Annotated in this window: 46 protein-coding genes and 1 riboswitch; of the genes, 28 read left to right on the forward strand and 18 right to left on the reverse strand. The window is 44.3% G+C overall.

Annotated features, from left to right (window positions below; all coding sequences use genetic code 11):
• A partial coding sequence (locus CFE23_RS09930) for a T9SS type A sorting domain-containing protein (protein ID WP_291087294.1) occupies window positions 1–438 on the forward strand: 438 nt, incomplete at its 5' end.
• A 472-nt stretch (window positions 439–910) separates the two neighbouring features.
• Here the strand turns inward: CFE23_RS09930 and CFE23_RS09935 are convergent.
• A complete protein-coding gene (locus CFE23_RS09935) occupies window positions 911–2452 on the reverse strand; it encodes a ribonuclease E/G (RefSeq protein WP_291087296.1) in 1542 nt (513 codons plus the stop codon).
• Between the two features lie 326 nt (window positions 2453–2778).
• The gene (locus CFE23_RS09940; protein ID WP_108369649.1) at window positions 2779–3069 is read right to left on the reverse strand and encodes an HU family DNA-binding protein; all 291 of its coding nucleotides are present in this window, start codon (window positions 3067–3069) and stop codon (window positions 2779–2781) included.
• Window positions 3070–3199: 130 nt separating this feature from the next.
• On the opposite strand from CFE23_RS09940, the gene mutY reads away from it, so the two are divergent.
• The 4 genes from mutY to gldD all read left to right on the forward strand — a co-directional run bounded on the left by mutY (window position 3200) and on the right by gldD (window position 6702).
• A complete protein-coding gene (gene mutY, locus CFE23_RS09945; protein WP_291087298.1) occupies window positions 3200–4243 on the forward strand; it encodes an A/G-specific adenine glycosylase in 1044 nt (347 codons plus the stop codon).
• Between the two features lie 39 nt (window positions 4244–4282).
• Window positions 4283–4708: a single-stranded DNA-binding protein gene (ssb, locus tag CFE23_RS09950; protein WP_291087300.1), complete on the forward strand. Its 426-nt coding sequence runs from the start codon at window positions 4283–4285 to the stop codon at window positions 4706–4708.
• A 23-nt stretch (window positions 4709–4731) separates the two neighbouring features.
• Window positions 4732–6018: a gliding motility-associated protein GldE gene (locus tag CFE23_RS09955; protein WP_291087302.1), complete on the forward strand. Its 1287-nt coding sequence runs from the start codon at window positions 4732–4734 to the stop codon at window positions 6016–6018.
• Between the two features lie 117 nt (window positions 6019–6135).
• On the forward strand, window positions 6136–6702 hold the full coding sequence (gene gldD, locus CFE23_RS09960; protein ID WP_291087304.1) for a gliding motility lipoprotein GldD: 567 nt from the start codon (window positions 6136–6138) through the stop codon (window positions 6700–6702).
• 94 nt (window positions 6703–6796) lie between these two features.
• On the opposite strand, the gene CFE23_RS09965 is transcribed toward gldD, so the two are convergent.
• Window positions 6797–7342: a heavy metal-associated domain-containing protein gene (locus CFE23_RS09965; protein WP_291087306.1), complete on the reverse strand. Its 546-nt coding sequence runs from the start codon at window positions 7340–7342 to the stop codon at window positions 6797–6799.
• Between the two features lie 106 nt (window positions 7343–7448).
• Here CFE23_RS09965 and CFE23_RS09970 point away from each other — a divergent pair, with 106 nt between their 5' ends.
• Window positions 7449–8321: a DMT family transporter gene (locus tag CFE23_RS09970; protein WP_291087308.1), complete on the forward strand. Its 873-nt coding sequence runs from the start codon at window positions 7449–7451 to the stop codon at window positions 8319–8321.
• A gap of 47 nt (window positions 8322–8368) precedes the next feature.
• Here CFE23_RS09970 and CFE23_RS09975 read toward each other — a convergent pair whose 3' ends face one another.
• On the reverse strand, window positions 8369–10417 hold the full coding sequence (locus CFE23_RS09975) for a pitrilysin family protein (protein WP_291087310.1): 2049 nt from the start codon (window positions 10415–10417) through the stop codon (window positions 8369–8371).
• Window positions 10418–10424: 7 nt separating this feature from the next.
• Window positions 10425–11753, reverse strand: coding sequence for a pitrilysin family protein (locus tag CFE23_RS09980; protein ID WP_291087312.1), 1329 nt, complete (start codon window positions 11751–11753; stop codon window positions 10425–10427).
• A gap of 451 nt (window positions 11754–12204) precedes the next feature.
• Here CFE23_RS09980 and rplU point away from each other — a divergent pair, with 451 nt between their 5' ends.
• The 3 genes from rplU (at window position 12205) to CFE23_RS09995 (ending at window position 14261) form a co-directional block, all read left to right on the forward strand.
• Window positions 12205–12621 carry a 50S ribosomal protein L21 gene (gene rplU / locus CFE23_RS09985; RefSeq protein WP_291087314.1) on the forward strand — a complete coding sequence of 139 codons (417 nt, stop codon included), beginning with the start codon at window positions 12205–12207 and terminating at the stop codon, window positions 12619–12621.
• Between the two features lie 23 nt (window positions 12622–12644).
• Window positions 12645–12905, forward strand: coding sequence for a 50S ribosomal protein L27 (rpmA, locus tag CFE23_RS09990; protein ID WP_071636208.1), 261 nt, complete (start codon window positions 12645–12647; stop codon window positions 12903–12905).
• A 156-nt stretch (window positions 12906–13061) separates the two neighbouring features.
• The gene (locus tag CFE23_RS09995) at window positions 13062–14261 is read left to right on the forward strand and encodes a T9SS type A sorting domain-containing protein (protein WP_291087316.1); all 1200 of its coding nucleotides are present in this window, start codon (window positions 13062–13064) and stop codon (window positions 14259–14261) included.
• A 160-nt stretch (window positions 14262–14421) separates the two neighbouring features.
• Here the strand turns inward: CFE23_RS09995 and CFE23_RS10000 are convergent, their stop codons facing one another.
• Window positions 14422–15117: a DUF3575 domain-containing protein gene (locus CFE23_RS10000; RefSeq protein WP_291087318.1), complete on the reverse strand. Its 696-nt coding sequence runs from the start codon at window positions 15115–15117 to the stop codon at window positions 14422–14424.
• Window positions 15118–15203: 86 nt separating this feature from the next.
• On the opposite strand from CFE23_RS10000, the gene CFE23_RS10005 reads away from it, so the two are divergent.
• On the forward strand, window positions 15204–16697 hold the full coding sequence (locus tag CFE23_RS10005) for a hypothetical protein (protein WP_291087320.1): 1494 nt from the start codon (window positions 15204–15206) through the stop codon (window positions 16695–16697).
• A gap of 132 nt (window positions 16698–16829) precedes the next feature.
• On the opposite strand, the gene ahcY is transcribed toward CFE23_RS10005, so the two are convergent.
• Window positions 16830–18146 carry an adenosylhomocysteinase gene (gene ahcY / locus CFE23_RS10010; RefSeq protein WP_291087322.1) on the reverse strand — a complete coding sequence of 439 codons (1317 nt, stop codon included), beginning with the start codon at window positions 18144–18146 and terminating at the stop codon, window positions 16830–16832.
• 291 nt (window positions 18147–18437) lie between these two features.
• On the opposite strand from ahcY, the gene CFE23_RS10015 reads away from it, so the two are divergent.
• The 6 genes from CFE23_RS10015 (at window position 18438) to CFE23_RS10040 (ending at window position 25360) form a co-directional block, all read left to right on the forward strand.
• Complete coding sequence (locus tag CFE23_RS10015; protein ID WP_291087324.1) at window positions 18438–19067, forward strand: 4'-phosphopantetheinyl transferase family protein; 630 nt, start codon at window positions 18438–18440, stop codon at window positions 19065–19067.
• A gap of 1 nt (window position 19068) precedes the next feature.
• The gene (locus CFE23_RS10020) at window positions 19069–19788 is read left to right on the forward strand and encodes a geranylgeranylglyceryl/heptaprenylglyceryl phosphate synthase (protein WP_291087326.1); all 720 of its coding nucleotides are present in this window, start codon (window positions 19069–19071) and stop codon (window positions 19786–19788) included.
• A gap of 1 nt (window position 19789) precedes the next feature.
• The gene (gene pnuC / locus CFE23_RS10025) at window positions 19790–20413 is read left to right on the forward strand and encodes a nicotinamide riboside transporter PnuC (RefSeq protein WP_291087328.1); all 624 of its coding nucleotides are present in this window, start codon (window positions 19790–19792) and stop codon (window positions 20411–20413) included.
• The gene (locus tag CFE23_RS10030; RefSeq protein WP_291087330.1) at window positions 20374–22488 is read left to right on the forward strand and encodes a DUF4301 family protein; all 2115 of its coding nucleotides are present in this window, start codon (window positions 20374–20376) and stop codon (window positions 22486–22488) included. The genes pnuC and CFE23_RS10030 overlap by 40 nt, the downstream gene beginning before the upstream one ends.
• A complete protein-coding gene (arfB, locus tag CFE23_RS10035; protein WP_291087332.1) occupies window positions 22488–22889 on the forward strand; it encodes an alternative ribosome rescue aminoacyl-tRNA hydrolase ArfB in 402 nt (133 codons plus the stop codon). Before CFE23_RS10030 ends, arfB begins: the two co-directional genes overlap by 1 nt.
• Window positions 22890–23019: 130 nt before the next feature.
• Window positions 23020–23111: riboswitch (TPP riboswitch) on the forward strand.
• Between the two features lie 125 nt (window positions 23112–23236).
• Window positions 23237–25360, forward strand: a complete 2124-nt coding sequence (locus tag CFE23_RS10040; protein WP_291087334.1) for a TonB-dependent receptor — start codon at window positions 23237–23239, stop codon at window positions 25358–25360.
• A gap of 28 nt (window positions 25361–25388) precedes the next feature.
• Here CFE23_RS10040 and CFE23_RS10045 read toward each other — a convergent pair whose 3' ends face one another.
• Window positions 25389–25814 carry a hypothetical protein gene (locus CFE23_RS10045; protein WP_291087336.1) on the reverse strand — a complete coding sequence of 142 codons (426 nt, stop codon included), beginning with the start codon at window positions 25812–25814 and terminating at the stop codon, window positions 25389–25391.
• Window positions 25815–25976: 162 nt separating this feature from the next.
• Between CFE23_RS10045 and greA the strand changes: the two genes are divergently transcribed.
• The 3 genes from greA to CFE23_RS10060 all read left to right on the forward strand — a co-directional run bounded on the left by greA (window position 25977) and on the right by CFE23_RS10060 (window position 27461).
• Window positions 25977–26453, forward strand: coding sequence for a transcription elongation factor GreA (gene greA, locus CFE23_RS10050; protein ID WP_291087338.1), 477 nt, complete (start codon window positions 25977–25979; stop codon window positions 26451–26453).
• A gap of 17 nt (window positions 26454–26470) precedes the next feature.
• Window positions 26471–26863 (forward strand): HIT family protein, encoded by a 393-nt coding sequence (locus tag CFE23_RS10055; protein ID WP_291087340.1) that lies wholly within the window; start codon window positions 26471–26473, stop codon window positions 26861–26863.
• Between the two features lie 175 nt (window positions 26864–27038).
• Window positions 27039–27461: a lipocalin family protein gene (locus CFE23_RS10060; protein WP_291087341.1), complete on the forward strand. Its 423-nt coding sequence runs from the start codon at window positions 27039–27041 to the stop codon at window positions 27459–27461.
• 32 nt (window positions 27462–27493) lie between these two features.
• Here the strand turns inward: CFE23_RS10060 and CFE23_RS10065 are convergent, their stop codons facing one another.
• On the reverse strand, window positions 27494–28654 hold the full coding sequence (locus tag CFE23_RS10065; protein ID WP_291087342.1) for a HAMP domain-containing sensor histidine kinase: 1161 nt from the start codon (window positions 28652–28654) through the stop codon (window positions 27494–27496).
• 182 nt (window positions 28655–28836) lie between these two features.
• Here CFE23_RS10065 and CFE23_RS10070 point away from each other — a divergent pair, with 182 nt between their 5' ends.
• From CFE23_RS10070 to aat, 3 genes are read left to right on the forward strand one after another with little or no spacing between them, the layout of a single operon-like run.
• Window positions 28837–29715, forward strand: coding sequence for a flavin reductase family protein (locus CFE23_RS10070; RefSeq protein ID WP_291087344.1), 879 nt, complete (start codon window positions 28837–28839; stop codon window positions 29713–29715).
• A 22-nt stretch (window positions 29716–29737) separates the two neighbouring features.
• Entirely contained in the window at window positions 29738–30106 is a 369-nt protein-coding gene (locus CFE23_RS10075; RefSeq protein ID WP_291087346.1) for a DUF3127 domain-containing protein, read from the forward strand.
• Between the two features lie 51 nt (window positions 30107–30157).
• Window positions 30158–30781: a leucyl/phenylalanyl-tRNA--protein transferase gene (gene aat / locus CFE23_RS10080; protein ID WP_291087348.1), complete on the forward strand. Its 624-nt coding sequence runs from the start codon at window positions 30158–30160 to the stop codon at window positions 30779–30781.
• Here the strand turns inward: aat and CFE23_RS10085 are convergent.
• Both CFE23_RS10085 and CFE23_RS10090 read right to left on the reverse strand, forming a co-directional pair.
• Entirely contained in the window at window positions 30778–31347 is a 570-nt protein-coding gene (locus tag CFE23_RS10085; protein ID WP_291087351.1) for a DNA-3-methyladenine glycosylase I, read from the reverse strand. The two genes, aat and CFE23_RS10085, sit on opposite strands and share 4 nt — an antisense overlap.
• Window positions 31348–31408: 61 nt before the next feature.
• Window positions 31409–34240: a reprolysin-like metallopeptidase gene (locus CFE23_RS10090; protein ID WP_291087354.1), complete on the reverse strand. Its 2832-nt coding sequence runs from the start codon at window positions 34238–34240 to the stop codon at window positions 31409–31411.
• A 171-nt stretch (window positions 34241–34411) separates the two neighbouring features.
• Here CFE23_RS10090 and CFE23_RS10095 point away from each other — a divergent pair, with 171 nt between their 5' ends.
• The 4 genes from CFE23_RS10095 to CFE23_RS10110 all read left to right on the forward strand — a co-directional run bounded on the left by CFE23_RS10095 (window position 34412) and on the right by CFE23_RS10110 (window position 38176).
• Window positions 34412–35344: a bifunctional riboflavin kinase/FAD synthetase gene (locus CFE23_RS10095; RefSeq protein ID WP_291087356.1), complete on the forward strand. Its 933-nt coding sequence runs from the start codon at window positions 34412–34414 to the stop codon at window positions 35342–35344.
• Between the two features lie 171 nt (window positions 35345–35515).
• Window positions 35516–35968 carry a hypothetical protein gene (locus tag CFE23_RS10100; RefSeq protein WP_291087359.1) on the forward strand — a complete coding sequence of 151 codons (453 nt, stop codon included), beginning with the start codon at window positions 35516–35518 and terminating at the stop codon, window positions 35966–35968.
• A gap of 134 nt (window positions 35969–36102) precedes the next feature.
• On the forward strand, window positions 36103–37191 hold the full coding sequence (bioB, locus tag CFE23_RS10105) for a biotin synthase BioB (protein WP_291087362.1): 1089 nt from the start codon (window positions 36103–36105) through the stop codon (window positions 37189–37191).
• A 115-nt stretch (window positions 37192–37306) separates the two neighbouring features.
• On the forward strand, window positions 37307–38176 hold the full coding sequence (locus tag CFE23_RS10110; protein WP_291087365.1) for a cupin-like domain-containing protein: 870 nt from the start codon (window positions 37307–37309) through the stop codon (window positions 38174–38176).
• 45 nt (window positions 38177–38221) lie between these two features.
• Here the strand turns inward: CFE23_RS10110 and CFE23_RS10115 are convergent, their stop codons facing one another.
• Window positions 38222–47146, reverse strand: coding sequence for a choice-of-anchor D domain-containing protein (locus CFE23_RS10115; RefSeq protein ID WP_291087368.1), 8925 nt, complete (start codon window positions 47144–47146; stop codon window positions 38222–38224).
• 487 nt (window positions 47147–47633) lie between these two features.
• Between CFE23_RS10115 and CFE23_RS10120 the strand changes: the two genes are divergently transcribed.
• Window positions 47634–48110 (forward strand): regulatory protein RecX, encoded by a 477-nt coding sequence (locus CFE23_RS10120; protein ID WP_291087371.1) that lies wholly within the window; start codon window positions 47634–47636, stop codon window positions 48108–48110.
• A 212-nt stretch (window positions 48111–48322) separates the two neighbouring features.
• Window positions 48323–51631 (forward strand): T9SS sorting signal type C domain-containing protein, encoded by a 3309-nt coding sequence (locus tag CFE23_RS10125; protein WP_291087373.1) that lies wholly within the window; start codon window positions 48323–48325, stop codon window positions 51629–51631.
• Window positions 51632–51676: 45 nt separating this feature from the next.
• Here the strand turns inward: CFE23_RS10125 and CFE23_RS10130 are convergent, their stop codons facing one another.
• From CFE23_RS10130 to CFE23_RS10155, 6 genes are all read right to left on the reverse strand, one after another.
• A complete protein-coding gene (locus CFE23_RS10130; protein WP_291087376.1) occupies window positions 51677–52834 on the reverse strand; it encodes a beta-ketoacyl synthase N-terminal-like domain-containing protein in 1158 nt (385 codons plus the stop codon).
• Window positions 52835–52864: 30 nt separating this feature from the next.
• Window positions 52865–54136 (reverse strand): adenosylmethionine--8-amino-7-oxononanoate transaminase, encoded by a 1272-nt coding sequence (gene bioA, locus CFE23_RS10135; RefSeq protein WP_291087378.1) that lies wholly within the window; start codon window positions 54134–54136, stop codon window positions 52865–52867.
• Window positions 54133–54756, reverse strand: coding sequence for a dethiobiotin synthase (gene bioD / locus CFE23_RS10140; RefSeq protein ID WP_291087379.1), 624 nt, complete (start codon window positions 54754–54756; stop codon window positions 54133–54135). The genes bioA and bioD overlap by 4 nt, the downstream gene beginning before the upstream one ends.
• A gap of 65 nt (window positions 54757–54821) precedes the next feature.
• Window positions 54822–55436, reverse strand: a complete 615-nt coding sequence (locus tag CFE23_RS10145; protein WP_291087382.1) for a hypothetical protein — start codon at window positions 55434–55436, stop codon at window positions 54822–54824.
• Window positions 55426–55929, reverse strand: a complete 504-nt coding sequence (locus tag CFE23_RS10150) for an RNA polymerase sigma factor (protein ID WP_291087386.1) — start codon at window positions 55927–55929, stop codon at window positions 55426–55428. Before CFE23_RS10150 ends, CFE23_RS10145 begins: the two co-directional genes overlap by 11 nt.
• A gap of 311 nt (window positions 55930–56240) precedes the next feature.
• Window positions 56241–57380, reverse strand: a complete 1140-nt coding sequence (locus CFE23_RS10155) for an 8-amino-7-oxononanoate synthase (RefSeq protein ID WP_291087389.1) — start codon at window positions 57378–57380, stop codon at window positions 56241–56243.
• Between the last annotated feature and the right edge of the window lie 291 nt (window positions 57381–57671).

Here is a 57671-nt window from a genome sequence, read left to right on the forward strand (position 1 = left end):
ATCAATCTTCCGGCCAGCTCGGTGGATGAAGCGGGAAGCAATGGGTATGTAACTTTTAAAATTAAGCCACAATCAACTATGGCCATTGGAGACATCATCGAGGCAGATGCCAATATCTTCTTTGATTTCAATGCGCCGATTGCGACCAATATGGTGACGACCGAGCTCGTTACTTTATTAAACACAAACACCAACGATTTTGTCAATCTGGAATTGTATCCCAATCCCGCAAACGCCAATGTGACCGTTCGCTTCAATGAAAGTGTAGCGGGTGATGGTACTATAACCGTGTTTGATTTACAAGGAAAATCGGTCCTGTCAATGCCGGTTCAGGGCAATGAAAACAGCCTTGATATTTCGAAACTGCAATCCGGAATGTATTTTGTAAAAATTGCTTCAGGCAACAAATCCACCGTGAGGAAGCTGATGGTGAAATAATAATTTTGCAGCGGGGTGGCAGGACGGAACTCCGTAATTTAGCCTGCCGCCTTAATGCATTGTATTTTAAACTTTTGATTTGGAAACCGCCTTTGTATGGGCGGTTTTTTTTTGCCCGTGTTTGCCCTACTTTCGCCTATCTTTTAATAAAATTATTCAAAAAGTTGACCCTTCAACTCAAAATATTAATCATGTTAATCAAACAATTGACGCTAAATAATAAAAAATATGCCATTCGTTTCTATTAATTTGGCATTTTGATTTAAACATTAATAAAGCTGCCCAAAAAATAGACAAATTTTGTCAATTTACCCCGTTCCCTAACGTGGTCAATGACGTTCCGGAAAGCGAGCCACCGCAAATGCTAACTAGCGTATATGCCGTCGGCTTTACGGGCGTTGCGCGAAGGTCCATGTTCAAAAAAAAGCATAAAAAAACCGCCCAACTTGCGAAGGGCGGCTTTCTTTCTATTCTATTCTTTAATCTCTTTTCCGTTGCTGTCAAAGAAACGGTACTCGAGATACGTATAAGCATCACGTGGGATGATCCTAATCCATTTTTTGTGCTCAAAAAACCATCTTGATCTCAATGATGGAAATCCCTTCGACAGGTATGCCGCTACAAATGGATGTACATTAAGCACCACTTTTTTATGGTTCTTGAGCACTCTTTCCAGGTCCAGCGCGATTCTGTCGAGAATCAGGATAGGGGCCTCAACCTGCCCGTCGGCATTGGGGTCTTCTTCCCTTGTCTTGATGTTGACTTCGGGACGCACCCGTTGTCTTGTAATCTGCACCAGGCCGAATTTGCTTGGTGGTAATATTTTGTGTTTGGCTTTATCATCGCTCATTTCTTCCCGTAGGAAGTCGAAAAGAACTTTGCGATTATCGGGATTTGACATGTCGATAAAATCGATGACGATGATACCGCCCATATCACGAAGGCGCAATTGCCTTGCGATTTCTGCAGCAGCGATCATATTGACCTCCATGGCAGTGTCTTCCTGATTGGAAGCTTTGTTGGAACGGTTTCCACTGTTTACGTCGATGACATGGAGCGCTTCAGTATGCTCAATAATGAGATAAGCACCTTTGGCCATGGACACTGTCTTTCCGAATGAAGTCTTGATTTGTCGCTCTATGTTGTATTTTTCAAAGATAGGCGTATCACGAGACTGATAATGCTTTACTATTGCTTGTTTTGAAGGGGCAATTTCCTGCACATAATCCTTCGTTTGGTAAAACAACTCTTCATCATCGATATGGATGCCACTAAAGGTATCGTTAAAAACGTCCCTTAGGATCGAAGAAGCCTTGTTAAGCTCTCCGAGTACCTTGGACGGATGATGAGCAGTTGGTAATTTTTTACACATTCCCGACCATCTGTCGAGTAATGTTTGTAGGTCTTTTTCTAATTCCGCGACCTTTTGGCCTTCAGCAACGGTACGTACGATGATACCGAAACCTTTTGGTCTAATGGATTGTACGAGTCGTTTAAGACGATCTTTCTCTTCTTTGGATTCGATTTTTTGTGATATCGAAACTCTGTCAGAGAAAGGAACGAGAACAATAAACCGACCGGCAAGGGAAAGCTCGGAGCTTATCCTTGGCCCTTTGGTAGAGATAGGTTCTTTGACGACCTGCACGAGGATGGATTGGTTGGCGGTTAGTACTTCCGTAATGACGCCATCTTTATTAATCTCTTTCTCAAACTGAAACGTTTTAAGAGCGAAATCTTTTATCTTACCTGTGCTGACAAGTTTAATGAATTTCAACTGTGAGGCGAGGTTTGGACCTAAATCGTGATAATGTAAAAAGGCATCTTTCTCGAAGCCGACATTTACAAAAGCAGCGTTTAATCCGGCAACCGGTTTGCGTATCTTCGCAAGGAAGATATCACCCACCTGGAAGTTGCTTTTTTCCTCCTCTTTGTGTAATTCAATTAATTTTCCATCTTTCAATAAGGCAAAATCCACGGCGTCAGAACTGGACCTGATGATCAATTCTTTATTCACCTTGTGTATTTTAATTTTTTGAGATCACAGCATCAAGCGTCACGATAATGACAATTGAAACCGATAAAATATCTCAAAATGATTGAACAAATGTTTCTTTAAGGCTGAAAGACACAAGCTAAGGAGTCTTGACTCCTGGTTCTTGCTTCTATGATCTTCCCTCCTTGATTTCAATGAACGTTTAAAAAGAAAAAAGTAGTTTAAAACTACTTTTTCTTTTTGTGGCGGTTAGCTCTCGCTCTTTTCTTTCTTTTGTGCGTAGCTACCTTATGTCTTTTTCTCTTTTTACCACTTGGCATAGTCTGACTTTTTGGTGATTAATAAAATTATTTTGCTTCGTTGTTTGTTTTTACTCCTTCTACAAACACTTTAGCTGGTTTGAATGCCGGAATATTGTGTGCAGGGATTTTAATTGTAGTGTTTTTGGAAATGTTCCTTCCGGTTTTCTCAGCCCTAGTTTTGATGATAAAACTTCCGAAACCTCTCAGGTAAACGTTATCTCCTGTCTCAAGAGAATTCTTTACTTCTTCCATGAATGTTTCAACAGTAGCCTGAACGTCTCCTTTTTCAAGCCCTAGTTTTTCTGAAATCTTCGCTACGATATCTGCTTTCGTCATTTTCTTTCTAATTTAGAATGTGTAATATTTTTTGAGGTTGCAAATATACGAATTTAAAAAACAATTAATCAACGATAAAAGATTAAAATTTAATTACATAAACTTTATTTTTGCACACCAATTCTTATTTATGCTTTTTTCTAAGTTATTAATCCAATGGTATTTACAGCACAAACGCGATTTGCCTTGGAGAAATACGCAAAATCCTTACCACATTTGGCTCTCTGAAATCATGCTGCAACAAACTCGGGTAGCCCAGGGAATGCCCTATTTTTATGCTTTTACGGAAGCTTTTCCAACCGTTTTTGACCTCGCAAATGCGTCTGAAGAGCAGGTTTTGAAACTTTGGCAGGGACTTGGCTACTATTCTCGCGCCAGGAATTTACATAAAACCGCACAAACCATCGCCAATGACCTGAACGGAATTTTCCCTGAAAACTACACCGATTTACTAAAACTGAAAGGCGTCGGGGAGTATACCGCGGCAGCAATCGCCTCCTTTTCATTCAATGAAGCCGTCCCGGTAGTAGACGGAAATGTATTCCGGGTGCTGGCGCGTTACCTCAATATCGATACCGATATCGCTTCCGCAGAAGCGAAAAAGGAATTCCGCAAACTCGCCCTGGAATTGATGCCAAAAGACAATCCGGCAATTTTCAACCAGGCAATCATGGAGTTTGGCGCGCTGCAATGTGTTCCTAAGAATCCGGATTGCGGAAGCTGCATAATGAACCAAAGCTGCGCCGCGCTACAGTATGGGAAAGTGCAGGTGCTGCCCGTAAAAGCCAAAAAAGCCAAAGCGCGCGACCGTTACTTTAATTATATGGTCGCTGAAGACGCCAATGCCAATACAGTCATTCAAAAACGGGATGGAAAAGGAATCTGGCAAAACCTTTATGAATTCCCTTTAATTGAGACGGACAATCAGGCTTCTATTGAAGAAATCATAACGCTTGTGCGTGACCGCCACATTTTTGAAAAGAATATTGTCTCAGTATCCGAAATGCATGCAAAAACCATTACTCATAAACTGACACACCAGACGCTGCACATTACCTTCAGAAAAGTCACCGTTGATGGCATATTAAACAATGGTATTGATTACCAAACACTGAAAACATTCCCCTTCCCGATTGTGATTTATAATTTTATAGAACACGATTTTTTTGAGTAAGCCAAAAATGATTATATTTGATTGTAAAAGATACCTAAAATGAACTCGACCTTAAATAAAGTAATGCTGATCGGCCACCTGGGCGACGAAGTGAAAATGCACTACTTCAAGGCCGATTCCTGCATCGGCAGGTTTCCGCTGGCCACCAATGAAACCTATATCAACAAAGAAACCGGCGAAAAAGTTACGTCTACAGAGTGGCACAATATTGTGGTTCGAAACAAAGCCGCAGAATTGTGCGAAAAATACCTTTCAAAAGGCGATAAAATTTATATTGAAGGCAGGATCAAATCACGTCAATGGCAGGCTGAGGATGGATCCACAAAATACACAACTGAAATTCAGGCGGTTGATTTTACCTTCCTGAGCACTAAAAAAGAATCTGAAGGAAACAGGCATAACGGCGATTCCAGGACCAATGGCTATGATCAACAGCCGGCGCCCGAGAACGACCTGCCGTTCTGATTGTATAACTAACGTACCATAATTTGGACCCCGAGCCCTCGCGTTTTGTAATTGACACCAATCTTTTATTGGGTTTTGCAGGAATCTTTATCCTGCTATTCTGTACCGCAATAGTTTCCGGTGCTGAAGTGGCATTTTTTTCGTTGTCACAGAATGACCTTGACAATGCTGCTGGCAAGCATCCGGAGAAGGCACGACTTATATCACGCTTGTTGGAGCGGCCAAAAAAACTGCTCGCCACATTGGTCGTTGCGAATAATTTTATCAATATCGGTGTGGTAATTCTCTTTTCCTATATTGGCCAAAGCCTTTTTGAGGCAATTGCTTCAAAGGCGCTGAAGTTTGCACTGGATGTGGTTTTTGTGACATTCCTGATCCTGCTGTTCGGAGAAGTGCTTCCCAAAGTATATGCCAACCGAAACAACATTAAGTTTGCGATATGGATTGCACGCCCTATTTTTGTGCTCGACAAACTGCTTACCCCAATTAGCATGCCGATGCGTTCGGTGACGCTTTGGATGCAGGAAAAACTGGGCAAACAAAAATCAAATTTTTCGGTGGACCAATTGTCGCAGGCCTTGGAACTGACTTCCTCTGAAGAGACATCAACCGAGGAACAAAAGATCCTGGAAGGCATCGTTTCGTTCGGAAATACCGATACGAAACAGGTGATGAGTCCCAGAATCGATATTTTTGCACTTGAAATCGAGGAGTCTTTTGAAGACGTCCTTCAGAAAGTAAAGGAAAAGGGATTTTCGAGGATTCCGGTGTACCGCGACAATATTGACCAGATAGAAGGCGTTTTGTTCGTGAAGGATATCATCCCCTACATTGATGAAAGGGATTTCGACTGGACGACGCTGTTGCGAAAGCCATTCTTTGTCCCGGAAAACAAGAAGCTCGATAACCTGCTAAAAGATTTTCAAAGCATGAAAAGCCATCTTGCCATTGTTGTGGATGAATATGGCGGGACGTCGGGATTGGTTTCCCTTGAAGATATTATCGAAGAAATCGTGGGCGATATCAGTGATGAATTTGACGACGAAAACATCAACTTTTCCCAGATTGACGATAAAAACTTCCTGTTTGAAGGCAAGATTTACCTGAAGGATTTTTACCGGTTGGTCGATGTGGATGAAGCAATTTTTGAAGACCGAAAGGGTGAAGCAGAAACCCTGGCGGGATTGATTCTGGAAATACTCGGGAATTTTCCGAAAAAGGGGCAGAAAATTCACTTTGGCGCGTACGTGTTCACGATTGAATCTGTGGACAAAAAGCGGATCAGGCAGGTTAAAGTGACATTGGATTAACAATTTGAAGGCAGACTAGCCCCGTCCCGAAGCTTCGGGAGCAGCGGCATCCTTTTTATTCGTTTTTTCAACGAATAAAAAGATACAGCGGAAAGCGGGAACAGCTCCAAAAAAAATATGATTTTGAAAAATAAGTTTTTGTATTTGTATGCAGGATTGTTGTTTGCTGCGGCAGGCTGTAAAAAAGAAGTGCTTCCAAAACCGGCCGCGCAGTTGCGATTGGACTATCCGGTGGCTGAATATGCCCATTTTGAAAACGACTGCCCCTTTACGTTTGACATGAACGCAGAGGCTGTCATTAAGGGCAAGCCGGGGTGTAATTTTGAAATCAGCTACCCGAGGATGAAAGCAACGATTTACGTGAGCTACAAGCCTGTGCAGGGCAATATCAATGCGTTGCTGAAAGATGCGCAGGAGCTGACGTATAAGCACGTAATCAAGGCGGATGACATCATGGAGCAACCGTTTTTGAACAGGGAAGGCAAGGTTTTCGGAATGTTCTATAACATCGACGGGAACGCGGCCACGAATGGGCAATTTTATGTCACGGACAGCACGCGGCACTTTATTGACTGCTCCGTCTATTTTTATGCAAAGCCCAATTTTGACTCGGTGATGCCTGCGGCCAGTTATGTGAAAAATGACATGCGCCGGCTTATGGAAAGTTTAAAGTGGAAAAAATAGTTGCATCATTTGGACAGGTATGCACAAATTTTTACTGAAAATAAAAAAAAAGGAACCCAAACAGGTTCCTTTCTTTTTCAAAATTTTGGATCGATTACATTTTTCCGCCTTCAGAGCAGTGTTTTTTTCCTGCGCAACATCCCGGCTTTCCTTCTTTGGATTCAGACTTAGCTTCTTTCTCTTCTTTTTTAGCTTTCTTTGCCGCTTTTTTCTTTGGTTGTTTTTCCTGCTGCCCATAAAGCATGGCGTGATCTGCGGAAGATTTAATATCGGACACCTTGTATGTTTTTCCGTCTGCTACAGATTCTACTTTTGCAGCCAGTTTTTGCGGGGTCTGTACAGCGTTGTCATACTCCACGGTAGCTGTTTTCTTTTCAAAGTCAACTTTTGCTTTTTTCACACCTTCCATTGCTGAAAGTTCTTTTTCAATTTTGGACGCGCACATTACAGCACAGCTCATGCCTTCAATATGAAAGCTGGCCGTTTCAGCTTTCCCGATCAGCGGTGCATCAGCTGCTTTTGCGGTGGCGGTTGTGTTAGCTGCAGGCGCTTCAGCTGCCGGTGCTGACGCATTTTGTTTACAAGCGCCGAAAAGCATCCCTACCAAAGCCAGCGCTAAAATGGATTTTTTAAAATTCATGTTTTTATTTTTTAATTAAATGATTGAACAATTGTGGATGACAAAATTAATAAAAAAGCATGGGAATTCATTTAAAAGTCAGAATTTTAACCGCTAAATTCATCCAATGAAACCATCAAACACCAAATGGATTTTCCTGATTGCGCTTTCCCTGATTTGGGGAAGTTCGTTTATATTGATCCTTAAAGGCTTGAAAGGACTCACACCCATACAATTGGGCGCCCTTAGGCTGGTATTTGCTGGCTGTTTCATCCTGATGATTGGATTCAGGCGATTGCCCGAAATTCCGCGCAGCCAATGGAAACTGATTGCGTTAACGGGCTTGTTGGGGAACTTTTTTCCGGCTTTCCTTTTCGCCATCGCTGAAACGCGGATCAGCAGTACCATTGGCGCGGTATTGAACTCCCTAACACCTTTAAATTCGTTGCTGTTTGGACTGCTTGTTTTTGGACTGACATATAAACGCAGGCAGATCATCGGTGTATTTGTTGGGCTATCGGGAAGCTGCCTATTGATCTTCGGCGGCGCACAGGGCATAGGCGGTGGCGGTGGTTTCTTTTATGCTTCTTTGGCTGTAATTGCCACGATGTGTTATGCCACGAATGTCAATCTTATCAAAAAACACCTTTCCAACTTAAGTCCCTTGACGATTACAACGGGTAATTTTGCCGTGATGATTGTCCCTGCGATTGCCATATTGGGATTCTCAGGTTTTTTTGGGGTATGGCAGCAGCCGGAAGTCACCCATTCCATATTGTTTATTTTAATACTTGGTGTAATGGGAACAGGCGTTGCGAACCTGCTTTTTTACAGGCTGATACAAATTTCTTCGCCGGTATTTGCAACATCTGTAACCTATCTGATTCCGATTGTCGCATTTTTCTGGGGACTGCTCAATGACGAAAGGCTTACGATTTTGCAGGGTTTTGGCGCATTGGTGATTCTGATCGGGGTTTATCTATCCGCTTCCCGTAAATAAAAAAGGCTGCCAATTACGGCAGCCTTCTTCAAAATATCTATTCCGGATTATTGAAAATCCGCATCGGTAACACCTTCATTAATTTTGATATCTGTAAACTTGATATCAAGTTCAATTCCGACATTTTTCACAATGTTGAAAGGAAATTTAAGGCCTTTAACATCTTTGTAGTCGTTGTAGTACGTCATCAAAGTCATTTTTTGCCCTTCGTTATCCTGTGTTTTGGCTTCAGCTGTTTTCAATCCTGATTTTACATCATAATAGTAAACTGTATCTGCGTTAACCTGTACAGCGTAAGCATCGTTACCATTGATTGGTTCGATACCGGTAAGCGTTGGAACGGTACTTGCGAGCAATGTCAATTCCTCAAAAGGAACTGCGCTGGCTTTAGCGTCTTTGAATTCATCCGCTTCCATCGCCATTTTCTGGCCTTGCTGAATTTGATAACCCTCTTTTTCACCAACAACCTGTTTCATGATGGTCATGGCGCCCATCGCCATTTCCACATTAGATTTTCCTTTCACATCTACCTTCAATTTAAATGAAATCGGGGATGGTGCTCCAGGAAGTTCTGTGCCTCCAGTCATCACAACTGTTTTAACGCCTTTCGCCGCTTTCTCACCACCGATTGCTTTAATGTAGTTGTCAAGAACCGCTTTTGCAGTTACTCCGGCTGGCACTGGTTTTTTAGTTGCAGGTTTTTCTGTTTTATTACCATATTTGTCGAAATACATGATTGGCATCTGAAGCTTTTCGAGCCCAGGCAACACGTCAGATCCTTTTCCAACGATGATGACCCTCATATTGTCGGCAAGGAAGTATTTGTTGGCTACCCTTTGCACGTCTTCAGCAGTTACTGCACTGATGTTTTTGATGTAGTTTTCGTAAAAATCAGCAGGCAATCCCTGAGTTTCTGTTCTCAACGCATAACTAGCGATGGTTTGAGGTTTTTCTACCTGCATTACAAAACGCCCTACGTACCCGGCTTTTACATTGGCCAGCATTTCGTCAGAAACTTTTTCAGTTCTGATTCTTTTGATTTCTTTGAAGATTTCAACAACTGTACTGTCGGTAACTGCATTTCTTACCTGCGTTGAAGCTTCGAAGTTACCCACATATTTGTCTCCACCGATACTTGATCTTGCACCATAAGTCCATCCATGTGCCTCACGAAGGTTCATGTTGATGTAGCTGTTGAAGTCACCACCAAGGATTTGATTTGCCACGATAACAGCGAAGTAATCAGGATCCGTCATCTTCAGATTTGAAACGTTAACCGCCGCAACCTCTGATTGTACGGCATTTGGCATGTCTACAAAGTTAATTTGAGAGTACTGCACATCTTTAGGGTCGTTATAGCTCACAGCAGGCGCTATCGCCGGTTTCCAGGAACCGAAAAGTTTTTCAACGGTTTTCTTCACTTCCTTCAATTTCACATCCCCAACGATTACCAGGTAAGCATTACCAGGAACGAAATAGGTATTGTAATTTGCCTTAACGTCCGCAAGTGTAACATTGTTTAGGGTCTCTTCGCTCAGGTATTCTCCTGCAGGGTGGTCTTTGCCGTAAGTCAGGACGCCTTTCACGCGTTCTGCCACAGCAGGTACGCTTTTTTCATCTGACTTCAGGCCTTCGATGATTTTGGCTTTTTGTTTGTCAAATTCTTCCTGTGTGAAGTTTGGATTCAAAGCACCGTCTGCCATCAATTCCATTACGCGTCCTGCGTATTTTGACAACGAACTTGCGAAAGCACCGCTTGCGCCGAAACTGATGTCGGCACCAAGGAAATCGATTTCTTCGTTGAACGCGTCTTTTGAGATTTTGGTAGTCCCTTCACCGATCAGTGCACTGGCCATATCGGCAACTCCTTTTTTATTGCCTTCTGCGTAAGGAGCATTGTCGATGCTAAGGCTGAATGACACCCTTGGCAGTTTATGGTTTTCAACAACCAATACCTTAAGACCATTTTTCAGTTCAAAAGTCTGAGGCTTATTCACCTTAATACTAGGTGATGGGCCTGGTTTTGGCTGTGGAATAATTTGTCCTTGCATAATAAAAGTTAAGAGCAAGCTTGATAATATAAATACTTTTTTCATAATAGTCTTAATTTTGCGCTTTGTCTTTAGATGGAACGTAATTCAAAACCAGCCTTTGGTTAGGATTCAGGTATTTTTTAGCCACTTCCCTGATTTCTTCACGGGTAATGGTTTTGTAGATATCCTTTTCAGTGTTGATCAGGTTTACATCACCATATAATAGGTAAAAGCTCGCCAGATTTTCTGCAATTCCTTCTACGCTGGAGTTGCCGTTGATGTATTGGTTGTCGTATTTGTTTTGCAATTTCTGCAATTCTTTTTCAGAGATAAGTTCTGTCTGAAGCTTTACAATCTCTTCATCCATCTCTTTAAGGATATCCTCAGAAGTGTGTGGTGCCTGTGGCAGCCCGTAAAGGATATATGTTCCGTAATCTTCCTGGCTGTAGCTGAAAGCACCTACCTGAAGTGCGGTTTTGTTATTGTCAACAATTTTCTTGTACAATCTTGAGCTTTTACCGTCACTAAGAATCCCGGAAATGAAATCCAAAACGCGCGCGTCACGTGTTTTCATTGATGGCGTCCTGTAGGCGGTTACAATCATTGGGATCTGGATATTCGGATCCTCAAATGTATCGTTGATAGTTTGTGTGATTGGTGCTTCAGGAAACGACTTTCTTTCAATAGCCGGTGCTTTTGGAATGTTTCCGAAATACTGCTGTATCCATTTTTTGGTTTGTTCTTTGTTGCTGATATCACCGGCAACCACCAAAACAGCATTGTTTGGGATATAGAACTTCTTATTGAAAGCCTGGAATTCCTCTAATTTTGCTGCGTCAAGGTGATCCATAGACCCGATGGTTGTCCAACGGTAAGGGTGGTTCTTGAACATGTTTTTCTTGACGACCGGAATCAATTGTCCGTAAGGGCTATTGTCATAACGAAGTCTTTTTTCTTCTTTTACCACCTCGTTTTGAGTGTCTACCCCAATTTGGTTAATCACCGGGTGAAGCATCCTTTCAGATTCCATCCACAATCCCAGTTCGATGTTATTAGAAGGGAAAACTTCAAAATAATACGTCCGGTCCTCTGTAGTGTTGGCATTATTCACACCACCGTTTGACGTGACGATTTTAAACCATTCTCCACGTTTGATGTTTTCAGTGCCTTCAAATAACAGGTGTTCAAAAAAGTGAGCGAAACCGGTTCTTTCCGGATTTTCGTCTTTAGCACCCACGTGGTACATTACTGACGTAATGATTACGGGAGCCGACGGGTCGTTGTGCAGGATAACATGCAGGCCATTGTCTAAATTGTATTCTTCAAAAGCTACGTTCTGAGCTGAAGCAACACCTCCAAGCATAAGTGCAGCACTTAAAGCCATCAATGAGTTTTTCATAAAGTTAATAATTTGTTGTTGATTTTGCTATTGGTATGAGAACCGGTTTAATTGTTACGCCAAAAATACTTTTTTTTATGAATTAACACACTATGGTAAGTGATAATGGACAATTAACAATCAGGAATAGTATTTAAAGGAAGGACAAAGCCCTGGCCCATCCCGAAACTTCGGGAGAAGCGGCATCCCTTTTTGCTTTCAGTATACGTGATTCGTAGTTTTTTGTGGCAAAAGTAAAAAAGATGCAGCGGACAGCCGGACCCGAGCTCCAAAAAGAGCGAACTGGCGAAGCAAAAGCGATTGAAACAATGGGATAATTAATAATTTTGGAACGAGAACCGCCTAATCCATTCATAATTCATAATTTATAATTCAAAATATTCGCTCAGGGGTTGCACGGATAATTATTAGTTGTATATTTGCAACCTTAAAATTAATAAAACAATTTGTTATGTATGCAATCGTAGAGATAGCAGGGCAACAGTTTAAAGTAAGCAAAGACCTAAAGGTTTTCGTTCACAGGTTGGCTGACAAAGAGGGAGATGCTGTATCATTCGGCAAAGTCCTTTTGTTAGACGACAATGGAACAATCACTTTGGGCGCCCCAGCTATAGAAGGTGCTTCAGTAGAAGCCAAAGTGTTATCACACTTAAAAGGAGACAAAGTAATCGTTTTCAAAAAGAAAAGAAGAAAAGGTTACAAAAAGAAAAATGGTCACCGTCAGTCATTGACCCAAATCCAGATTTCAGGAATCGTTTTGGGTGCTAAAAAAGCGGCTCCTAAGAAAGAAGCAGCTCCTGTAGATGCAGAAGTGGAAGCTCCAAAGAAAAAAGCGCCGAAAGCGACAACAGAAGATACTCAGGAATAATAACAATATAAAACTAATACGTCATGGCTCATAAGAAAGGTGTCGGTAGTTCCAAGAATGGTAGGGAATCAGAATCGAAACGTTTAGGCGTGAAGATTTATGGTGGCCAGGCTGCAATCGCAGGGAACATCATCGTAAGACAAAGAGGTTCTAAACACAATCCAGGCGAGAATGTATACATCAGTAAAGATCATACATTGCACGCGAAAGTGGATGGAGTTGTTAAGTTCCAAAAGAAAAGAGACAACAAGTCCTACGTTTCTATACTTCCGTTCGAAGCATAAGGATTACTCTTATTAAAATTTAAAAACCCTGTTTCCTTGAAGCAGGGTTTTTTGTATTATGGAAATCTCCGCAAGACCAAATAAATTTATTAAATATTTTATAAATCATTATTAATAAAAATTACCTAAATTTATCAAAATCAAATCGTTATAGCTATGAGAATAAAATTATACTATGTGCTGCCGCTATTTGTTTTGCCAGTAATTTCAAGTGCACAGGTGAGACTAATCGGATTTCAAACCCTTCCAGGGCAGTCTACCTCCAACATTATAGAGTGGCAGGCCGACGCTCCGGAAAGCTTATCGACCAGCGCGACTGATGTGAACTCTATCATCATCGCCAATTCTACGTTCAATGCTTCGACAGGTGATTTTATTGCCAAAGTGAACGTCAACGGCGCTAGCGGCATTTTAGAATTTAATACGCTAAACAACAACCTCGAATTCAATGGCGCAACAATTACGACCAATGGTTCCTCAGAGTGCGATATGCAAACTGGTTTTGTCTATTCCTATGACAACAATGCTGTCAATCAAAAAGTCCTGAAGAGGTATGATCCGGCTACCAACAATGATGACATTATAGGAACTTTCAATTTTCCGGAGAATGCGTTGTTTTATCCAGACAGTTCGTGCTTTGATTCCAATCTCGGAATATATTACTTCGTGATGTCTGATTCAGATGGCCTGAAGTTGGTGAGCGTCCCCGTCAACAATGCTGATTTCACTTATTCGCAGGTTTCAATAACGGGATTGCCGATTTTGGGCAACATCGGCTTAGAGTTCAGCAATGATTCGAATACCATCTTCGCTACTTTCGCTACCGATTTCAATAATGGCCAAAACTATGTTTTTAACGTTGGTAAAATCAGTCCCCAGGGCGTTGTAGAATCGCTTATGGCCATGCCTTCAATCACGTCAACCCAATTCTATAACCGGACTTTTGATCAGACTACCAATGCAATGATTTTCGTCGCCAGCGATCAAAGCGACACCATGCTTTTCGTTTACGATACCGACACCAACACTTATGCAACAAAACAATTGCCGGAAGGGAATTTGTACGAAATCGAAAGCAACAACTATACCTATTCTGTCGCAAAATATGGGCAGCTGGGCGTCGATAAAACAGAACCAAGCAGTCAGATCGTCGTAAATCAAAATCTTAAGACCATTTTGTTTCCGGAAACGATGGCTGGTCAACACTTCGATCTGTTCACAATCACGGGCGCAAAAGTCGCCTCGTCCAAAGTTTCTACCGATTTGTCGTTCAACTATTCGCAATTCCAGTCCGGGATTTACATCATCAAAATAGACGGTGCAAAGCAGAAAACCACCAGGAAATTGTCGCTGTAAAGATTTCGAACTTTTTGGAAAACCTGATAAACCCAGTCGGGAAGACAAATCCCAAAAAATCAATTCTGCGCAGGGAACAATTGCCTTATTTTCACATCATCAGATTCCGAAATTCAGTTACCTATAAAAAAACCCGCAGCATTTGCGGGTTTTTTATTGTTTAGTTTCCGAATCCAATCCTGAATCCCAACTGCACGTTAGGTACTGACTTGTCTTCAACGTTTTCAACAATGTCATAAGTTTCCGTATTCGTATTGTATTCTTCAAAATAGCGCGTCCTTTTCGTTTTTGCAAAACCGACTCCGATGAATGACTCAAATGAAATATTCGAATCCTCGAAAATCTGCTTCGAAATAATCAGCGAAACCCCCGTCTTTACTTTTGAATCCTGTTTCCCATCCCAGTCAGGATTCGAGTCGGTACTCGTTTTATATTCCCTGTTTGTGGTTTTGTGAAACAATTGGATTCCAAAAGACCAACCCTCAATCGCATCATAATCTGTAGACGGATAATACTTGATCGTTCCCCTGAAAGCGGTTCCCATAGCCGCCTTAGTATCAAAAATGTCTTCATCATCTTCAGTCAGCGTGAGCGATTCGTTCGGGAAAAAAGCATACGTTACGCCGGCGGAAGCCTCAACGCTGAATTTCGGCGCAATTCGGTATTCTGCAATAACTGGAAACTCACCGACCAAAATACCCAAAAGATCGGTTTTGACCGTCCATTTGTAGGAATTGTCTTTTGAAATCTGCGAAGCCTGCGGCGTAAAGACCTTAATTTTAGTTGGTTGTGTAGTTTGAGCACTTGCAGTCACCAACGAGAGAATGGCAACAGCGGCAAACAAATTGTTTTTCATGGTTGTCTTTTTAAGAAAATTAGTCGCAAAAATATGTTATTAAAATCTTAAATAAATCTATTTTCGCAAAAACATAAACAAGAAATATGAAACATTTAAAACTATTGCTCCTGCTTTTCGCGGCCAGCGGATTTTCACAGGAAGTTGAACTGAAGTGGGCTGAGAAAATCAAGACCAAACACGAGGTGACCATCCTCGGTGGTAAAGATGGCCACTATTACACGCGCCACCGTAACGGCGACAAAGAACTGATCTGCCGGATTTACGACAAGGATTTAAAATTGGTAAATGAAAAACCGTTGCAGATCAATGTCGACGCGAAGAAAAAATTATACAGTGGTGCATACTTCCTGGGCGATAAGATTGTGCATTTTATCACCGAAAACATTCGCAAAGAGGACAAAGATTACCTTTACGGCGCGATTACCGATCTAAACCTAAAAGCAGATCCAAACACTTACGTGCTCGATGAAGCGGACGACAATTCCATTTCTTTCGGCCTTCGCAGCATTTCGCCGGATTCTACCAAAATTTTGGTATTCAATGAGTCGAAAAGCAGAAAAAAAGACCCGAGCCTGCTTAACTTTAAAGTATACAACGCGACTTTGACAGAAGCGATCCTTGACCGATCCGTCAGCCTGCCGATTAAGGCATCAAAATTTTCACGCGAGGCTATCGAAGTCGATAATTTCGGGAATGTATATGTTTTGGCCAAAATCTACAAGGAAAAAGAAGATAAAGCAAAAGGACAGAGTGAGTACTCTTACAAAATATTCGTCTTTTCAAAAAATGACCAAAAGGAATTCGATTTTGACTTCCCAGACCGCGATATCGAGTCTATTGGGATTCTTCCGGGTGAAAATAATACATTGGTATGCACCGGGTTTTTAAAGATCCTGAACAAGGGCTTGTTCGGATCGGGCAAAAAAAGGTTGATTTCAGACGAATTGTTCTCGGCTGTAATTGACTGCAAATCGTTGAGCCTAAAAACTTCCAATAAACTGGAATTGGAAGGGCTTTATCCTGAAAAACCAAGAAAGACTGAGGATTATGTACCGTATAAAGTGAAAGACATTTTTTATGACAAAGACGGTGGTTCGGTAGTGGTGGCAGAGCAATACAAATTGGTGGTAACCACAAGCTATTCGCCAAACGGGGGCACACACACGACCTACACGTATTATTACTGTGATATTGCCTGTATTCACATCAATGCCAAATCAGAAGTGGTCTCTGTATCGAAAATGCCGAAATACCAGCGTAATGCAGGAAATCCGTCGATATTGTCCACCTATTACAAAGGAAATACCTACGTGATTTATGAAGACCTTGAGAAAAATGCCGATGCAGAAACCGACAAGGAAACCAAAAGAAGTTCTAAAGGACTGTTCACGTCGAGCTCAAAAAATGCGTTGTTCCTGCTCACCATTAAGCCGAATGGCGAAATGAAAAAAGACGTGATCTATTCTTATAAAGAAAGCAAAATCAGGCCGCGCGTGCTGACCAGTGTGGTGGCGGCTAAAAATGAAATTATCCTAAACGCAGACGACCAAATCGGGGTGTTGCGTTTTACAAACTAAGAATTGTAGAAATGCTAGTTTCAAATCCGGACGACCAATACCGTCCGGATTTTTTTATGAATGATGTCCATAATTGAAAAACCCCCGCTTTTCAGCGGGGGTTCAATAATCTCATTTTCTAATGATCAAATATTAGTATCTGTAGTATTCAGGCTTAAATGGTCCCTGTACTTCAACACCGATATAAGCTGCCTGATCGTCTCTCAACGTTTCCAACTCAACGCCCAGCTTAGCCAGGTGTAAAGCTGCTACTTTCTCATCTAAATGCTTCGGAAGCATATAAACTTCATTGTTGTAGTTGGCACTGTTTTTCCAAAGTTCGATTTGTGCTAAAGTCTGGTTTGTAAACGAATTACTCATTACAAAACTTGGATGGCCGGTAGCACAGCCAAGGTTTACCAAACGGCCTTCAGCCAGAATGATGATGTCTTTACCGTCAATCGTATATTTATCAACCTGAGGCTTGATCTCGATTTTTGAAGCGCCATGCGTCTTGTTCAACCAAGCCATGTCAATTTCATTATCAAAGTGACCAATGTTACATACAATCGTTTTGTCTTTCATCTGTTCGAAATGGCTTCCCAAAACGATGTCCTTATTTCCAGTTGTGGTAATGATGATATCCGCATTTCCAACAACCGTGTTCAGTTTTTTCACTTCAAAACCGTCCATCGCAGCCTGTAAAGCACAAATCGGGTCGATTTCAGTAACCGTTACGATAGAACCCGCGCCACGGAAAGAAGCCGCAGTCCCTTTTCCAACGTCACCATAACCACACACGACAACACGCTTTCCGGCAAGCATCAAATCCGTAGCGCGACGGATCGCATCCACAGCAGATTCTTTACATCCATACTTATTGTCAAACTTTGATTTGGTAACCGAATCATTCACGTTGATCGCTGGCATGACCAACGTCCCGTTTTTCATTCTTTCATATAACCTGTGAACACCGGTAGTCGTTTCTTCAGACAAACCTCTGATTCCGGAAACCAATTCAGGATAACGGTCAAAAACCATATTCGTCAAATCGCCACCATCATCAAGGATCATGTTCAACGGCTTTCTGTCTTCCCCAAAAAACAGGGTTTGCTCGATACACCAGTCAAAGGACTCCTCATCAAGGCCTTTCCAGGCATACACCTGAATCCCCGCAGCAGCAATCGCAGCAGCAGCCTGATCCTGTGTAGAGAAGATGTTGCATGATGACCACGTAACTTCAGCGCCCAAAGCGATCAACGTCTCAATCAAAACCGCCGTCTGGATCGTCATGTGCAGACAACCCGCTATACGCGCGCCTTTCAATGGCTGTTCGTCCTTGTACTCTGCACGAAGCGCCATCAATCCCGGCATTTCGGCTTCAGCCAATTCAATTTCTTTTCTTCCCCAGGCAGCCAGGGAGATGTCTTTTACCTTGTAAGCCACATAGGGCATGGTTGTCGTACTCATTTATATTATATTTGTAAGTGTAAAATTTTCCGCAAATTTAGGCAATAACTTATGATTTAAAAAGCGTTTTTAATTATTTGTGAACTGTCTAAGTTTTCGTAAGCTTTTAAAAATCAAGATAATGAATTTAAGGAGCTGTTTCCCGCTTTCGCCTTTATCTTTTTAGGGAATCCCTGCGCTGCGCTGCGGGACATCCCTAAAAAGGATATCGGCTCTATCGGGGCTGGGCTTTCCTTAAAAATTCACGAATCATTTTCCAATTCGCTAACCGTCACTTTCGCCCGTTTATCAATGCCGACCCATAAAACCTTCAATTGCTTTCCCGACACCAAACTCCTGCTGTGGAATATCACAGAAACAGCCGAGACGCTGTCACAAAACCTGCACCTGACGCAGAAAAGCCTCGACCGCCTTCGCAATATGAAATCCGAAGCGCACCGCCGCGGTTTTTTAAGCGTGCGCCAATTGCTGCTGGAACAAGGTTATCAGGATTCAGACCTGTTTTATGACGAATTCGGAAAACCGCACCTCGTTGACGGCAAACACATTTCCATTTCCCATTCTCATGAATTTTCAGCCATAATCATCAGCGACCGTATCACAGGTGTCGACCTTGAACTGCGCCGGGACAAAATCGCAGTCATAGCAGACAAGTTTGTCGAGCCTACTTTTATTTTGGATAAGAATAACCCAGATTATATTCGCAAATTAACCGTAAATTGGGGCATTAAAGAGGCAGTTTTCAAAATCCGGAACGAAAAAGGCATCAGTTTTAAAGACCACATCGATGTGAAACTATTCGAAATGGAAGACAAGAAAACTACCGCCACGTTGCATTTCAACAAACTACAACGACATTTTGATGTGTATTTTGAAGAAATCGGGGATTACACAATAGTTTATCTTTTCGAAGGCAACTAACATGAAAAACATATACAATGCGCTCGTGATAGCGAAAAAGCAAAACCAAAAACTACTTGCCATTTTGCTAGATCCGGATAAAATAGATTGGGATATGCTGCAACAAATGATCGAAAAAATCAATTCGTCGGATGCAACGCATATTTTCATAGGCGGAAGCCTCGTGACCACCACGCGCATCGGCGAATTGATCCTGCAGATTAAGCGCTTTTGCAAATTACCGGTACTACTGTTCCCGGGAAACCCTTCACAGATTTCCGATAAAGCGGATGGTATTTTGTTCCTATCCCTGATTTCCGGACGCAATCCCGATTTTCTGATCGGTCATCACACCATTGCAGCGCCGGTCCTGGCAAAAACGGCTCTTGAAATCATCCCGACAGGATACATTTTAATTGAAAGCGGCAGCGAGACTGCCGTTGAAACCATCAGCAAGACCGTACCTCTATCGATTTCAGATATTGATAAAATCGTCCACACAGCGCAGGCTGGCGCAATGCTGGGCAACAAGCTCATTTACCTCGAGGCAGGCAGTGGCGCTAAAAATGCCGTGCCGTCGGAAATCATCAGGAAAGTGTCCGAAAACATTTCGGTTCCTCTGATCGTTGGAGGGGGCATCCGGAACAGGCAGGGGATTTCAGACGCCTTTGACCATGGGGCGGATCTGGTTGTAATTGGTACCGCATTTGAAAACAATCCTGATTTCTTTGAAACCGCATAATATGGCAGATTTTTTCCTGAATTACTACAGAACACTCCCCACCTGGCAGATTGCTTTGGAATTTATAGCGTTCGTGCTTGGGATTTTAAGCGTCTGGTTTGCCAGAAAAGAAAACATCTGGGTTTATCCAACGGGCCTTGTCGCCACAATCATTACAGCATATTTATTGTACATCGCAAGCTACATTGGCGATATGTCGGTAAACATCTACTTTACAGTCATGAGTTTCTACGGATGGTACAATTGGGCAAAAACTGGCGATGTCAAGGAAAATCTCCCCATCACCAGAACCAACCGTAAAGAAAAATTAACAGGCGTATTGCTGTTTTTTATCACAATTTTTGTAGTTTTCGCACTCTATAAAATTTTCGGACAGCAAATTAATAACGACAATTACATTGACATTTTTGCTTCCGGGCTGTTTTTTACCGGCATGTGGTACATGGCCAAAAAGAAAATAGAGAACTGGACACTTTGGATTATTGGCGATATTATCGTCACCCCACTGTATGCCTATAGAGGATTGGGCATGCTGTCCTTACAATATTTAATTTTTACATTGCTGGCCATTTCGGCCTATTTAGAATGGAGGAAAATCTTAAGCAACAAGCAACAACTATCATAAAAATTGCGCTATTCGGACCGGAATCTACCGGAAAGACTACGCTGGCAAAACAGCTGTCGGAACACTTCGAAACGGCTTGGGCACCTGAATATGCACGGGAATACCTGCAGCAAAAATGGGATACGGAACAAAAATCATGTGAACCCGAAGATTTGTTGCCCATCGCCATAGGTCAGGTGAAGACAGAAAATGAGGCTTTGCTCGCAGCCAATAAATACCTTTTTTGCGACACCACCCTCATGGTAACCAAGGTATTCTCTGATATGTACTACAATTTCTGTGACCCGGCAATCGATAAAGCGGCACGCAAACACAAATACGACCTTTTTTTTCTTACTGATGTAGATATCCCATGGGAACAGGATGATCTGCGTGATCGACCGCAAAACCGCACCAGTACTTTTGAAACCTTCCGAAGTGCATTGACCGAAAATGAAAAGCCCTTTGTCATCCTTTCCGGGAACAGGCAACAGCGGTTTGAAAAGGCAGTCAAAATACTCCGGGATTTTGAGAAAGCAAGGGAAATGGGTTTCTCGTCACAGGATTTCATTGCCATTTACAATCATGGCATTTCACCTGACAAGATTCAGGATCACCTCGCCATATTTTCAAAAGGCATCGCAAAAACCATTTTGGAACGGCCCGCTACGAAAGATGATGGTATTTTACGCCCTACTCCGGAAAATTATGCCGACTATGCCGCCTTTTTCGGGCAAAAACGCAGCAATTACAAATTGAAGAAATTCGTCCCCGCCTCTGGTGCAGCAAGCCGCATGTTTAAATTCCTGAATGAATTCCTGAATGATTTCAACATCGAAGAAGAAACCATAAATGCCTATATCAATCGGAAGAATGCCACGGCGCTCGCCGTTTTTCTTGTAGGACTTGAAAAGCTTCCGTTTTATGAAGAAGTCAGCCTGACATTGCAACGCAATTATTCGAATTTCCGATCGCTGAACAAAGACCTTAGGGACTATTATTTTATCAAAGCCATGCTATCGCCTTACCATTTTGATTTCGCGGCAAAACCAAAGGGAATTTTAAATTTTCACAAGTATCCTACGCATATTGCCACCTCGGTCGAAGAACATTTAAATGAAAGCTGTCTTTATGCCTGCGATGGAAAAATTGCCCATCTTCATTTCACAGTGTCTCCGGAACATCAGAAAGCCTTTGAGAGTATCATTCAAAATGTACAGGGAAAAATAGAGAAACAACATGGCAACACGATAAAAGTCAATTTTTCGTATCAGGATAAAGCCACGGATACATTGGCCGTGGACCTGGAAAATAAACCGTTCCGGGACGACAATGGACAGCTCGTCTTTCGCCCCGGCGGGCATGGTGCCTTGATCCAAAACCTGAACTCGCTCGACGCCGACATCATTTTTATCAAAAACATTGACAACGTCATCCAAAACCATATTGAAGAAATAGCGCTGTATAAAAAAGCGCTGGCCGGAATCATGATTGAACTTCAGGAAATGGTCTTTGAATACCTAAAGTTGATCGATTCCGGAAAGATTGGTGAGAAAGAAATCCCTGAACTTGTGGAATTTTCGACAAAGAGATTAAACATGAATGTGATCGAGGACTTTGAAAAGTTTACGCTGGAAAACAAGCTGGAATTCCTGAGACAACTGCTGGACAGGCCACTACGGGTTTGCGGAATGGTGAAAAATGAAGGTGAACCGGGCGGCGGCCCGTTCTGGGTAATGGACCGGAAAGGAAACGTTTCGCTGCAGATTGTAGAATCAACACAAGTCGACCTAAACAATTCCGCCCAGGCCCAAATCCTGAAAAACGCAACGCATTTCAACCCCGTTGACCTGGTATGCGGACTTAAAAATTACAAAGGCCAAAAATTTGACCTTACCCAATTCGTAGATAAAAACAGTGGGTTTATCGTAGACAAAACCAAAAACGGCCGTGCGCTTAAAGCATATGAACTCCCAGGACTGTGGAATGGCGCTATGGCCAAATGGATTACGGTTTTTGTACAGGTTCCGCTTATTACCTTTAATCCGGTTAAAACAGTCAATGATTTGTTAAAACCTGCGCACCAGCCCCAATAATGGATGCCGAAAAAATCATAACGGAACTGCAATATAAGGCTGTGCGCAGCAGTGGCGCCGGCGGACAAAATGTCAATAAAGTATCTTCAAAAGTGATGCTGCAATTTGATATTAATGCCTCTCAAGCGCTCGAAGACGAAGAAAAAACACGCGCGATTAAGAACCTTTTACCAAGGCTGACATCGGAGCAAATCCTGATCCTGAATTGTGATGAAGACCGCAGCCAGCTTAAAAACAAGGAAATCGTTACCAAAAGATTCCTGGAAATCATTACAAAATCACTTCTGGTCCCAAAGAAGCGGAAACCGACCCGCGTGCCACGTGCCGTGATCGAAAAACGCATTAAGGAAAAGCGCAGCCAGTCAGAAATTAAGCAATCGCGCAAACGCCCGGAACTTTGACCTGGATCGGAGCCGAGCGTTTTTAGCACCTCTAAATGCGAAAGGGCCGATATACCAACAAGTTCCCACTGCTCTCTATTAATTATTAATTGTTTATTGTCAATTATTAATTACCAATTCCTATATTTGCCCCGTCTCAAAGGGGTGCTCTACCAAGGGCTGAGATTATACCCAAAGAACCTGGGCGGGTAATGCTGCCAAGGGAACGAATGTGATAAAAATGTCCATCAGGCGTTTTTAACCAAAGAGCCAGCCGTCGCGAAGGCAGGTCTCCGACAAAGCATTCAAAAATCATATTTAATTATTAACACAGAATAATTACCCCTTTTATTCGTAAAACTTTACGAATGAAAACTTTATTCAATTTATTTGGTCGTGGCAAAACGCCATACTCCGTCGCCTGCCTGCTCCTGTCTGCAACGGCATTTTCTCAGGAACAGCCCAAAGACTCCACTAAAACCAACCAGCTTGATGCGGTCCTGGTATCGGCAGTACGGGTGACGACTAAAACGCCCGTGAGTTTCAGCAATCTCAGTAAATCCGATATCAGGTCACGAAATCTCGGACAGGACATCCCGATCCTGATGAACTTTATGCCTTCGGTAGTCACCACTTCTGATGCAGGAAACGGCATAGGATACACAGGGATTCGTGTACGCGGCAGCGATGCTACCCGCGTCAACATCACCATCAACGGCATCCCATACAACGACGCCGAAAGCCATGGGACCTTTTGGGTCAATATGCCAGACTTCGCGTCTTCTGTCGAAAGCCTCCAACTCCAGCGTGGCGTAGGGACATCAACCAACGGCGCCGGGGCTTTTGGCGCAAGCCTAAACCTGCTCACAGACAGTTATGCGACCCAGGCAAACGGCGAAATTTCTAACTCAGCCGGGAGCTTCAACACCCGCAAACACACTGTGAAATTCAGCAGCGGACTCATTAATGGTTTTGAACTTGCCGGAAGACTGTCAGCCATCAACTCCCAGGGCTACATTGATCGCGGCGCATCGGATCTGAAATCCTATTTCCTGCAAGGGACATTTGTCGGGAAGACGACCTTGATCAAGGCACTCGTTTTTGGAGGAAGTGAACGTACCTATCAATCCTGGAACGGCATTGATAGCGAAACCCTCCGAAAGGACAGGCAATTTAACTCGGCAGGGATATTTACAGACGAAAACGGCCAAACGCGTTTTTACGACAATGAAACCGACAATTATTTCCAGGACCACTACCAATTGCACTGGAATGAAAGGCTGTCAGAAAAGTGGTCCCTCACGACCGCGCTGCATTACACCAAAGGAAAGGGCTACTATGAAAATTATAAGGAAGATGCTGATTTCGCCGACTATGCGCTGGAACCGGTTGCTGGACAAACAGGCACAGACCTGATCCGGCAGAAATGGCTGGATAATGATTTTTATGGCTTTACGTTTTCATCAAGCTATACCGAAGAAAAATTTGATCTTATTGTCGGTGGCGGCTGGAACAAATATGAAGGGGACCATTTTGGAAAAGTGATCTGGGCGCGTTTTGCATCCCAAAGCGAACCCGGCGACCATTATTACGATGACTATGCCGTAAAAACAGACGGCAATGTTTTTGCCAAAATCAACTACATGCTCACGTCAAAATGGAGCCTGTTTGCAGACATGCAATACCGAGGTGTCAATTATAAGGCCAATGGCGTCCAGGCAGATTTCGTCGATGACCATTTCGGTTTTTTTAATCCAAAAGCCGGAATTACCTACCTCGTGAATGCAAAAAACACGATGTACTTCTCCTATGCCAAAGCCAACCGCGAACCCAATCGGACGGACTACGAAAGCGGCAACGCGGTACCTGAAAAACTGAATGATTTTGAACTGGGCTGGAGAAATACTTCCGATAAAATTAAATTCAATGCCAACCTATACTATATGGCCTACAAAGACCAGCTGATCCTGACCGGAAATCTCGACGATGTAGGCAATCCGATACGTTCCAACAGCAAAAAAAGCTACCGCGTCGGGATTGAAGCAGACGCGACTTTTATGATTTCAAATCAATTTACACTGCGTCCTAACATCACTGTGAGCAGCAATAAAAACGTAGACCTCGATGTGCAGGGACAAAACTATGGTACCCGCAGCATTGCGTATTCACCCGAAATTATTGCGGGAAATATCTTCAGCTATAAGCCCAACCGCCATTTCCAGGCCGCATTGTTGTCAAAATTTGTGGGGGAACAATTCATGAATAACATCGAATTGCCCGCTGCCAAATTACCGGACTATTTTGTCAACGATGTGAACCTTTCGTATGAATTCAATCCGGGAAAAGTTTTTAAGACAATTACAATCAACGGCTTGGTCAATAACATCCTCGACAGGCAGTACGTTTCAAACGGATACATGTATGACATCTACCCGTATTATTACCCACAGGCAGGGATTAATTTCCTTATTGGACTGACGTTAAAGTTTTAGTCAAAAAAGCCGGCTTGTCGCCGGCTTTTTAGTTGTATATCCTAATCAGGTTGTTCCCAATTATGGAAATCCTGTATGGCTTCATAGCGTAAGCGCCGGCACCATCTCCTGAAAAAAGACTGTAAGTGTAATTTTCACAGGAACACACGGCATTTACACCATCCACATCCATCAGCGAGCAGGCAGATGGCGCCTGGTTTGGGCAATGTGCATCCCACGCACGGTAATCCGAATCGGAAATTTTCATCACAATGAGGGTGATGCCACTGCCATCATCGGGAATGACGATGGGATTAATCGGCGAATTCAACCCGCTGTAAAGTGGTAGGTTGGTGTTGATGTCCCTCGAAAAATTGTAGTCCGGCAGGAATGGGTTTCTGTAGCGGGTCGAATTTCCGTCGCAGGAAATCAGCAGCACAAGGAATGCAGGGATAATGAGTAATATGCGTTTCATCTTAAAAATTTCATCAGATAATTGTACGAACAAATTTAAATTAATTAACTTTGGATTCTCTACGATTAACATATAATTATAGAGCGATGTAAAAAATACTATCTTTGTCAAAAGAAATCCCGTTGCCGATGGGATTTTTTCTATTTTATAAACGATGAAATTATGAGTAACGTATCATACTATACTGCGGAAGGATTAAAGAAACTGAAAGATGAACTTGAGCATTTAAAAAGCATAGAACGGCCAAGAGCCTCGCAGGCCATTGCCGAAGCACGCGACAAAGGAGATCTTTCTGAAAATGCGGAATACGATGCGGCGAAAGAAGCACAGGGGCTGCTTGAAATGCGCATTTCCAAAATGGAAGACGTCTACGCCAATGCACGACTGATTGATGAATCCCAGCTGGATGTATCGAAAGTACTGGTATTATCCCACGTTAAAATCAAAAACCAAACGAATGGTATGGAATTGAAATATACCTTGGTTGCAGAAAGTGAAGCCGACCTGAAAGCCGGAAAAATCTCCGTCACATCTCCAATCGGGAAAGGATTACTGGGTAAATCCGTAGGCGAAGTAGCCGAAATCACAGTGCCGAATGGCGTACTGAAATTTGAGGTACTGGAAGTTTCCCGGGATTAATTTCAAAAACAATTCAAATGGCAAGCATCTTTACCAGGATCATCAATGGCGAATTGCCCTCTTACAAAGTAGCCGAGGACGACAATTTCATCGCCATCCTTGACGTCAACCCAAATGCAAAAGGGCACACCATCTGTATCCCGAAATTGGAAATCAACAAGATTTTCGATATGGATGATGATTTATACCTGGGTTTAATGAAATTTTCCAAAGACGTCGCGACCGCGCTCGAAAAAACCGTTCCCTGCAAAAGAATCGGAATGGCGGTGATTGGACTGGAAGTGCCGCACGTGCACGTACATCTAATCCCTTTGAACGACATGGAAGACATGCGTTTCCAGCATAAGGTAACACTCGAAAAAGACGAATTCGAAACCTTGGCAAAAGCAATTCATTCGAATCTGGCTTAACGCGTTCAGCATAAAAGTTTAAAAGGGAGTCTTTACTCCCTTTTTTTTGTGCTAAGTCCACCCATTAAGACACCGCCATTTTTTCATTAATGGGCCTTTTGGTTGATTGCGTGGTTGATTTTAGTGCCATAATATTGCACCGAAATAATTCATCAATCATTTAATCAATTAAAAAATGAAAAAACAAATCCTGACTTTGGGAGCGGCAGCATTATTGCTGGCTTCCTGTTCAAGTGATGACAATGGGTCTTCTTCAATCGACCAGTCATTACTACACAAAAAATGGTACTACGTTTCCTATGAGGTGGGCGGGCAGAATTTCCCCTATGACGACCATGAAGCCTGCGGCAAAGACTACATCGAACTGAAAGCCGACGGTACCGTCCGCGACGTAGATGTATCCGACTGTGAAGAAGTGGTAGACCAATACAACTACACCGTGGATGGCAATACCATCACGCTTTCGCTGGCTGGCGTTACCAGGACCGGAAAAGTGCTCAAGCTTACAGGCAACACGCTACAAGTAGAGGCCACTTTTGACTTCGATGGCGACGGAACCGCTGAAGTGGTAAAGGAAAACTACACCAGTATCCAATAACAAAAATAAAGGGAAGCAGTTGCTTCCCTTTTTTACTTCCCAAGTTTCCTGATACTCACCATCATTGTTGTACCCTTCCCTATTTCTGAATGAAGCACCCGGATTTTTCCCTTATGGTATTCTTCGACAATACGCTTTGTCAGTGATAAACCCAGCCCCCAACCACGCTTTTTTGTAGTAAAGCCGGGCTCAAAAATACGCCGGAACTGCTTTTTGGAAATCCCCTTTCCGGTATCTGAAATGTAAATTCTTACAAAACGGTCACCATCGATAATCGCAATATCCAGATTTCCCTTACCACGCATGGCATCGATGGCGTTTTTTACAAGGTTTTCTATCGTCCAGCTGTGAAGCTCCGGGTTGATCATCACTTTAACCGGATAATGGGGTGCCGTAAAACTAAAAGCCACCTGATTTGAAAAACGCGATTTGAGGTAGGCTACTGAAGCCTCCGTTTCGCCAATCAAATCCAATTCCTCCAGAATGGGTTCGGAACCAATCTTCGAAAAACGATTCGCAATGGATTGCAGCCGTACCACATCCTTTTCAATCTCCGTGACCGTTGTTTCATCGACGTTATCTGCCTTCATGATTTCGAGCCAGCCCAGCAATGAAGATAGTGGCGTCCCGATCTGGTGCGCCGTCTCCTTTGCCATTCCCGCCCAAAGCTTGTTTTGCGTGGCCATCTTGGTGCTGCGGTAGAAGTTATAAACCACTGTGCCAAACAGCACGATAATCAGCAACAGCGCAATCGGATAATACTTTAATTTATTCAGCAATGAAGAATCACCATAGTATAAATATTGCGTCTTGTCCTTTGAAATCCTGGTGATTATGGGGTCATTCAGTGCCTTCAGCGTTTCCACATAAGCCTCGAGGCGCTTCTTGTCTTTCAGGATCGACTCGTCGATGCCATTCGTATTCACAATGGTTTTATTCAGGGCAAGGATGATCGGAATACTCGGCGGGTTTTGCGCCAGTGCAAACGGAAGCTCAAGATCGGCATTTACATCGTTCACATCAATCGAATTGATTTTTTGTTGTGCCAAAGCCCAGTTTTCCAACTTGATGCGCTCTTCATTTTTGAAGATTTGAAACAGCGCATAGGTATTCCACAAAATAAACAGCACAATAACAAAAGAAGCGGCGATAATCGCCCAACGGGTAGCATTCCTTCGTTCCGAAAATTCCATGTGTATAATTTGTGCGATAAATATAGCGATTTTTATTTTTTGCGGCTTCTTCCCCCTATCCGCTGTATCTTTTTTAACAGCAGCAAACGCTGTAAAAAAAGGATGCCGCTGCTCCCGAAGCTTCGAAACGGGGCTGGCGAACAGTGCAAACATTTGCGTACTTTTGCAAAAACAAGTTTCCCATGGTAAGTTTCGAAACCAAAGACCTTTCGCCGGCCAGATTACAAGGCTATCTTCAAAGTGCTGTAGGCCCACGCCCGATCGCTTTCGCCAGTACAGTCGACAAAAACGGCATCCCCAACCTGTCGCCGTTTAGTTTTTTCAATGTCTTCAGTTCCAATCCGCCAATCCTTATTTTTTCGCCCGCAAGACGCGTTCGGGACAATACCGTAAAACATACGCTGCTCAACGTTCAGGCAACGAAAGAAGTCGTCATTAACGTGGTGAATTTTGATATCGTCCAGCAGGCATCCTTATCCAGCACCGAGTATCCCGATGGCGTAAATGAATTCCTGAAATCAGGGTTGACACAATTGCCATCTGACCTGGTAAAACCGTATCGCGTGGCTGAAAGCCCGGTACAGTTTGAGTGCAAAGTCAATGACATCATCAGCCTCGGTGAAAGCGGCGGCGCAGGCAATTTAGTGATTTGCGAAGTACTGAAAATCCATATTCACGAATCCATATTGGATGAAAACGGAATGATCGACCAACACCGGATCGACCTGGTCTCGCGCCTCGGCGGAAATTGGTATTCAAGGTCAAATGCAGGATTATTTGAAGTACCCAAACCACTGACGACGCTGGGCATTGGGGTGGACCAAATCCCTGATTTTGTGAAAGAAAGCGGAATTTTTAATGGAAACGACCTTGGGAAATTAGGAAACACAGAATCATTGCCAACTCGCGAAGAAATTAATATATTTGTAAAAGCTAACATTGCTGTGAAAGGTGTGCTGAGTGCCGATGATGAGAGAAAAATACATCTCAAAGCGAAGGAGTACCTGGACCAGGATGATGTACTTTCCGCATGGAAAGTGCTGTTGGCAGAACGGATTTAAAACATTATAAATTTATCAGACGATGGAAGTTACAGGAAAAATTAAACTAATCAACGCCGAACAACAGGTAAGCGCCACGTTCCGCAAAAGAGAATTGGTTGTCACAACCGAAGAGCAATATCCACAACACATTTTGGTCGAATTCGGTCAGGACAAATGTGATTTGTTAAACAACTTCAGGGTGGGAGAACCGGTGAAGGTCTCCATCAATTTGAGAGGGCGCGAATGGGTCAGCCCACAGGGAGAAACAAAATACTTCAATAGCATTCAGGGCTGGAGGGTTGAAAGACTTGCCACTGAAGCGCCAACGCAGGCGCCACCGGTTGCCGCACCTGCTTTCGAGCCGGCTCCGGACTTTAAAGAGGAAGACCACGACGATCTGCCATTTTAGTACCTTATAATTCATAAATCCTGTCAAACCAATGGCAGGATTTTTTTTGCTATGGAAATACTTACCGATAAACTTTACTTTCCACCGCTCGAGAAAGCCGACAGGCACGGACTAATCGCATTGGGAGGGGACCTCTCAGTAGCACGTTTACAATTGGCTTACCACAGCGGCATCTTTCCCTGGTTCAATGAGGATGAGCCCATTTTGTGGTGGGCACCGCCCAAAAGAATGGTACTTTTTCCTGACGAAATCCGCATTTCAAAAAGCATGCGGAGTATCCTGCGAAAAGGTATTTTTTCAGTGACCACGAACCAGGCTTTCGATGCGGTCATTACTAATTGCAGTAAAATTTACCGCCCGGACCAAAATGGTTCCTGGATCTCAAATGAAATGAGAGCAGCCTATTGCCAACTTCACGAACAGGGCATCGCTAAGTCCATTGAGGTCTGGCATAATGGGGAGTTAGCAGGAGGTCTTTATGGCATTGATCTCGGACACGTGTTTTCCGGTGAAAGCATGTTCTCGATCGTTCCCAACGCTTCTAAAATAGCCTTTATAGAATTGGCGAAAACCTATGAGCTCGTGGACTGCCAAATTTACAATGACCACCTGGAAAGCCTGGGTTGCCGCGAAATCGCAAGGAAACAGTTCATGCAAATACTCGCTAAGGGTTAATCCTGTACCGTCTTTTTCCAGCAATCATCGATATGATCGTCTACCATACCGGTAGCCTGCATATGCGCATAAACTACTGTTGATCCCACAAATTTAAAACCCCGTTTTTTCAGGTCTTTACTTAACGCGTCGGAAATGGGCGTGGTTGCCTGGACGTTGGCAACGCCCCTCAGGGAATTCACCTTGGGTTTATGACCCACAAATCCCCAGATATAATTGCTGAATGAGCCGAATTCCTTCTGGACTTCCATAAATGCCACAGCATTCGAAACCGCAGCGCGTATCTTCAACTGGTTCCTTATGATACCGGCATCGAGCATTAATTCCTGGATTTTGGTTTCATCATACTTCGCCACTTTCTTGTAATCAAAATGATCAAACGCCTTCCTGAAGTTTTCCCGTTTGCGCAGGATTGTGATCCAGCTTAGGCCTGCCTGAAAGGTTTCAAGAATCAGGAATTCGAATATGGTGTGGTCTTCATATACGGGAACACCCCATTCTTCATCATGGTATTTCTCGTAAAGCGCATCGCCTTTACACCAATTGCAACGTATTTTATCTGTCATATAATGATATAAAAAAAGCGCTCTCAGTAGAATGAGAGCGCTTATAAATTTAATATTACGTCTATTTTACAACGATTCTCTTGACCACTTTATGCTGCCCATCTGAAACAGATAACAGATATATACCCGCCTGCGCGTCGTTCAATTGAATATTTTCATTAAAAGTACTGCCGGCATTGTAATTTTTATCGAAAATCAGCCTGCCCCTCATATCGTAAACGGCAACCTGAATTTTAGTGCCGTTGAATTTCTCAGATCGTACACTGAAATTGCCATTGTTTGGATTTGGATACACCTCAAATCCAGACAAAGTATTTTCACCCACGCCTAATGTCCCTGTTGTGAACCGGAAAACAGTCGAATAACTGCCGGTACATGCACTGACCCTTGGCCTCACACGCCAGTAATAAGTAGTATTGGCACCAAGAGAGGTTTGGAAACCGCTCGAAGTAACCGTGGCACTTTGCACGAGATTTACAAAGCTTACATCGGTCGCAACCTGAATGTCATAGGCTTCTGCATTTAGCGGATCTTCCGTCCATTCCAGTACTACATTGGTATCCTGGTTCGTCGCCAGATTACTTGGACTACTCAGAGAGATTGGGCTAAACAGAGCATCAATCGCATTCAGATAAAAATTAACATTCTTTGTAGTTGCTCCGGACGTAGCCGTTACTACAATTGGGTAAAACCCTTCTGCCATAGTTTCCGTATTCGTGACAGTCATTGTTACGGCGCCATTGGCGCTCACCGGATTTGGCGAAAATGTTATTGTTGTTCCTGGTGGATTTCCTGTGGCGCTTAAAGTCGTGTTTCCGCTAAATCCTCCAAGTGCACCATAAGTAAGAGGATATACGATAGTACTTCCTGCACAACCTGTCTGGTTTTGCTTATCCACGATGCCGCCAAACGCGATTGAAAATGTCGATGGCGCGGAGGTAATGCTAAAGTTTGTATTTGATACATCATAAAAAATATTATCATTCGCCTTCACCATAATCCTGTTTGTAGTACCTACGTTATTGGGAATGGTAATCAATTCCGAACCGTCATTTGGAACCCTGCTCGCTAAAAGAATTGGGAAATTCCCGCCTGAATTCGTGGACATGTAAATGTCAACAAAGTTGCAGTTAATTCCGTTTGCATTTGTTCCAGCTACATCCCATGTAACCGTTTGGTTAGATCCTGCGGGATAAGCAACCAATGAATTTGGTACAGTAACAGCAAAAGGGCCAACGGCTGCTGTAGTAACCGTCATATCTTTCCTTGCAGTCTGCCCTCCTTCAAGTGGATTATTGTCACGAACAGTCAAGACAAAATGCATTGTTCTTGCTACAGACGGAACGACCTCATAGGCAGGGGTAACATTATTCGCGACAACACTTGAAAGGACTGGCATGTAACGGACCGGAGATGAAGTCGGCGTGCGCGAGCGGAAGTTTGGCCCGCCCGTGTTAGTGGCAATCGGTAAGGCATTTGTTGCCCAAAAGTCATTCTGCTCCCAACAATATGTTAATGGGTCATTATCATCATCGGTGGCGTTGCCTGTCAAAACAAAAGGAGTGCTTTTTGGAATTACATAGTTCAAAAGCGTACCAATAACGGGCGGCGCATTGCCAATGGATACGTTTGACGAACAATTCCCAGCGGAAGCAACAAATGCGTCAATTTCCTGAAGCGTTCTAAAGCTGAAATGGGCGTCAGAATTACTTTGTACATCATGAGGAGAGCAAATTCCCGCATAGGCCATTATCGTGCTGCCACTACCGGGCTCAACGGCAGTATTAAGGTTTTTGTTTCCTCCACATGAACCCTGGTCGCTGTTGAAAGTGTGGTTCCCTCCAAATTGATGTCCCATTTCATGGGCAACATAATCAATATCGTAAGCATCACCCACCGGTCCGGGAGAACCCGTAACCCCTTTTGCTTTCCTTGTGTTGTCGCAGACACATCCTAAACTGGCTATTCCGCCTCCACCTGTAGAAAACACATGCCCGATATCATAATTTGCGCTTCCGATATTACTATCCACAAAAGATTGATTTTCGCCTAACAACGCGCCACCACTATTGTTTGTAAAGTTATCAGCGGTGATATTAATAAGGTTGTCATTGTTCGAAACCAATACCAAGGTAATCGCAGCGTCTCTTTCATAAACACCATTCACACGTGCCATGGTAACAACCATCGCCGCAAGCACTGCCGCCTTTTTTTGCGCCAGCGTACCACCACTTAATCCAGCTGCATTCACATGAAAGGTGGCATATTCAACAGTACAGGACACGGCAAGCCTGTAAGTCCGGAAAATCTGGGTGTTTGACTGCGTACTGTTTGTATTCCTATTCGCAGATTCTGAAACTTCTTTTACGAGGCATTCAAACCCTGTTGATGCTGCCGCTTTTGATTTCTCATATACGACATATTTGTTAAGATCTTTTGTATATGGCTCAATCAGCACGGTACCGCACTTCCCGGAGAACGTCATCGAATGCAGACCGAAAACAGTGGTGGTAAATCGGATTGTAGCCGTTGGGTCATCCACACCCACGCCTGAATACGACTTAATATCCTGATACTTCGCTGCCAATTCAGGAGCCATTACAGATGCCTCATAAACCCGATAGCTTTCCAGTACACCATTGGCATTCGGGAATTGTAGTAAGACACCTTCAGTGGTGCGGCGTAGTGAACGATCCGGCGCAGCAACTAACTTCCTCTTCAACAAATTTATATCCAGTTGAAAAACTTTAAATTCAGTAGGGACTGATCTTTTTTCAAGCTTTTCAGAAAAAGGGGTCTTATCCGCATCAATTCTCGTCCATAAATTTCCCTGTTGCCCGTAGCCGGATAAAAAGAAATTAAAAAAAACTGTTAAGAGTAGTATTCTTTTCATTAGTCAAAAGTTTAATATACAGCCAAATTTAATAAATTTTGAATAACATTCTTTAAAAAACCATCCTTTTTAAGAATTCTGTATTTTAAATATCCGACTTAAATTTAAATTCGAAAATTTAAGCTTATTTCATAAGATGCTATAAATTTGCATTTTATAAACAAAAGGGATTTGAAGATTTTTCATGACATCGCGGAATTTATTCCCACGTCAAAAACCATTGTGACTTTGGGCACATTTGACGGTGTTCATAACGGGCACCAGAAAATTATTGACCGACTCATTCAAAATGCGCAGGACAATGATTCAGAATCGCTGATCCTTACCTTTTTTCCGCATCCGAGAATGATCCTCCAGGAAGGAAGTGACATTCAACTATTGAACACAATTGAAGAAAAATGCCTGCTTCTGGAGCAGCGGGGAATTGACAATCTCGTGATTCACCCCTTTGACAAAGCGTTCTCCCGACTTACTGCTGAGGAGTTCGTCAGGGATATACTCGTTGAAAAATTCAATATCTGTAAAATTATCATCGGACACGACCACCGTTTTGGCAGGAACCGTACCGCAAACATTGACGACTTAATGCAGTTTGGCGAAATCTACGGCTTTGAGGTAGAGCAGATTTCTTCCCTCGAAATTGACGAAATTGCGGTAAGCTCTACAAAAATCCGGAACGCGTTGCTTACCGGAGACATCACATTGGCGAACCGGTATCTGGGCTATGATTATTTCTTCAGCGGAGTCGTAGAAAAAGGGCGCCAGTTGGGCAGGCAGTTAGGCTACCCCACCGCAAATATCCACGTTAAGGACGATTACAAATTAATACCGGCGCTCGGCATTTACGTCGTCAGCAGCCTGCTGCGTGACAAAATTGTTTACGGAATGATGAGTATCGGCACCAATCCAACCGTAGGTGGTACCGCCAGGACGATCGAAGTATATTACTTTGATTTAAATGAAGACCTGTATGGTATGAACTTAACCGTCTCGGTTTTGACCAAAATCCGCGACGAGGAAAAATTCAATTCAATTGACGCACTTCAGGATCAATTGCATAAGGACAAAGACTTTTCCATTTCTTTTATACAGAAAATACGCTAAGTGTTTTAAATCCAATTCGTTATTTCCTACATAACGTTTATAAAATTTTCGCAAACATGGGAATTTTGTAAGGGCATCCAAAATCTTTCCACGGATTATTTTGTAATTTTAATGCTAGAATTCAGATTCTGCATGGAAACGCCATGTTTATTTTAACCAAAACCCATCATCATGAAATTATCTAGAGAATTTACCAACGGATTTATTATTTTTATAGGCATCGGCGTCTATTTCCTAATCATGGACTATCTGGGACTGTCCAAGCATTTCTATCTGCGTGTACTCAATGTTTTTATTGTTGTTTTTGGTGTCAACAGGACCATCAGCCAAAATTATAATGCCGGAGTAAGGGGATACAATACCAATTTGGTTGCAGCAATCATCACCTCATTGATCGGAGCCGTATTAAGCATTGCAGGACTGCTTACATTCATTTACTTCAAAGGTGGAGAGAACTACCTGGAAAGCCTGTCGGAAGAATTCCTTTTTGCAGGCGGCAATGCCTCCATTTACACCTATTGTATCGGCTTATTATTCGAATCTGTCGCTGCTTCCCTTATCGTTTCATTTTGCCTGATGCAATTCTGGAAAACAAAAGTCGAAAAAATAAACAGTGTAAATTAAGACTAAACACAATAATCAGGGGCCGTTTTCAGCGGCCTTTTTTTATGCCTGAAAACGCTTTCCCAAAGTTTGATTCAATTTCTTTTGCTTTCGCATTGAATTCGTTATTTTTGAACCAACATTAAAACAAGGTTATGAGTATTCCAAGAAATGACTGGACCAAAGAGGAAATTATCGCTATCTACAATAAACCAATGATGGACCTGCTTTTCGAAGCCGCTTCCGTACACCGCCAATACCACGATCCAAATGTAGTACAGGTATCTACCCTACTTTCAATCAAAACGGGCGGATGCCCTGAGGATTGCGGGTATTGTCCACAGGCTGCGCGCTACCACACCGATATTGAAGGGAACGACCTGATGACCGTCAGCCATGTGAAAGCACAGGCGCTTCGGGCAAAAGCAAGCGGTTCTTCACGCGTTTGCATGGGCGCCGCATGGAGAAATGTAAAAGATGGGGCAGAATTTGATCAGGTGCTCGAGATGGTACGTACCATCAACAAATTGGATATGGAAGTATGCTGTACGCTGGGAATGCTAACCGAGAACCAGGCCCAACGACTTGCTGAAGCCGGACTTTATGCATACAACCACAACCTCGATACCTCCGAGGAATATTATAAGGAAGTCATTTCGACCCGTGGGTTTGAAGACCGCCTGCAAACCATCGAAAATGTCCGTAAGACCAATGTAACCGTGTGTAGCGGCGGGATTATAGGCATGGGTGAAAGTATCGAAGACCGGGCCGGAATGCTCGTGGCGTTGGCCACCCTGAATCCGCAACCGGAATCCGTGCCGATCAATGCATTAGTGGCCGTAGAAGGAACGCCGATGGAAGATGAAAAACCAGTCGAAATCTGGGAAATGATCCGCATGGTGGCTACCACACGCATTGTCATGCCACAAACACAGGTGAGGCTTTCGGCCGGAAGGATGAACATGAGCCGTGAAGGACAGGCGATGTGTTTCTTTGCCGGGGCAAATTCTATATTTGCCGGAGACAAATTATTGACCACACCAAATCCTGATGTGAATGAGGACATGAAAATGTTCGAAATGCTTGGATTGATTCCGCAAAAACCTTTCGTAAAAGCAGCACAGCCTGAAACTGTTGAAGCCGCAGAATCACAATTTTCTGCCTTGGGTGAAAAACCAAAATGGTCAAGGCCCGGCCATACGATTGAAAGGAATCTGGAAGCTTCGCAGAAATCCAAAGTATGATTATGTTTCCGTTTTGTTAAATTTATGTAATTAAGAATATTGGTTATTTAACTTTGCCTTTGACACCATCAAAGGCATTTTTAATTTATTTTCATTCCCACTGCACCATATGAGTATGAATCTAACCCAAATTGAACGCGTAAAAACAATTACGAAAGAAGATTTCTACAACAACTACGTCAAAAAGCAAAAGCCTGTGGTAGTTGAACAACTCATCAACGACTGGCCGGCATTTTCGAAGTGGGACCTGAACTATATTAAAGCGGTTGCCGGCGATAAAATCGTCCCATTATATGACGACAGGCCCGTCTCGCACAAAGAAGGCTTCAACGAGGCACACAAGAAAATGAAGATGGCGGACTACATTGACCTGCTTCAGTCAAAGCCTACAAATTATCGCATATTCCTGTACAACCTCATGAAGGAGGTGCCTTTACTAAAGCTCGATTTTAAATGGCCCGATATTGGGCTAAGGCTTATCCGACAGCTTCCGATGCTGTTCTTCGGCGGAGAAAATTCAAAAGTCTTCATGCATTATGACATCGATTACTCGAATATCCTCCATTTTCATTTTCATGGTAAAAAAAGATGCGTGATTTTTCCACAAAGCGAAACGCCTTTTATGTACAAGGTGCCACACGCGCTAATTGCAAGGGAAGACATCGATTTCGACAACCCCGATTATGAAAAATGGCCAGCGCTTAAAAACGCAAAAGGATTTGTATGCGACCTCAGCCACGGTGAAATGCTGTACATGCCGGAAGGCTATTGGCACTACATGAAATACCTGACACCGGGATTTTCAATGAGCCTACGGGCGTTTCCACGCAACGCGATGAACCTTTCCAAAGCAGTGTATAATATCTTCATCATGCGCCATTACGACGTCTTCATGCGCAAATGGAAAGGGCAGGAATGGATTGATTACAAAAACGCACAGGCTGTCATCCGCACCAATAAAAAGTTTTCAAAATACCTTCCATAAAAAAATCCCGTCAAAGACAGGATTCTTCGTTGATTTCAGATTTTCTTAGTAGACGATTTTTTTGGTAACAATAGCTCCGTTTTCAAGCTTTATTTTTACAATCAGCGTTTGGTGATTCAATACAATGTCGTTTGCGGAATATTCGTTGGCATTGATGTTTTGACTTTCAAAGACTTTCCTACCGGCGACATCATAAACAGCAATTTCAGTCATCGGCTGCATCACAGAACGAATTGATAACTTATCCTTTTCCACGGCCACCGTAACCTCATTCCCAACAATTGGATTATCCGTTCCCAAAGTACCATTCGTATATCGAAGCACAAAGCGATTGTTATACAGGCCTGCATCGGCTGAGAATTGGTACGGTGAGGATTTCAGGTCATGGATGATGCCAAGCTGTAAATCTTCAAGAAATACGTCCTGATTGTCATCAAAAACACCGTCTTTGCTGTCAATCGCTATGGTGAAGTTTCCGGAATTGGCAATCCTAAAGCCCATGGGCACCAGGTCCTGGTTGTCAAAAGGAAGCTGCCTGCCCTGAATCACTAATGATTTATCGGCACTGATAGAATAAAAATTGATCTGGTTTGCGGTAAAACTCATACCATCATACAATGTGTCAAAATCATTCGTTGCGCCATCAACATACGCGACTAACGTCTGACGGAACCCGCCATTGCCATCGGTCATGTTGAGCCACAAATGCCCATTCTCATTTCCGGCTGCGGCACCGCTGCCATCCCTGAAAAATTGCGTATTCTGATTGGTAGTTCTGATGCGCATGCTGTTATTAAATGTAACATTGTAATCCTGGAGCAATACAGCAAAAAATCCCTGACCTGTTCCAATCTTTCCGGTAGGCTTAAGATCGTCGGTTCCTGTTTCATCGGTAGATGCTTTTACGCCTGTCGCTCCGGACAAATTCCACGTAGCATAATCGTTGGTATTGTATTGCCCTCCCGTATACCCCGTAAACGAAGTCCAGAAGTACAACGTCCCTCCGATCTTGCCATCGTTAGCAGGATCGGTAACAAAAGCCGTCGCATCAATAGCCGACGGATAAGGATTGGAAAGCAAAATCGAATTTCCGCTTGACTGTGTCACGCCGTCATCAAAACTGTCGCCATACACCGTAACGACACCATTGTTGGGAACCCCGTTGAAATTAAACGATGCATTTCCATCGGCACCAGCACGTGTAATAAATCCACGTCCCGGCGTCGTAGCTGCAAGGCCGTTCCAATAACCGTCGTAATTGCCCGTCAATTCCCATTGGTAAGACGCATCAAAAAAAGCAGGTAGCTGCGAAAACACGTCCTCCTGTACAGGACTGCCCCAATAAACATAGTCGTCCAGAATCATGGACCGGCAGGTGCGGGTCGCGATAATTTTGCCGGTATCGGAGATGCCGTCTGTGATCTGGACAAGATTTCCGTTATTCTTCACTTCAATGCCATTGTCAATCGTAGCGATCGAATTGGTAACCGTCAACAGCTTATTCGCATCGACCTGCAATGTGCCTGCAGTAACCGATAAGTCATTTCCGACCAACACTTCCGAGGAGCCCGGAATCGTTTTTATTCCAGAGCCCGAAACTTTAAGGTTGTAGTAAGAGGGCGAAAAAGCGGTGAGCGATTGGCTTGCGCCGGTGTAATCGATTGTCGAACCCGTTTCCAGCACAATCGATGGTGTGTTGGTATTGTCAATCGCGGTAGTCGTAGCGCCGCTAAATCCATCCGTATTGATCATTCGGAAGGTCGCATTATTTTTCACCGTAAACGTGGTTCCGGATTGCATCCTGAGACCGGTAACAGCAGAAGAGGTCGAGACATTGGTTCCGTTCACGACAACATTTCCATAATTGATAGGCGATCCCAATCGAATAATTGTCGCCGCAGTGCCATAAAATTCAATCGTTGAACCCGTACTTAGCGAATACGTTCCTGCCGCATCCGGCTTGCTTCCCGCACCGCTGTTCTTGAACTGGGACGTGCCCGTCATCGTCAGGTTGGTCCCTGAGCCGCCGAAACCGCGATTCGCTACGTCCAGCACAACCGAGTTCGCAATCGTTACGGTGCCCGTGATATTGGTAATGGAAGACGACGTCGACTTGTTTCCCGTATTGGAAAAAGTGAGGTTTCGGTAATCGCGCGATCCCCTCAGGATCTGCGAACCGCCTCCGTTAAGTTCAATCGTCCCACCAGTCAGGCTATACGCACTTGAAATACCGTCGAGACGCGGAATCACATCCGTTCCGCTCGAGGAAAGCGCGGCAACCTGATACAGGGTATTGGCTGACATGGACAAACCGCCCGTACTGCCGGTGATGTAATTCGAAGTCGTTTCAATCACCTGCCCTTTCTTAATATTCAGTAGCCCCGGCGTGGTAATGGCTGTGGAATTTGTGAGGGCCAACTGCAGGGTATCGGTATCGAGTTCACAAACAATCGTCTTCGAGTTTGAAGCACTCGTAATCCCATCCCCCGTCTCCTGGTTTGCTTTCCCAATATAGTGAAACGTAGAGGAGGCAGGCGTATAAGTGCGCGTATCGGTTTGTACGTTGCCGTTCCCCGATGCGGTGATGCCCAGTGGAGACGTGATTTTAAGTGTACCTCCCGAGTTTAATAAAAACGACGTTCCGGTAGCCGCTGCAGGTACTTCCTTCACCAACAAGGCTGTAGTCCCTGAAAATCCAAAATCAAAGACACTGCCCGAATTTACGGTTACTTTACCGCTGGTACCCAGTTCCAGGTCGCGATTCGCCAATTGTACATAAGAACCACTGTTCGGAATAAACGTGACATATTGGTTTTCAGTTGCGCCCGTCGACGCAATGTCGATGGTTTGAGTCGTAGCAGCCGTTAGGCCATCACCTGTTCCTTTGAAATTTACAGTGCCTCCAGAGGTGGACGTAGACAATAGCAGTGCACTTGTTCCCAAACTAAGGTCTCCTTTTAGGTTAATCGAAGAACTCGCAGTACTCGAACCAGTAGCACTGTTCAGGTTAACGGTTCCTGCGTTAGGAACACTGAGGTTGCCTTCCACATCCAGATTAATTGTTGCTGATCCCGTTTGGTTAACCACGGAAAATGATTTAGCGGAGTTATTTTTGAAATCCCCTTTTACGGTAATTGTCGAAGTAATTTGTGATGTAGTAAGCGTTATATTATCCGCATAACCCGACTCTATCGTGAGATTTCCTCCAATAGTAAAGTTGACCGAAGTATCCGAAAAGTGAATCGTATTATTGCTGGAACTTCTGAATATCAAATCTTTATGCGTAAGTATTTTGTTATTAAAGTTCCCGCCGCTGGTTATCCTGAAAGTTCCTGTTTGACTGCCTGTCGCCATATCAAAAATCAGATTACCAAAATAGGAAGTTACCCCATTATAAGTTTGCGAGGATATATTTGTATCAACGGGCAGAAAAAACCTTCCTGACCCTGTATCGTGGGTTCTTACTATAAAATTGGAATTGGGATGAAAATTCTCTGTCCCTTTCCATAGTGAACCCGTTAGTGTCGATCCGGCATTAGCGGCATAGTCGAAAATAAATGTTCCATTATCTTCTATTTCAAAGCCGTTGTTGATGGTCAGCGAATTGCTTTGGAACGTGAACGTACCGCCATCATAAATATAAATCGAGTTCGCCGTTGAATTGAAGCTGCTCACAAACGACCCGCCTGACATCACTTTGATATTCACGAGATTCGCAAACTGGTTTCCTGTAGTAATCGTATGCCCATTTTGGACATAAATGGAACTGCTCGTATTCGCTGCAGGTGCCGTCGAATCGCTCCAGGTATTTGTTCCTGAATTGTATTGCTGCCATGTCGAGGTGGGCGAAGCGCCCAACCATGTTCCTGAGCTTTTGGAACGATAGTCATTATTCGCATAAATAATCGCACTGATCACAAACGCATTCGAGTCCACATCATTATCAAATCCAAGTCCCGTTGTCGCAGCGGTCAGTATAAGTCCCGTACCGGCTACGGTATGGGTCAGCGACGAAAAAGTAGCCAATCCGGAAACAGCCGCAACACCCACTGGGCTGCCCGTTAACGTACCCGTAGAAGTGATTGAAATCGTTCCGGTGTAATCCAAATCGCGGTTGCCGTTCACATCGACTCCGGCCACGGTAACGGACGGCGTCATCGCCGCGCTTACGGTCGTAGTCGTCGGTTGTTGCACGAAAACCAGGCGGTCTGCGGTCACCACAATCCTGTTGCGGTTGGTCGTCGTGCTGGAAACCACACTGGTAAAAGCAGTAAACAAGGATGACGTACTGCCTCCCGCAGCCGTAACGCCTGCGTTGCCGATGGTAACCTGGAACTGTGTATTGTCAGTCACCGTGGACTGAAACGTAACCCTTAGTGTTAAACTCGCCGTTGTTCCATCAGCTGCGGAATACGACAATCCGCTAAAAGCAATTGTTCCCGCACCGGTATTGATGGTCGGCGACGCATTGACCAGCGCATTGCCATTGAACAACGCTGCTGAACGGATCATCGACGTATTGGTAACATTAAAAGTAATGGCACTCAAAATCGTAGGCAACGCGTCAGCATCTGCGGAAGCGCCACCATCCCGGATATCAAACCGGAAGAAGTCGATTGAATTCGAAGTGTTTGTAATCGTTGCGGCCTGATAAGTCGCATAGTTGATATTGGAGTTGTATGTATATGTCCCACTGGCAATAATGTCACTGGCTGCACTCGGCGTTCCAATTCCGGTAATGGCAAAAGTATAAGTCCCTTCATCTGAATCCGAGTTGGAGATGCTGACCGTGGCATTTTCAGCCGTAAAAGCACCTGCCGTGTAGGTCACCTGGAACGTCAGCGATCCGTTTGAAGCGATCGTGGCAGAAGATGGCTGGGTGGTCACCGCAAAAGAAGAGGAACCGCTGAGCTGCACCCTCGGCGTGCCGGACAATGTTAATGCTGACGCGCCCGTATTCCTTATTGTAAAGGTCCGCACAACCGTGCTGCCATAGGTCACACTGCCAAAATCAGTATGGTCTGCTGTTGACGGTGTGGCATCGGCATTGGCAATGGAAACGCTGTTTCCCTGCACATCGATTTCTGCAGGAGCCAAAGGATTCCCGCCCGTACAATGATTCGTTGCCGTTAACGTCGTCAATCCTGTGATGGATACGGTGTTTGAAGCCAACGTAGCGCCAAGCGTCCATCCGGCGCCATCCCAGCGTCCCGAATCACTTGTAGTCTCTGTACCGTTGATGTCGGCAGCAACATAGGTTCCTGAAAAATTATAGGTTGGCGATGTAATCCCGGAAGCACCAATCGACCAGTAACGGGTGATAAAATTTGTCGGTGCACTGTTGTTTGGCTGCTTGGCATCAATGACACGGATTCCGGCATAGGCGGCGCTGAAACTTCCAGCTGTAAAGTTTAGCGTAGCCGGAGAAAATTCTGCGGTACCGGTATTGTCACCTACAGGAAACGTAAACGATCCTGTCCCGGCATAGGTTTTCCGCATTTCGCCGGTCCCATCTGCAATCACAAAACTGTTTGCTGATGCTCCTGAAGTGGTGGCCGCTGCGGCGAGCGTCATATTGAATGTGGAAAGATTTATAAGTCCATTGGTCAACACCAACGCCGTATTGATCGTTACATCGGTTCCCAGGGTAGCCCCAACAATTCCCGATTGACGGGTCATTGTCAAGGTCCCAAGCGCCTGCGATCCCGAAGTAAACCGCAACGTCCCAATACTTCCTGTACCAATCAATGTCATATTCGAAGCGGTGCTTCCCTTAAATGTTCCTAATCCCGCTACAGCATTGGTAAACGAGGCATTCCCCAAAGTCAATGTCCGCCCATTTAAGTCGAATACGTCGGACGCGCTGTTAAACGTTAGCAAATCACCTGTGGATGAAGGAGAAATGGTCATATCTGCACCCACCAGCTGCAAAGTGGTAGCGCCACTGGCTGGCTGAAAAGTGATGTAGCTGAACGTAGACGGCCTGCCCACCGGAGCGGTTACCGTTTGCGTACCATTTTTGGTAAAGTATACCGACCTGTTGTTTGTGTTGAAAACATAGGTCCCGTTGAAAGTGACGTTACCCCCCACCTTAAGGTCACCTCCAAAAGTTCCCGAAAGGTTCAGTGTCGCTGTCCCGCTTTGCCCCACAACAAGGTTGTTGCCCACGGTCAATGCCTGTGACATGGCACTGCTGCCAGTCATACGCATCTCAGCACCGTCATCAATGGTCAAAGTTCCAGCCAACGCCCGTGGGGTTGACGCGCCGCCGTTAGCACCCAGGTCGAGCACTGTGGTATTGCTGATCTGTACATTGTTAGGATACCCTTTCGTGGTACCAATCGTACCAACACCGCTGGCACTCCATTCATTGAAGCGTCCATACACGCTACCCGATCCGTTATACCAATACCTTAGTGTAGACGCATTTCCATAAATCGGGGCGGCAGCTACACCACCGTTCGCATTGAGCTGTAAGGTCCCATTCACATAAGCCTTGCCCGCGCCAAAATCCATGGATGCGTTGGTCACATGTACCGTGATGTTGGTGTCGAAAATGAGTTCGTCCGATCCGGAGTTATTGTAGGCCACCGACTTGTTACCGTTAATATTGACCTGCGCTGCGGTCGATGATGTAATGGTGCGGCCGGTAAAATTCGTATAAATGCTTCCGCCGGCGTTGTTCAGCGTTAGTGAACGTCCGTTAAGATCAAGGTTTCCATTGTTGTTGAATTGAAGCACGTTCCCTGTCGTGGAGTTGATGGTAACGTCGGTGGCTGAATTCACCACGACGTTTCCAGCCAGCTTGTCCAGCACGAGGTAATCAAAAAACACGTTGCCACCCCCCGTTTTAATGATGTTTTGCGCACCAGTAGGCCCGTTAAATTTGACCACACGTCCATTATTCGTCTGCGTGGCTGTAGCACCGACGGTAAAGTCGCCACCCACAGCAAGGTCTCCGCCAGAAGCAGAGGACAGGCTCAAAGTTGCGCCAGACGCAATCGAAACACTTCCCACCACATTGGTCGCAGCACTCGCCGCACTCATGTCGTAGCTTCCTCCCGTAATGTTCAGGCTGCCATTAACAGTCACACTGCCATTCGTTTGGTCCATATTGAAGCTGCCTCCTGAAACGTTTAGGTTTCCTGCGACCGTAGTAGTCCCATAAGAGCCGCCAGTGCTGCCCAGATAAATCGTTCCGTTGCCCACGTTCAGGTTCCCGCCGATCACCCAGTTGCCGCCGACATTTCCGGACCTCGACAGGTACCGTCCGCTGGTGTTCATGGTGAAATCATAGCAGGAGATTGCGCCGAATGAAGTTACATCACCGGCACTGTTGAATACATAGCTGTTGCGGCTGAACGGAGGGGTCGAGCTTCCGATGGTCGTCGTGCTCACGGTATAATACCGGCTGTATCGTGCCGAAGTCCCAATGCTGCCCGCAGCATTTTCAGTCGGCGTTTGTGCATACACAAACCCACCTGAAGAAGTCACATAATTGAAAAAATTGAACGAAGACGGCATGCCGCCAATGGCTGACCACGGAATGGAGAATTCGCGTACCGTGCCTGCCTCAGCATAACTTCCGAACGCCGTCGTGGCAGTGCTCCAGCCGTTGCTGCCATTTGCGGTACGGTATTCGCGATAACCGCTTTTGACATACAGGACCAAATCAGCACGAAACTGCAATTCAGCGAAATTGGTGCCGTCATAGCCGTTCCCGACATTGGTACCGTTCGCATTCGTACCGCCGTTTACAAGCGATTGCGGATCCTTATCCAGGTACATCACAAAACCCTCGCTGAGGGAAGCACCGCTAACACCCACATACAGATTCGTTGAATCCCATTTCATGTAGGTGACGGAACTCCCGGAAGTTTGTTGGTTGTTGCCATCGGTGTGTGTGCCGTATTCACCGGCGGTGATGGTACCATCAACCCCAGATCCAGCTGACGTTGTAGGGTTTTGGGTTGTTGAATTACCACCCTGTATATTCCCTACGGTGTAAGTTCCCGCGGCCCGTACTCTGTAAAAATAGGGTGTGCTCGCCGACAATCCAGTTACCACTTGTGAAATGGTCGATCCGCCCGAAACGTATAAATTGTTGTAACCGCTCACGAAGGAAGAGAAACTATTGTTTGTTGAAACATCCAGATAGTAACCATTCGCACCACTAACTGTTGCCCAATTAGCCGTAAAACCGGTTGCCGTAATACTCGTCGCAGCTGAGGAAGTTGGTATGGCAGGAACCGGGTCAATCAGAATATTGTCTATGTCTACATTTCCACTCCCATTAGATATCGCAAATTTTAAATCTGTAAGTGTCTGCGAAGCAGTAGTTGCGGCGGCATCGTTTAGTTCTTTTGTAGTTCCAATCCACAAATCGAAAGTATCATTTGCAACACTTTCTTCAACACCATTTGGGCCGCGATAGTATAATACCGCACCAGAATTATTGATTATCCAGTGGATGGTTTGTAGCCCGGTATAATTTGCAGTGTTAACACTCCCTCCAATATCGCGCAAAGAAAACTGGCCAGCTGTGGTAGTCCAGTTTAAACCGATTCTTGAATGTACCGACGCATTTGCCTCAGTGCTATTTCCTGTTGTAAAACCACTTCCAACCTGAAAAGCTGCTAAGTTTGTGACGGCAGTTGAGTTGCCTGACACAGTCAAGTCAAATCGGTAATACACACTTCCCGGAGTCGGGCTAAAATCGGTAGTTCTGCTGAACGCGCCTGCATTACCGGTTCGGGCAAACCGTAGTTTATTCGAAGTCGTTGTGTTTATTGACAATACCGTTCCTGCGCCAGATGTACTAATTGCATCCCATTGCCCATTGTTTGGAGTTGCGCTAACATAGCTTGATACCGTGGTGGAACTTCCAAATTGTTGTTCTAATAGCTGGGCTTTCGAAATTTGAGAGCACAGAAACCCGAAAAAAACTAAAAATAAAACCTTAACTCTCATAAATAACCATGTTTTGGGGAACATTAAATTTCCAAATGATCGCCTGATTATCCATCGGTTAAATCAATTTGGGGGAAGTAAATGTAAAGACAAATCTCTCATTGAGAATTATACTTTTTTAACTTATTTTTAATAATTGGACGAACGGTATTTTTTTGTCGGTAAACGGCGCGGGCAGGCGGAAACAGCTGAAAAAAAATAGCTTAGAACGCAGGTTGTTTATTTTTAAAACCAGCATTCTTCCTACATCCATCCTGACCCTGCAGGCAGGATACTGCTGCGGTGTTGAAGGCACCAAAATAATCTTTTAAATACAATCTATAGTAACTTTATAGTAAGGTTATAGTAACTTTATAGTAAGTTTAAAGTAATATTATAGTTAAGATAATTGTAGTAAAATCAGCGCGCAATCTGATAGGTGAACACTGTACACCTAATTTCTCAGGCATCCTGCGTCGGTTAAAAGGTATTTTTTATTTTTACACCAATGGAACACCACCCGAATTTATCCGAAACCATCCAAAAACTGGAGCATTATTGCGCCTACCAGGAACGTTGCCACCAGGAAGTGGCGGAGAAACTCCGCACCTTAGGCATCTGGGGCGACAAGGCTGATGCGGTCATCGTCCACCTGCTGGATAACAACTACCTGAATGAGGAACGATTTGCGTGTGCGTTTGCCAGAGGGAAACACCGCATTAAAAGCTGGGGCAGGAACCGGATCGTAAACGAACTCAAAATGCGCGGGATTTCGAGGTTCAACATCACCACCGCGCTCAACGAAATTGACCCCCTCGAATACGCCGATCATTTCGACAAACTTTCCCTAAGGCATTGGGAAAGCCTCTCTGAAAAAAATGCCTTGAAAAAGCGCAAAAAGTTCTGTGATTTTTTGCTTCGTAAAGGCTTTGAAAGTGACCTGATTTACGATAAAGTAAAAATTCTGGAGCAGGACAACTGTTAAATTTTAACATATTACAATTCAGCATTTTACAACATTTCAAACACAAAATGACGAAATCGATTTCGCCAATACTGCCGTTCGCCGATAATACACGACAACTTATCGAAAACAAGAAAACTTTCACATTTTTCAGTTCTTTTTTAACAACCGCTGGGAGTACTTTTGCGTAATTCAAAAAAAAAGCTATGCTGGCATAGTAAACCAAAACTCCCATGAAAAGATTATTACTTATTTTTTTAATACCGTTTTTAGGGTTCTCGCAAATTAGCGGCACCAAAATAATCGGTTCTTCACAAGCTGCTCCTTATACGAATTTGACGCTGGCCATTGCGTATGTCAATACGGTAGGTGTAAATGGCCCGACGACTTTCCTGATCGACAACGACCAAACGGCAGCCACATCGTTAATCATCAATCAATTTACCGGAACCAGCGCAACAAACACATTGACGATCAAGCCAAATACCGGAAAGACCATCACGATTTCCGGTGCGATAAGCAATGGCGCGGTAATACAATTTAACGGTGCCGACAACATCATCATCAATGGAAACAATGGAACCAGCGACAAGCAGTTGACCGTTTACAATACTTTCAGTGATTCAGGAAACTCATACACATCAAGGGCCGCAGTCTGGATGTATGGTGGCGCCACAAACAACAAGGTTACCAATGCCATTTTGAGGACAAACATTATTGATGCCAGTGCTGGAACGTTGTCTGTGGGTCTACTCGCCGGAAGCAGCAGCATGGGCGGCGCGCAGGACAATTCAAACAATGAGGTAAGCAACAACACGTTTACTACAGTAAAACAGGCCGTTTACATCAACGGGAACAGTGCTTCAAACACAAACTGGACGATCAGCAGCAACATGATAGGCGCCGCATCTGATGCGAGCAAACCTTATTTGGGAATCTATCTGAACAACATCACGACATATACCCTGTCAGGAAATACTATTGACGGCGTAAAGCGCCCAAACGGAGTCGGTGGAACAGCATTCCATTCGGGAATATACGTCAGCGGCGCCAGTACAGGAACCATTTCGGGAAATACGGTGTCTAATATTGAAAATGCGTCCGGCAGCAACATCTGCTACGGTTTATACGTATCGGGATCCACCACAAGCGTAACAGGAAATACCGTTACAGGGGTAATTTCAAATTCAACAAATGACGGTAATGCCGGAATTTCCATCACAGGAAGTAACGCAACCATCGCGAACAATAAAATCTACACCATCACGATGACCGACAGCAAACTGATGAGTGGGATTTTTGTAAGCGGCAATAGCGCGCTGGTTTACAACAATATGATCGGAAACGTTTCTTCTGCCGGAGGCGGAAGTCCTAACTCACAAAGTGGCAATGGAATCTATATCGATAGTGGTACAATCGTAAAAGTGTATTACAACACGGTTAGATTGGCGACAAACCAGTCCACGGGAGCTTCAGCGTGCCTGTTCATCAACGGCGGTACACAATTGGACATCCGCAACAACCTTTTCATCAATGCACAGAGTTCCGGATCTACCAGGTTTTGCGTGTACTCCACGGTAACCACCACCTCGAGTTTTACCAATATCGATTATAACGATTACTATTCTTCACAATACATCGGCAGCTGGGGCAGCTTTTACACCGCAACAAACCTGAAGACGACGCTCGCGCAGTGGCAGGCAGTGACGTCGAAGGATGCAAACTCCATCAATGTATCGGCTACTTTTACAGCAGCTACAGATTTACACTTAAGCGCCACACAGGCTTCGCTGGTTGTCGGCACGCCGATTTCAGGATTTACAACCGACATTGACGGCGACACGAGAAACAACCCTTCTACAGTAGGCGCTGATGAATATGCGGCCTGTTCAGGCGGAACAACCACCTGGAATGGTACCACTTGGAGCAATGGAACCCCAACCGCTACGATTAAAGCCGTGATCAATGGGGCTTACAACACGACAACCCATGGCGATATCATAACCTGTGAGCTCACGGTGAACAGCGGCAAAACCCTTACGATTACGCCAGGCAAAGTGGTTGAGATTCAAAACAACCTCACCAATAACGGCACCATCAACATTCAGGATAAAGGATCCCTCGTACAAGTCAGTGACGCTTCCACCGTTTCCGGAAACATCACCCTGACGCGTACGACCACCTCATTGAAGCCATACGATTATACTTATTTCAGTTCTCCCGTAAGTGGCTCGGTTATTTCTAATGTAATCGCAGACACGTATTACAATTTCACGTTTGACCCATCCATTAACAACTGGGTGAGCCAGCCACAGAACGCAGTGATGACCGTAGGAAAAGGGTACTGCCTTCGCGCCCCGGAAACACTGAACTTCAACCCAACCGCCACCTTCAATGCTGTATTCGCCGGAGTTCCCAATAATGGTATCATCAACGTGCCGGTTACCAAAACAGCCGCCTGCCCCTATAACCTCATTGGCAACCCTTATCCGTCTGCAGTAGATGCCGACTTGTTTTTAGGCAACGCAACCAACGCATCAAAACTAACAGGTGTAATATATCTATGGACACACAACACAGCGATAAGTGCCAACAATCCTGGTTCAGAGACTTACAATTACACCACCAACGATTACGCCAAATACAACCTCACAGGCCCTACCAAAGGCGTGGCAGCCGCTTCAGGAGGCGTACTGCCGACAGGCAAAATCGCCTCGGGACAAGGATTTTTTGTGGAAACAACAGGATCCAATACCACTTCAAATCTTGTATTTAACAACGGCATGCGGGTCAAAACAACAAACTCAAACGGCAATTTTTACCGCACCGCAAATACTACAGAAGAAACGCAGGGAACCATTGAGAAGAATCGACTGTGGGTGAGCATCAGCAATACCGAAGGCGCCTATGATGAAACTTTACTTGGGTATGTAACCGGAGCATCTAACGACCTGGATTATGGCTATGATGGTAAAACCTTTGATGCCGGAAACTATGTCATGATTTACTCCATACTCAATGGCGAAAAACTTTGTATTCAGGGGAAAGACGTGAACTTCAATGCAAACGATGTTATTCCGCTTGGTTTTAAGACATCCCTTACGGGGCAGTTGACTATCGGTATTGAGAAAACAGATGGCTTTTTCGCAGCAGATCAGGACGTGTATCTGTTGGATAAGACCACCAATGTACTGACGGATCTAAAACAGGGAAGCTACACTTTTACACAGGATGCCGCCGGTATCGTTGAGGACAGGTTTGAACTTAGGTTCACCAACGCACCACTCGGGGTAGAAAACCCTGTTTTTGATCAAAACACAGTGCAGGTTATCACCCACTCCAACCAATTGCAGGTGAACTCCACCCTTTCAGAAATCAAAGCAGTCACTGTGTATGATTTACTTGGACGAATGGTGTATACAAACAATAAAGTGAACAGTTTGGATTTTACCACCGGCAATATTACTGCAACAAACCAGACATTGATTGTGAAGGTAAAAACCGATACGGCTGAAGTAACCCGAAAAATTATAATGAAATAAGAATAAAAAGGCATACGTCAGAAACCCACTTTCGAGTGGGTTTTTTTATGCTTTTTCGAGCAGGATACTCACTGCATTTCCCCCAAACCCTACCGCATTGACGAGGACCTTCCTGATTGGCCTGGTCTTGGGTTGCGCTTTCGCAAAAGGTACGCCGATAAAAACATCAAGTTCCATCATTAGCAATGCCAACTCAACGCTCAGCATTCCCGATGCCCCGAAAGTATGCCCCGTTTTCCATTTCGTACTAGTAAGTAACGGAATATAATCCCCAAATGTTTTTTGGATCGCCTTAAACTCGGTCATGTCGCCCTTAATGGTTCCCGGAGCGTGCATCACAACCACATCGACCTCCTCTGGGCTATGATTTCCCAAAGCCATTTTCATCGATTTCTGGAAACACTCCGCTTCCGTGGTGATGGAAACGTTGTGTTCCAGCAATTCCGTCGCGTACCCAATTCCCGCAATCGTAGCCATCGCATGATCTTTCTTACCCGTTTCCAGGCAGCAAACGGCGGCACCTTCACCAAGCACCAGCGTGTTTTGTTTTTTGTCCAAATCCAACGCCCTGCATGGAAATTCCCCGATTTCCTTGGCATATATTTTCATTGCCTGCATTTGCGCGATAGTGAAATCTGTAAGTGGCGCCTCGCTACCGCCCACGAGGAACTTGTCAGCCATGCCGGCCTGCAGCCACGCATAGCCGTTTAACAACGCGTGTAATGCAGTAGAACAGGTTATCGAGTGCGAAACTTCGGGCCCGTCACTCTGTAGGTCATGGGCAACCCACGACGAGATGTTTCCCAAAGTCGTCACCGGCGACGCCAACGTTGCAGTCTTTCCTGTTTCAAGGAACTCTTTGTGGTGTTTCTCAAATAAACCCGTTGCACCACGGGATGACCCTATGTTAATCCCAAAAACGTCCTGCGGTTGCCAGCCTGACTTGCGAACTGCTTCCCGCGAAACGGCTATCGCGTATAAAACAGATTCATCCAGCGATTTGTATTTCTGGTCTGAATACCGCAATGTTGTTATGATTTCTTCCGCTTCCGCAGACAACGCTCCGACAGGAACCGTTTGTATCCCGACCGTTTTCCGTGAAAAAAAATGAGCACCACTGAGATAATTTTCACGCACGGTTTCCGCGCCAAAACCCAATGGGGATAACGAAGCGATTGCAGTAATAGAGATGGTTTTCGGCAAAATATGATTTCTTGATCTGTTGCCGCAAAATTAAGCTATTTCCAAAGCCTGTTCAACGATTTGGTACACTTTTTCAAGCTGTGCATCGCTGATAATGTAGGGCGGAAGGATGTACACAATATTCCCCACCGGCCGCAGGATAATCCCGTTTTCGACAAAGAAATGATACAATTTGTTGCGCAGGTTTCCATAATAGCTTTCAGCACTGTCAATTTTTATTTCGAGCGCAAAAATGACACCCAATACCCTTGTCGTGGATACTTTCGGGTGCTTTTCAATGTGTTTTTGAAAGGCCAGGTGCTTTGTGTTTACACGGGTGAGATGCTCCTGCATGACGGTTGACTGAAGCAGTTCAAGGCTGGCCAGTGCTGCTGCGCATCCCGTCGGATTGGCTGTAAAAGTATGCCCGTGGAACAACGCCTTGTTGATGTCGTCACTGTAAAATCCGTCGAACAACTTCTGGGTGAACGTCGTGATCGCCATCGGAATGGTTCCTCCGGTCAGTGCTTTGGAAAGGCAAATCGCATCCGGCTGTTGCGAAAGATAATCACAGGCAAAGGTTTTGCCAGTCTTTCCAAACCCGGTCATCACCTCATCGGCAATCGTGATAATCTGGTTCTCCTTGCAAATTTCAATCAGTTTGTCAAGATGCCCCGGCTCATACATCACCATGCCTGCAGCGCCCTGCACCAATGGCTCAAAAATAAACCCAGCCACCTGATAATTTCTAATGCATTCACGTAAAGCGGCAAAACTCTCCTCTTCTGCACCTTTTACGGGAACGGGAATCCGAACAACGTCAATAAACATCCCGGCAAACGCCTGCGTGTAAAAAGAGATGCCACTGGCGGCCATCGCCGCAAAGGTATCGCCGTGGAATGCATTTTCAAAAGCGACAACCGTCGTGCGTTTTTCGCCCTTATTGTAGAAATATTGCAATGCTACTTTGATGGCCACCTCAACAGCAGTCGAACCATTGTCTGAAAAGAACACCTTCTGTTGGTTTGACGGCAGGATTTGCATTAACTTCTCGGCAAGCAACACGGCTGGTTCATGTGTAAATCCCCCGAAGAGTACGTGTTCCAGTGTGGTCAGTTGTTTATAGATTGCATCGGCGATAAACCTGTTGGAATGCCCAAAAGGATTCACCCACCAGGAGGCGATAGCATCAATGTATTCTTTTCCGTTCTCATCCCAAAGCAGTGCGCCATCCCCTTTCGAAATGGCAATGGGTGGCGCGGCGGTCTTATGCTGTGTATAGGGATGCCAGAGATACTGACGGTCTTTTTCGGTTATGCTCATGATGGTATGGCTAATAAATTTTCTCGGAACAGGTCTGCATATTCACGCACGACGTTCCTGTCAAAATAAGGCTCGTTTTCAATCCTCCCGATATACCGGATACCGGTTTTGTTCAGGATAATGGTTTCTGTCGAAACATGCTCGTCGCCGTTAAAAACAATTCCGGAAATCTCGATTCCCCTATTTTGCAATGCCGCTACCGTCAGCAATGTATGGTTGATGCTGCCCAGATAATGTCGGGAAACGACAATCACTTTGTAATCGGGGTGGATTAAATCAGCAACCGTATCGTGGTCGTTTAATGGCACAAAAATGCCGCCCGCTCCTTCAACGACCAAATGATTTTGGGTCTTTGGTTCCTGAATATTTTTCAAATCAATGGCTACTCCATCGCGTTCGGCAGCCAGATGCGGACTTGCCGGCGTATGCAGCGCGTAACTGTTCGCATGGATTGTCGATTTTGTATTCGACAACAATGACCTTACCGTGTGGCTGTCGGAATTGGCCAAATCCCCTGCCTGAATTGGCTTCCAATAATCGGCCTCGAGCGCCTCAGTGATGATGGCTGCTGCAATGGTTTTACCAACATCGGTAGAAATGCCTGTGACGAATAGTTTCATGTGGATGGATTGCGTTAAAGCTTCGCATGCAAAAATAGAAAACCCATCACAAAGATGGGCTCTAATTATTCTTCTTTTAACGTGTCCAGGATTTTCCGGATTTCCCGCGCATATTTTCCGTAGAAATAGTGTACCCACCATTCCCCCGCCAATCCCATAAATAAAATGGAGAACACTACACTGCAAACTAAGGTCACCAGCACCGAATTGTCAATATTTCCCGAGAAAAATGCCGCTCCTGCAGGGAGTTTATAAAACAGCACCCCAAGCAAAAATAAAATAACGAAAGGCGTCAGCGCAAAACCAAAAGTTTTATAAAGTTCCATGTTAATGCGTATATCGACATAGGTTTCATACAAGCTATCCTTTGTGTTAAGGGCTGTATTTCCAAGCCGTCTGTAGAAGATAAAAAGCTTCACCAGATAGTAAATGCAGACCGCCGTAAAAATGGCAAACAGCAAATAAAACGGAACCAACGCGCTTTCCGGGAAACCTTTTATCAGCGGTACAAACCCGAGAATGACTATTGATATTCCCTGGTAATAAAATTCGTTCCTGAGGTTCTTCTTGATCTTGTCCAACGGCGTATTGGCCGCTTTTAGTTGCTCCATTGTTGCGGGAAGTACAACATTTTTGGGATTGTCGTTGTTCCATGCTGATTGTAATTCGTTAAAGTCCATAACCTTGTTTTTTGATGATTTCTTTTAATTTTTGTTTTGCACGATTCAGTTTGACCCGGGCGTTGATTTCTGAAATACCGAGTTGTTCCCCGATTTCCTTGTGTGAAAAACCTTCCAATTGATAGAATATAATGGCCTTATCAATTTTATCAAGTTGCTGAAGCGCGCGGTAGAAATGTTCGAGCTGGCTTTCCTTTAATGCCGCGTCACTCTCGTCGTCGCGTATATTCTCTGAGGGAATTTCGTATTTGTCTACTTTCCGCTTTTCCTTCTTCAGGAAGACGATCGCGGTATTGATTGCCACGCGGTACATCCAGGTGGAGAATTTACTTTCGCCTTTAAAGCTTTCATACCCTTTCCAAAGCTGGCAAATGATCTCCTGGAACAAATCCTGCTGATCATCAACATTGTCCATGTACATTTTGGAAACCTTATACAAAATGCCTTTGTGGTTTTCGATACGGGATAAAAATTCCTGCTCTTTCGGGTTCAAAACGTGCTGATTAATTTTGATTTTGATTGATTCCTGAAACTCGTCTAATTTTTGCGCATCAATAATGAAGAACTACTGAAACCCGCCAGTAAAAATAATCCGGGAATCACAATGGTCCAAAGCGGGAGCTCCTTTCCCAGAACAAAATGTTTCACGATACCATAACTTATGGCAAATGAGGAAAAGAAAACCAGTCCCAAGACAAATATTCTTTTGATCGATGATAAATTTTGTGTTTTCATATTGTTACGATTTGATGATTATGTCCGTAAGTAACACAATATCCAAAACGTTACAAAAAAAGGGAAAAATTATAAATAACCTGAAAATGAGTTAAATAACGCCGATATTTCGGCAGCAGTATTGTAACTGTGCAGGCAAATCCTCAGCCGTTCCTGGCCCGAGGGAACAGTGGGCGAAAGGATGGCTTTCACATCAAAGCCGCTTTGCTGTAAATATGCGGCCATCGCTTTTACCTTTTCATTTCCGGGAATTACGGCACATTGAATGGCAGATTTGCTATAAACAAACAATCCTTTAAGGCTGTGAAGACTTTTAGTCTGGCTGAAATGGATAATATTTGATTTCAGCTGCTGCTGACTGTGATGCTTTGCGCGAAGTTGCTGGTAACTGATAAAAATCGTGGCCACCGAATGCGGCGGAAGCGCGGTCGTATAAATAAAGCTGCGCGCGAAGTTTAAGAGGTATCGCTTTAGTTCAGCTGATCCAATGATGGCAGCGCCATGGCAGCCCAAGCCTTTGCCAAATGTCATAATCCTCGCAAAAACCTTTGACTGCAGTCCCAAATGTTGTACCAACCCGCAGCCATTATCGCCAAAAACACCCAGTGCATGCGCTTCATCGATGACGAGGAACGTGGCATGCCTTTCGGAAATCCCGGCAAAAATTTCCAGTGGCGGGGTATCGCCATCCATCGAGAAAACGCTCTCCGTGACAATATACGTTGCAGCATTCTCCCGCTTAAAACGCAACAGCAGGCTTTCCAACGCGTCGGAATCGTTGTGGGGAAATTTATAAGCGTTCGCATATGACAATTGAATGCCATCCCGTATCGAGGCATGGCACAACTCATCATACAGGATTATATCACCCTTTTGAGGAACGGAACTGAAGAAACCCACATTTGCATCATAGCCGGAATTGAAAATCAAGGCTGCTTCCGCCTGATGGAATTCGGCGAGATACCGCTCTGTAACTTCATAAAGTGAATGGTTTCCGGAAAGCAGGCGCGATCCGGTGGCGCCGTTCTGCATCATGTTTTGATCCACGAGATACTGGTGTGTTTCCTCGAAAATAGCCTCTGAACGGGAAAAACCAAGATAGTCGTTTGAGGCAAAGTCAATCAGGCCGTTGGGCTGGGAAAGTCTGCGCAGCGCATTTTGTTGGGAGCGTACTTCGAGTCGCTGCGATAATTTTTCAGGGAAGTTCATACGCAAAAATACCGATTTTGCAAATGGAACGAAATTTAACATCGGATTTTTAGCCCTGATTATCGAGAACCCCAGGGAGGAGTCCTCTTTATTTTATCATTAAAAATAAAGCATTGTCCTAAATTGGTGTGCAATATTATTTAATCACCAATGAAAACATTAACAAAATATGTGGGATTTCCGTATCGAAATGACTAGAGATTTTTGTAGGGAATACTTCCATTATCCCCTTCCCTTAAAGTAAAAATACAAATTTTCCAGAACGTAATCTTACGGGAAAACCAGACTTTT

Origin of the sequence: Flavobacterium sp. BFFFF1, assembly GCF_002256285.1 — a bacterium.
Classification (GTDB): Bacteria; Bacteroidota; Bacteroidia; order Flavobacteriales; family Flavobacteriaceae; genus Flavobacterium.

Coding starts and splice junctions, on each gene's coding strand:
- rpmA (WP_071636208.1), top strand. CDS start 12,645: ATGGCTCATAAGAAAGGTGTCGGTAGTTCCAAGAATGGTAGGGAATCA.
- mutY (WP_291087298.1), top strand. CDS start 3,200: ATGCTTTTTTCTAAGTTATTAATCCAATGGTATTTACAGCACAAACGC.
- CFE23_RS10060 (WP_291087341.1), top strand. CDS start 27,039: ATGAAAAAACAAATCCTGACTTTGGGAGCGGCAGCATTATTGCTGGCT.
- CFE23_RS10145 (WP_291087382.1), bottom strand. CDS start 55,436: ATGGACTTTAACGAATTACAATCAGCATGGAACAACGACAATCCCAAA.
- CFE23_RS10055 (WP_291087340.1), top strand. CDS start 26,471: ATGGCAAGCATCTTTACCAGGATCATCAATGGCGAATTGCCCTCTTAC.
- CFE23_RS10045 (WP_291087336.1), bottom strand. CDS start 25,814: ATGAAACGCATATTACTCATTATCCCTGCATTCCTTGTGCTGCTGATT.
- ssb (WP_291087300.1), top strand. CDS start 4,283: ATGAACTCGACCTTAAATAAAGTAATGCTGATCGGCCACCTGGGCGAC.
- CFE23_RS09965 (WP_291087306.1), bottom strand. CDS start 7,342: ATGAATTTTAAAAAATCCATTTTAGCGCTGGCTTTGGTAGGGATGCTT.
- CFE23_RS09980 (WP_291087312.1), bottom strand. CDS start 11,753: ATGAAAAACTCATTGATGGCTTTAAGTGCTGCACTTATGCTTGGAGGT.
- CFE23_RS10110 (WP_291087365.1), top strand. CDS start 37,307: ATGAATCTAACCCAAATTGAACGCGTAAAAACAATTACGAAAGAAGAT.
- CFE23_RS09975 (WP_291087310.1), bottom strand. CDS start 10,417: ATGAAAAAAGTATTTATATTATCAAGCTTGCTCTTAACTTTTATTATG.
- greA (WP_291087338.1), top strand. CDS start 25,977: ATGAGTAACGTATCATACTATACTGCGGAAGGATTAAAGAAACTGAAA.
- CFE23_RS10015 (WP_291087324.1), top strand. CDS start 18,438: ATGCCGACCCATAAAACCTTCAATTGCTTTCCCGACACCAAACTCCTG.
- CFE23_RS10020 (WP_291087326.1), top strand. CDS start 19,069: ATGAAAAACATATACAATGCGCTCGTGATAGCGAAAAAGCAAAACCAA.
- CFE23_RS10075 (WP_291087346.1), top strand. CDS start 29,738: ATGGAAGTTACAGGAAAAATTAAACTAATCAACGCCGAACAACAGGTA.
- CFE23_RS10115 (WP_291087368.1), bottom strand. CDS start 47,146: ATGAGAGTTAAGGTTTTATTTTTAGTTTTTTTCGGGTTTCTGTGCTCT.
- CFE23_RS10065 (WP_291087342.1), bottom strand. CDS start 28,654: ATGGAATTTTCGGAACGAAGGAATGCTACCCGTTGGGCGATTATCGCC.
- aat (WP_291087348.1), top strand. CDS start 30,158: ATGGAAATACTTACCGATAAACTTTACTTTCCACCGCTCGAGAAAGCC.
- CFE23_RS09970 (WP_291087308.1), top strand. CDS start 7,449: ATGAAACCATCAAACACCAAATGGATTTTCCTGATTGCGCTTTCCCTG.
- bioA (WP_291087378.1), bottom strand. CDS start 54,136: ATGAGCATAACCGAAAAAGACCGTCAGTATCTCTGGCATCCCTATACA.
- CFE23_RS10100 (WP_291087359.1), top strand. CDS start 35,516: ATGAAATTATCTAGAGAATTTACCAACGGATTTATTATTTTTATAGGC.
- rplU (WP_291087314.1), top strand. CDS start 12,205: ATGTATGCAATCGTAGAGATAGCAGGGCAACAGTTTAAAGTAAGCAAA.
- CFE23_RS09940 (WP_108369649.1), bottom strand. CDS start 3,069: ATGACGAAAGCAGATATCGTAGCGAAGATTTCAGAAAAACTAGGGCTT.
- CFE23_RS10085 (WP_291087351.1), bottom strand. CDS start 31,347: ATGACAGATAAAATACGTTGCAATTGGTGTAAAGGCGATGCGCTTTAC.
- CFE23_RS10040 (WP_291087334.1), top strand. CDS start 23,237: ATGAAAACTTTATTCAATTTATTTGGTCGTGGCAAAACGCCATACTCC.
- CFE23_RS10090 (WP_291087354.1), bottom strand. CDS start 34,240: ATGAAAAGAATACTACTCTTAACAGTTTTTTTTAATTTCTTTTTATCC.
- arfB (WP_291087332.1), top strand. CDS start 22,488: ATGGATGCCGAAAAAATCATAACGGAACTGCAATATAAGGCTGTGCGC.
- CFE23_RS10070 (WP_291087344.1), top strand. CDS start 28,837: ATGGTAAGTTTCGAAACCAAAGACCTTTCGCCGGCCAGATTACAAGGC.
- CFE23_RS10030 (WP_291087330.1), top strand. CDS start 20,374: ATGGAGGAAAATCTTAAGCAACAAGCAACAACTATCATAAAAATTGCG.
- CFE23_RS10005 (WP_291087320.1), top strand. CDS start 15,204: ATGAAACATTTAAAACTATTGCTCCTGCTTTTCGCGGCCAGCGGATTT.
- CFE23_RS10120 (WP_291087371.1), top strand. CDS start 47,634: ATGGAACACCACCCGAATTTATCCGAAACCATCCAAAAACTGGAGCAT.
- CFE23_RS10125 (WP_291087373.1), top strand. CDS start 48,323: ATGAAAAGATTATTACTTATTTTTTTAATACCGTTTTTAGGGTTCTCG.
- bioB (WP_291087362.1), top strand. CDS start 36,103: ATGAGTATTCCAAGAAATGACTGGACCAAAGAGGAAATTATCGCTATC.
- pnuC (WP_291087328.1), top strand. CDS start 19,790: ATGGCAGATTTTTTCCTGAATTACTACAGAACACTCCCCACCTGGCAG.
- ahcY (WP_291087322.1), bottom strand. CDS start 18,146: ATGAGTACGACAACCATGCCCTATGTGGCTTACAAGGTAAAAGACATC.
- gldD (WP_291087304.1), top strand. CDS start 6,136: ATGATTTTGAAAAATAAGTTTTTGTATTTGTATGCAGGATTGTTGTTT.
- CFE23_RS10155 (WP_291087389.1), bottom strand. CDS start 57,380: ATGAACTTCCCTGAAAAATTATCGCAGCGACTCGAAGTACGCTCCCAA.
- CFE23_RS09995 (WP_291087316.1), top strand. CDS start 13,062: ATGAGAATAAAATTATACTATGTGCTGCCGCTATTTGTTTTGCCAGTA.
- CFE23_RS10000 (WP_291087318.1), bottom strand. CDS start 15,117: ATGAAAAACAATTTGTTTGCCGCTGTTGCCATTCTCTCGTTGGTGACT.
- bioD (WP_291087379.1), bottom strand. CDS start 54,756: ATGAAACTATTCGTCACAGGCATTTCTACCGATGTTGGTAAAACCATT.